The organism is Pseudomonas sp. GL_090 (genome assembly GCF_057837765.1).
Genome location: NZ_CM174452.1, coordinates 1,488,089 through 1,543,601 on the forward strand (window position 1 = coordinate 1,488,089; position 55,513 = coordinate 1,543,601).

The window sequence follows — 55,513 nt, forward strand, 5'->3', positions numbered from 1 at the left end:
GCATCTTCGGTCGCCTCCGGGGCCAGTTCTTCACTGTCGAAATGCGCCTGGCCACTGGCGATCCAGCGTTCGCGCTCGGCGTTGAATGCGCCTTTTTGCTGCTCGCGAAACGCGTCGATGGTCTCGGCTTCCCGGGCCAGGAACGCCTGGTATTCCGCCAGGTTCAACTGACTGTGCTCGATGTTCAGGTCGAAGCGCCCGAGGGGGAAATCCCGGCGGATGCGCAGCAGTTCATCGGCGCTGACCGGGTAGAAACGGATCTGGTCGAAAAACCGCAGCAACCAGGGTTTGCCATCGAACGCGGCGACTTCGCGGTAGCGGTTCCACATCTGCAAGGTGCGCCCGACAAACTGATAGCCGCCGGGGCCTTCCATGCCGTAGACGCACATGTAGGCGCCACCGATGCCCACGGAGTTTTCCGCGGTCCAGGTGCGCGCCGGGTTGTACTTGGTGGTCACCAGGCGATGGCGCGGGTCGAGCGGGGTGGCGACCGGTGCGCCGAGGTAGACGTCGCCCAGGTCCATCACCAGGTAACTGGCGTCGAACACCGTGCGCTGCACTTCATCGAGGTTCGGCAGGTCGTTGATGCGGCGGATGAACTCCAGGTTGCTCGGGCACCACGGCGCGTCCTTGCGCACCGTGGTCATGTATTTCTCGATGGCCAACCGGCACGCCGGGTCGTCCCAGGAAAGGGGCAGATGCACGATGCGCGAGGGCACTTGCAGGTCCTTGGCGGCGCACACGGCGTCCCATTCGCCGGCGACGATGCCGAGCAGGTCGGACAGCGGCAGTTGCTCGGGCTGATAGTGGATTTGCAGTGAGCGGATGCCGGGGGTGAGGTCTATCACGCCGTGCAGGTCTTTGCTTTCCAGCGCCTGCATCAGGGCGTGGGCGCGGAAGCGCAGGACCAGGTCCAGTTCCGGGGCGCCGATTTCCAGCAGCAGGTGGGTGTCGCCGGACAGGCGCGCCACCAACCGCGTATTGTCCTGACCCAAATCCAACACAACAGGCGACACAATCCCCTGTAGGAGTGAGCCTGCTCGCGATTGCGGTGTTTCAGTCACAGAGATGTCGGAGGTGATGCCGTCATCACGAGCAGGCTCACTCCTACAGGAGGGATTCCATTTCAAGGCGAGGGCTCGGGCAGTTTTGATATCGACCGGCAGGAACTGCACCTTGTCCCCGGCCTTGAGCTGCCCCAGTTGCCAAAGATCCGCCTCGATCACCGTCACCGGGCACACGAACCCGCCGAGGCTCGGGCCATCCGGGCCGAGGATGACCGGCATGTCACCGGTAAAATCCACCGCGCCGATCGCATACGGATTGTCGTGGATGTTCGACGGATGCAAACCGGCTTCACCACCGTCGGCGCGCACCCACTCAGGCTTCGGTCCGATCAGGCGAACGCCGGTGCGGCTGGAGTTGAAATGCACTTCCCACTGCGTGGCGAAGAAGGTGCCGATGTAATTTTCCGTGAAATATTCCGGCGCACCGTGGGGGCCGTAGATCACCCGGATCTGCCGAATCACCGGCAGCTCGGTGACCTGTTCTTCAGCCAGTTGCTGACCGGCACGGCGGTCATTCAGGGCTGGCAGGTGCAACACATCACCGGCTCGCAACGCGCGGCCACCGTGGCCACCAAACTGGCCGAGGGTGAAGGTGCTTTTGCTGCCCAGATAATCCGGTACCTGCAGGCCGCCACGCAGGCACAGATAGCTGCGCGCACCTGCGCCGGCAATGGTGCCAAGGCTCAACGTCGCGCCCGCTGGAATCAGCAGTGCCTTATTCATCGGTACGCTTTCGCCGTTCAAAGCCAACGGGATCACCGCTCCGGTCACTGCCACCACCGCCTCGCAATTGAAGCGCAACAACGGCCCGCTCATGGTGATTTCCAGCGCCGCCGCGCCTTCGTCATTGCCCAGCAAACGGTTACCCAGACGCAGCGCCCGACTGTCCATCGGCCCCGATGGCGGCACGCCGACCGCCCAGTAACCGAGGCGCCCGGGGTAGTCCTGAACGCTGGTTTGCGTACCGGCGCTGAGCACTTCAAAGGTGTTGGCCTGATAGACCAGACCTTCCAGGCAACGGGTCCACGGCTGGCCGCTGGCGAAAGGCGCATCGAGCAGAATCTGCCGCAGGTAATCGCGGTTGGTTTCCACGCCGTAGAGCTGGCTGGCACCCAGTGCCTGATGCAGATCCGCTGCGGCCTTCTCGCGAGTCGGCGCCCAACTGATGATCTTGGCGATCATCGGGTCGAAGTAGGGCGGGATCTCGCAGCCAGCCTCGACCCAGGTGTCGATACGCAGTTCAATGCCATTGGCCACGGGGAAATCCACGGCGGTGAGCAAGCCTGGGCTCGGTTGAAAATCCCGCCCCGGATCTTCGGCATACAAACGCGCCTGAATCGCATGGCCCACCGGTTTCAAACCCTGTACCAGATCGCTCAGGGGCGGCAGGTCGCCGGCCACCAGTTGCACCATCCAGCGCACCAGGTCGACACCCCAAACCTGTTCGGTGACGCCGTGCTCCACCTGCAATCGGGTGTTTACTTCCAGAAAATAGAAACGCCGGGCCTCACTGTCGAACACAAACTCCACGGTGCCGGCGCTGCGGTAGTTCACTGCCTTGGCCAGTTTGATGGCCGCCGCGCACAGCGCCTCGGCCATGCCGTCGGGCAGGTTCGGCGCTGGGGTTTCTTCGAGGACTTTCTGGTTGCGACGTTGCACCGAGCAATCGCGTACGCCGAGGGCGATCACCTCGCCACGACCGTCGCCGAACACCTGCACTTCCAGGTGGCGGGCGCGCTGGATGTACTTCTCGATGAACACCCCGGCGTCGCTGAAGTTGTTCTGGCCCAGGCGCTTGACCGCTTCGAAGGATTCGCTCAACTCGGCCGCGCTACGGCACACGCGCATGCCGATCCCGCCACCGCCAGCCGTGCTCTTGAGCATCACCGGGTAGCCAACCTGTTCACCGGCCAGCAGCGCGGCATCGAGGCTGTCGAGCAGTTCGGTGCCTTCGAGCATCGGCACGCCGTGTTGTCTGGCCAGGGCGCGTGCGGTGTGCTTGAGGCCGAACACCCGCAGTTGTTCCGGCGTTGGGCCGATGAAGGCAATGTTGACGGCCTCGCAGGCTTCGGCGAACGCGGCATTTTCCGAAAGAAAGCCGTAGCCGGGATGGATCGCGCTAGCGCCGGTGGACTTGGCGATGGCGAGGATCTTGTCGACCGCCAGGTAAGTTCCAGCCGCTGCACCCTCACCGAGGCAGTGGGCCTCATCGGCTTGCAGGATGTGCAGGCTGGCGGCATCGGCTTCGGAGTACACGGCAACGCCCTGCACTTGCAGTTCACGCAGGGTCCGCAGGATGCGACAGGCAATGGCGCCACGGTTGGCAATCAGGACTTTTTCGAACATGGCATAACCCCTGATGGGGATGCGGGCCGTCCCGCAGTTTTTCGAAAGGCACCGGGGTCGTCCCCGACGGCAACATCAACGCAGATCACTGTGGGAGCGAGCCTGCTCGCGATAGCGGTGGGTCAGCCAACACAAGTGGTGAAGGTGCTGACGCCATCGCGAGCAGGCTCGCTCCCACAGGGTTTAGTGGTGTTTGGACGGTTTGAAGCACTGCCCGGAACGGACCTGGCACAAGACAAACAACCAGCGGCGCAGTCTCGGGAATTTCAATTCCATACCAGCAGCTCCGCAGGGGTGGGGTTGTAGGCGTTGCAGGGGTTGTTCAGTTGCGGGCAGTTGGAGATCAGCACGATCACGTCCATATCGGCCCGCAGGTCGACGTACTTGCCCGGTGCGGATATCCCGTCTTCAAAGGTCAGCCCACCGTCGGCGGTGACCGGTACGTTCATGAAGAAGTTGATGTTCGGCCCGATGTCGCCCTTGCCCAGGCGGCCATCGTGAGCACAGGCGCGCAGGTAGTTGTCGCGGCAGCTGTGCATGTGGCGTTTTTCCAGGGCGTAGCGCACGGTGTTGCTCTCTTGTGCGCAGGCGCCGCCGAGGGTGTCGTGACGCCCGCAAGTGTCGGCGACGATGGTCAGCATCGGCTTGCCGAGGTTGGAATAGAGCACGCTGCCGGTGCTCAGGTACACGCTGTTCTGCCGACGCAGGGTGCGCTGCACGTCGTAGCGCTCCCTGGGATTGGCGACGCTGTAGAACAAGGTGTCGACAGCCTGGTTGCCCTCAAGGTCGAGGATGCGCAGGGTCTGTCCGGCCTTGACCTCCATCAGCCAGGGTTCGCCGGCGGGGATGGTGGCGCGGTAGACGGCCGTTTCAGGCGACTGTGGAGCGATGGCGATTGCGGGTGACATGGCAGCGATCCTCAGACAAACAAACGGTCGGTGTTGATGAAGCCGCGCTCGTTTTCCGGGCGCGAGGTGCGGCAGTGTTCGGCGACGCTGGCGTCGGCGTTCATCCAGCTGAGCTTCAGCGGTTTCGGTGCATATTCCGGCGACGGGTCCATCGGGTGCTGCAGGGCGGTGAGCACCACGAGGGTGTCCATCGGCGCGTACAACTCGATGTAGTCGCCAGCCTTGGAATTGCCCTCGACGAAATGGAAGCGCCCGGCGTCATCGACGCTCACGCGGCTGAACAGGTTGAGGGTCATCAGCAGATCGGACAGGCCCAGCCCCCACTTGCCCAGCTCCACCAACAGGTTGTCGGTGCCGTTGCGGAAGAAGCCGTTGCGCAGTTCCTGATAGCGGCCCGCGCCGTACTTTTGCGCCACTTCTTCAGCGCAGAGCACGCCACCCAGGCTGTCGGTCCAGCCGCAGGTGTCGGCGGTGATGGCAGCCAGCACGCGGCCCATGTCCGAGTACAGGCAGTGGCCGGTAGTGAGCTTGGCGGTGTGTTGGCATTTGAGGCTGTCGGGCAGGTTCAGGCGTTCGGTTTTTTCATTGGCGTTGAGCAATGTCAGGCTGACATTGGCACCGCCGCGCAGGTCGGTCAGGCGCAGCAGTTGTCCGCGTTTCAAGACGAAGGAACGATGGCCGCCGCCGGGGAGCATTTCTTCGGCGAAGGGCGGGAACAGTCGGGTCGAATCAGTCATTTGCAAAATTCCTCTAAGCGATACGAAGCGTGCCCGCCAAAGGAGCCGGCAAGGCATCGACGGCGGCACGGAGGGTGCGGCGGTCGCTGTTCAAAGGGATGTCGTAGGTGATGCGTGCGCCATAGCGGCCGGGCGCATGCGGGTCGAGGCGGACCTTGTCGAACACCAGCAGGCGTGTGCCGAGGCTGAAGCCTTCGGACAGGTCATGGGTGACCATGAACACCGTCAGTCGGGTCTCGCGCCACAGCTCCAGGAGCAAGGCGTGCATGTCTTTGCGGATGCCCGGGTCGAGGGCGCCGAACGGTTCGTCGAGCAGCAACACCCGCGGCTTCATGATCAGCGCCTGGGCGATGGCCAGCCGTTGTTGCATGCCGCCGGAGAGCTTTGCCGGGTACTTGTCCAGCGAGTGGCCAAGGCCGACTTTGTGCAGCAGCACCGAAGCCTGTTCGCGGGCCTCTTTTTTCGCGCTGCCGAACAGACGTCCGAGTAGCGGCGAGCGGGGCAGTTCAAGGCCGAGGGCGACGTTGTCCAGCACGCTGAGATGGGGGAACACCGAGTAGCGCTGGAACACCACGCCACGGCTGGCGTCCGGCTCGCCGGCCAAGGGCTGACCGTCGAGCAGGATCTCGCCGCGACTGGCGCGTTCCTGGCCGAGCAGCAGGCGAAGGAAGGTCGATTTACCGCAACCGGAAGCCCCCACGAGGGTGCAGAACTCACCTTCGTTGACGTTCAGGTTGAGGCCTTCGAGCACCACTTGATCGGCGTATTGCTGCCAGACGTTTTTCACCGTGATGAAGCTCATTTGGCCGCACCTTCATACCAAGGGAATGCGTGGCAGGTCAGTTGCTTGAGCCCCCAATCCATCAGCCAGGCGAGCAAGGTGATCCACACCACGTAGGGCAAAATCACGTCCATCGCCAGGTAGCGGCGCACCAGGAAAATCCGGTAGCCGAGGCCGTCGGTGGAGGCGATGGCTTCGGCGGCAATCAGGAACAGCCACGCCGAGCCGAGCATCAGTCGCAGCGAAATCAGCAGTCGTGGCAGCAGTTGCGGCAACACCACCCGCAGCATCAGGGTCCAGGTAGACGCGCCGAGGGTCTGGGCCTTGATCAGCAACTCCACGGGTATTTCCCGGGCGCGCTGTTCCAGGTCCCGGGCCAGCGCCGGAGTAATGCCGATCACGATCAGCATCACTTTCGACAACTCACCCAAACCGAAGACGATGAACAGGATCGGCAGGATCGCCAGCGGTGGCACCATCGACAGCACGGTCAGCAAGGGTGACAGCGGCGCACCGAACAGCGGCAGGGTACCGGCGGCGATCCCCAGGCACAGCCCGGCCAGGGCGCTGATGCCCAGGCCGATGGCCAGACGCCGCAGGCTGGATGCCGTGTCCTGCCAGAGCAGGTATTCGCCGGTGCGGCTGTCGGCCACGAACGCCAGGCGTTTCACCGCATCGGTCATCTGCACGGCGCTGGGCAGCAGCTTGTCGTTGGGGTTGTCCGCCAGTCGCTCGGCCGAGCCCATGAAGTAAGCGAACAGCACCAGGGCGAACGGCAGGATCACCAGCAACAGGCGACTCGGGCGGTCCGGGTGACGGTTGATCAGGCGCATGGCCAGGTCTCCTGATTACAGCTTGGCGTCGGCGGCCATCTGCACGTAACTCGGGTCGAAGCGCAGTTTGAGGTTGCCCTTGTCGCCGCTGGTCACGCCGTTGGCGAAGGCCATGCCGACCGCGCTGGTGTCCTTGGCGCCTTCACCCAGCAAGCCGTGCTGGAAGGAGAACTCGGCGACCTTGCGCATGGTTTCCGGCAGTTGCTTGCTGGTGCTGAACGCCAGGGCTTCTTTCGGGGTGGCGAACAATCTGGTGGTGTCCAGTTGCGCCTGAAAACCCGCCAGGTCAGTGCCGGAGGCCTTGGCCATGTGCTCCAGGGCGGCTTTGCTGGCGGCGTTTTTCGCGCTCATCAACTCGACCACTTCGAACCAGGCGCCGGTCAGTGCCTTGCCGAGGGCCGGGTTGTCTTTGAGGGTCTGGGAGTTGACCACCATCATGTCCATGATTTCGCCGGGGATCTGGCTGGAGTTGAACACTTCAGTCACCGCGGGCTTGGCCTTGATGTCCGAGAGCATCGGGTTCCAGGTGGTGACGGCGTTGACCTGATCGGTGTTGAAGGCGGCCGAGATATCGGCGTCGGAGGTATTGACCACTTTCAGGTCTTTCTCGGTGAGGTCCACCGAATCCAGGGCCCGGGCCAGCAGGTAGTGGGAGACAGAGAGCTCCACGAGGTTGACGTCCATGCCCTTGAGGTCGGTGACTTTCCTGCCTTCGCCCTTGAGCACGATGCCGTCGTTGCCGTTGGAGAAATCGCTGACGATCAGTGCGGTACTGTCGACGCCGCCGGCGGCCGGAATGGTCAGCGCGTCCATGTTGGTCATGGTGCAACCGTCGAACTGGCCGGCGGTGTACTGGTTGATGGATTCGACGTAGTCATTGAGCTGCACCACATCAATTTTGATGCCGTACTTTTTTGCCCATTTGTCGACGATGCCCTGGCTGCCGGCATATTCCCACGGCATCCAGCCGGCGTAGATCGTCCAGCACACGCTGAAGTGGTCTTTCTGGGCGGCCTGGGACGAGAAGCTCACGAGGGCGGCGAACGCAGCGGCGAGCAGGGCGGGTAAACGAAGCTGAGACATGGTGGTTCTCCAGTTGATCAAGGACGGACAGGACGGCAGCGGCACCGCTAACGGTGGCTTGTCTCCCGGGCTTTTGTCCCGCCGTGTAACCTCAACTGGAGGTCGCCAACTCTCGGACCAGTCACTCGCGATTGCGAGCCGGAACCCTAGTCAGCCATTGCAAATTGTGGTGCCGCGAACCTGTAGTGACGCCTGCACTTTTTTTGGAACAAGAGCGCTAAAGCGAGAGACGTGCCAAGTTGGTCCGAGCGCTCTAGCGTGGGGGCCAGGGAGGTCGACGGTGTTGGTTGGAAAGGCGCGCTGCCTTGTGATGGTGCGCGGGTGCACCGCATTGGAACCTGTCCGCCGCTGATCAGAAGGTGGATGCAACGTCGCACTTGGCAGGGGATTGCCAGTCAAAAAAGGTGTCACTGCTGTCGCAGGTCTTTACGGAGGCCGCCATGTTACGTCGATTGTTGTTAGGTGCAGTACTCGGTCTTGGGTTGTCTGGCTGCTACTACTACGCCGGTCCTGCCGACGTCTACGGGGGACCTTATTACTACCCCGGCTACTACTCGCCCTATTACTACGGTTACTACGGTCCACGTTATTACGGTGGCCATCGCTCCTATTACTACGGTGGGCATGGTTACTACCGTGGCCACGGCGGTGGACATCATGGCGGTGGCCATCGCGGTGGCCACCGTTGATCAGGGCGTGAATGGATGAAAAACCTTTCATCGGTCAGATGTTTCTAGGTGTTTCAAGGACGCACCAGATTCCGAATTCGGTGTCTGATATTTCGACAGTCACCGAACATTTGACTGTCGCCTGCCAGCGTCGTTGGTGTGGCTTACCCGCGGTCCAGGAGGCCGCCATGCTCTGTCGAATACTTCTGCTAGCTGTGTTGGGATTATCCCTTGGTGGGTGCGTGCCTTATTACGATGAAGGAGGCAGTTACTACAGTTCTGAGGCCTATACCTCGCCGGCGCCAACCCATTACGCCGGGGGGAGTTCCTACTACTACAATGGTGGCGGTTACTACACACCGCCGCCCCGGTATTACGTGCCTCCAGCGCGCTACTACCAGCCGACACCGCGCTATTACTCACAGCCGCGGATCTATCAACCGTCGCGCTATTACTCGCAGCCGCGGATGTATCAACCCTCGCGCCATTACCAGTCGGCCCCTCGTTACTATCAGCCGTCGCGGGGCGACTACCGCATGCATCAGAACCATCACTGGGACGGCCGTAACCGCGGGAACTGGAACAACGACTATCGCGGTCACGACGGTCGCGGCTATCGCAGCGGGCGGAGTAATCACCGCTAACCGTTAAACCGAATAAATACAAAACCTGTGGGAGCGAGCCTGCTCGCGAAGGCGGTGTGTCAGACAGCAATAACGTCGACTGACACGCCCTCATCGCGAGCAGGATCGCTCCCACATTTTTTATGCCTGGACTTCAGTATTCGGACAAATCCGCCAACGGATGCCGACCTTCCCACGCCTTGTGAAAGTGCGCTTCTACCACCGCGTCCGGCACTTTGTTGATGTCCGGCCAGTGCCAGTGCGGTTTCTGGTCCTTGTCGATCAATCGGGCACGTACGCCTTCGCTGAATTCCGGATGACGACAGCAGTTGAGGCTCAGGGTGTATTCCATCTGGAAGACTTCGGCCAGCGACAGGTGCCGGGCACGGATGATCTGCTCCCACACCAGATGAGCGGTCAGCGGCGCGCCTTCGCTCAGGGTCCTGGCTGCACGGCTCAGCAACAGGTCGGTGTGATCGCGCAAGGCGCTGATGGCCTTCCAGGCGCAACGCACGTCGCTGACATCCAGCAACTCGTCGATCTGCTGTCGGCGCGGCAGCCACTGGGCTTCGGGCATCTGCGCCACGGCTTCCTGCTGCAAGGCCTTGAGCAGGCTGTTGAGCTGCATCGGTGTCTGTTCCTGCCAGTTCAATTGCAACAGGCCTTCGATCAATTGCGGCTGCTGCTCATCGAGCAGGAAACGATCGGCCAGGTCCAGGTCGATGGCATCGCGGCCGTTCATGTGCGCGCCGGTCAGGCCCAGGAATAGCCCGAGCTTGCCAGGCAGGCGCGACAGAAACCAACTGGCGCCGACGTCCGGGTACAGGCCGATGCTGATCTCGGGCATGGCCAAGCGGCTGCTCGGCGTGACGATACGGGTGCTTGCCCCTTGCAACAGCCCCATGCCACCGCCGAGCACATAGCCATGGCCCCAGCAGATCAGCGGTTTAGGGTAGGTATGGAGTTTGAAGTCCAGGCGATATTCCGCCGCAAAAAACTGCGCGGCCAGTGGCGGTACTTCACCCGGATGGACGCGACAGGCCTCCACCAGGCTGCGCACTTCACCGCCGGCGCAAAAGGCCTTGGCGCCGTTGCCGCGCAACAGGACGCAGACGATTTGCGGGTCCTTGGCCCAGGTTCCCATGCGGTCGCGCAGGGCGTTGATCATCGGCAGGGACAGGGCGTTCAGGGATTTTTCGGCATCCAGGCTGGCGATGCCGATGCGTGCGCCGTCGGTGCCGGTGAGTTCTTCGAAGTGCAGATTCATCGTGACCTCGATCGGGAATTTGAGGGTTAAGTATGATCGCTGTGTGGGAAAGTGCCGGATCTGCGACAGATCAATTGACAAGCGTGATGCGCTTTCCTAGGGTTCGCCCCATTGTTTTTGCCGGATGTAACCATGACTGCTGACGACCGTATCAAACTCGAACCGGGCTGGAAGGAGGCACTGCGTGCCGAATTCGACCAGCCCTACATGGCAGAGTTGCGAAACTTCCTGCAACAGGAGCGGGCGGCGGGCAAGGAGATCTATCCGCCGGGGCCGATGATTTTCAACGCGCTCAATTCCACGCCGCTGGACAAGGTCAAGGTGGTGATTCTCGGTCAGGACCCTTATCACGGCCCGGGCCAGGCCCATGGCTTGTGCTTCTCGGTGCAACCGGGCGTACCGGCGCCGCCGTCGCTGGTGAACATTTACAAAGAACTCAAGCGCGACCTGAACATCGACATCCCCAACCATGGCTACCTGCAGAGCTGGGCCGATCAGGGCGTGCTGATGCTCAACACCACCATGACCGTCGAGCGCGCCAACGCCAATGCGCACAAGGACAAGGGCTGGCAGTTTTTCACCGATCGGGTCATTGAAGTGGTCAGCCAACAGCAACCGCATCTGGTGTTCATGCTGTGGGGCGCTCATGCCCAGAGCAAGCAGAAGCTGATCGATGCGACCAAGCATCTGGTACTGACCTCGGTACACCCGTCACCGCTGTCGGCCTATCGCGGCTTTCTCGGTTGCGGGCACTTCAGCCGCACCAACAAGTTTCTGGAGCAGAATGGCGAGACGCCGATCGAGTGGCGGTTGCCGCCGGTTTGAAAAGCATCGCCAGCAGGCTGGCTCCCACATTGGTTTGCGGTGTTTACAAAACCTGTGGGAGCCAGCCTGCTGGCGATGAATTCGACTCGGTCTTACTCCGGATTCCGGTTCCAGTACTTGAACAACGGCTCCGCCAGAAACAGCACAAACAACAGCCGCATCACCTGCATCGCCGTCACCAGCGGCACCGACAGTTGCAGGGTCTCCGCCGTCAGGCTCATCTCGGCAATACCGCCAGGCATCATGCCCAAAGTCAGTGAACGCAGATCCAGATGGGTCAGCGCACTCAAGCCCAATGCCGCCACCGTGGCGATCAACATGGTCAACACCGTGCCGATCAAGGTGCGCCCCATGAACGATGGCGCATGCCGGAAAAACTGCCGGTTGAAGTGACAGCCCAGGCCGCTGCCGATCAACCATTGGCCAATCTGGCTACCACCATTGGGCAAACCGATGTGCAGATCCCAGCCGATGCTGACCGCCGCGCTGACCAGCAACGGCCCGAACAGCCAGGGGTTGGGTTGGCGCAGGCGCTCCCAGATCCAGGCCGCCAACGCACCCGCGGGGAACAACACCGCCAGCCAGCGCCAATCGATGCTGCCAACGTGGGAATTTGGCGTACCGTCGCCCAACAAATACTTGAAGGCTGCCGGTACGCACAGCACCACCACCAACACCCGCAAGCTCTGCCCCGCCGCCACACGGCTGAGCACCGCGCCATTGCGGGCGCCGAGGTTGACCATCTCCCCGGAACCGCCGGGCATGCTGGAAAAGAACGCCGTGGCGCGATCTTCACCGGTGCGACGCATCAGCCACACGCCGACGACCGCCGACAGGCTGGTGACCAACGCACCGAAGAAGATCAGACCGAAATGACTGAGTACCTGCTCCACCACCACTGGAGTGAAGTGCAGGCCGATACCGATACCGACGATCCACTGGCCGCACTTGCGCCCGCCAGGGATTTCGGCCAATTGCCAGGGTGTCAGACAGCGCACGAGGATGATCGCCAGCAATGAGCCGACCATCCACGGCAAAGGCCAGCCGACCTGGCTGGCGAGGAAACCGCCCAGCAGGCCGACCAGCGGGGTTCCCCACCAGAGTGTGAAGGGGGACCGATCAGACATCGGCGATAACGCCTTGCGCGGCCGAACGTTTGCGCCAGATGCGGATGAGCGGCATCAGCAGCATGATCGCCGTCAGGATCCAGCAACCGAAGGTGATCGGGCTCGACCAGAGGATTTCCAGCGCACCGTTGGAAATCGACAGGGCGCGGCGCAGGTTTTGTTCCATCAGGCCTCCGAGGATGAAGCCCAGCAATACCGGCGACAGCGGGAAGTCCAGCTTGCGCAGGATATAACCGAAGATGCCGATGCCGATCATCAGGAACAGGTCGAACGTTGTCGCGTGCACCGCGTAGACGCCAATCCCGGTAATGATCGCGATCACCGGTACCAGCGCCCAGTTCGGCACGGCGAGGATGCGGGTGAAGATGCGGATCATCGGGATGTTGAGGATCACCAGCATCACGTTGGCGATGAACAACGAAGCGATCAGGCCCCAGACGATGTCCGGTTGCTGTTGGAACAGCAGCGGGCCCGGGGTGATGTTGTACAGCGACAATGCGCCGATCATCACCGCCGTGGTACCGGAACCTGGAACGCCGAGGGTCAGCATCGGCACCAGCGCACCGCAGGCCGCGCCACCGATGGCGGTTTCCGGCGCTGCGAGGCCGCGCATGTCACCCTGGCCGAAAGTACCCTTGGCACCCGCCATGCGTTTTTCGGTCATGTAGGCCACGGCACTGGCCAGGGTCGCACCGGCACCCGGCAACACGCCCATGATGAAACCCAGTACGCCGCAACGGATATTCACCGCGAACACCGACGCCGCTTCCTTGAAGTTGAACATCATGCGGCCGGTGGCTTTCACTGCTTCCTGGCCGTGATGGGTTTTTTCCAGCAGCAGAAGGATTTCGCTGATGGAGAACAGGCCCAGCACCAGCACGACGAACTGGATGCCGTCGGTCAGGTGGATGTTGTCCCCGGTGAAGCGATACACACCGCTGTTGGCGTCGATGCCGACGGTCGACAGGAACAGGCCGATCAGCGCCGCGATGAACGTCTTCAGCGGACGGTCACCGGCCATGCCGCCGAGGCAGACAATCGCAAACACCATCAGCACGAAGTATTCCGCCGGGCCGAAGGCAATCGCCCATTTCGCCAGCAGCGGGGCGAACAGCACCATGCCGCAGGTTGCGATGAAGGCACCGATGAACGAACTCCATGCCGACAGCGACAGCGCTACACCGGCCAGGCCTTTGCGGGCCATCGGGTAACCGTCGAGGGTGGTCATCACGGTGGACGCTTCGCCCGGGATGTTCAGCAGGATCGAGCTGATCCGGCCGCCGTATTCGCATCCCAGGTACACCGCCGCCAGCAGGATCAGCGCCGATTCCGGTGGCAGACCGAGGGCGAATGCGATCGGGATCAGCAACGCCACGCCGTTGATCGGCCCCAGGCCCGGCAACAGGCCGACCACGGTGCCGATCAGGGTGCCGCACAGTGCGGTCACCAGGTTGTACGGGCTCAGCGCGACGCCGAAACCCTGACCCAAATAGCCAAGAGTATCCATATCAGTTCTCCAGAACGTCGAGCACGCCAAGCGGCAGCGGCACGTCCATCAACTTGTCGAACAGCAGGTAGAGGCCGACGGCCATCAGACTGATGATCACGATGCTCGGCACCCAGCGACCGCCATACAGACGGGCCATGGGCACGCCGATCAGGATGCTGGCGACGATGAAACCCAGGGGTTCGAAGGTGCCGGCGAACACCAGCAAAAGCGCCACACAGATGCCGATCTTGGTCAGGGTTTCGCGGTCCAGCGGCGGCTCGTCATCGCTGTGCTTGATCGGCGCGGGACGAAACACCATGTACAGCAGTGCCGAACCCATCAGACCGAGCATCAGCAACGGAAAGGCCCGAGGCCCCACCGGTTCGTAGGAAAAAGCCGCTTGATACGGCCACGCCATCAATGCCAGGCCGAGACAGGCCAGCAACAGCACCGAAGCAAAAATGCGTTGTAAGAGCATGGGGAACTCCTGTGCCGCGACTCCGCCAAACGGAGCCGCGGCCGCTAGACAGGGGCGATCACTGGATCAGGCCGAACTCTTTGGCCAGCACTTTGTAGTCGGCGACTTGTTTCTTCACGTAAGTGTCCAGCTCCGGGCCGGTCATGGCGAACGGGAACAGTTCACGCTGATCGCGCAGCTTGGCGAACTCGGGTGATGCCAACAGCTTGTCGAAGGAGTCCTTCCACCAGGCATAGTCTTCATCGCTGACTTTCGGCCCGAGGTAGAAACCACGGACCACTGGCCAGACGATGTCGTAGCCTTGCTCGCGGGCGGTCGGGATGTCCTTCATTTCCGGCTCGTCCAGGCGCTTGTCGGCGAACACCGCCAACAGGCGCATGTCGCCGCTCTGGATGTGCGGCATGGAGTCGGAAATGTCGGTGCTGCCGACCTGGATGTGGCCGCCGAGCAGGGCGGTGGCGATTTCGCCGCCACCTTCGAGGGCAACGTAACGCAGGTCACGGGGGTTGATCCCGGCGGCCTTGGCGATCAAGGCAGTTTGCATCCAGTCCTGGCTGCCGACGGTGCCCCCGGAACCGATCACCACTTTGCTCGGATCTTTCTTCAGCGCCTGGACCAGATCGTCGAGGGTCTTGTAAGGCGAATCGCTTTTCACCGCGATGGCGCCGTAGCTGGTGCCGACAGCGGCCAGCCAGCGCACATTGGTTTCATCGAAACGACCGAACTTGCCCTGGGCCAGGTTCAGCAGCGAACCACTGGACCAGGCCACCAGGGTGCCCGCATCGGCCGGACGCTGGGCGACCACCGCGTTGTACGCCACCGCGCCGACACCGCCGGGCATGTAGGTCACGCGCATCGGTTTGGTCAGCAGTTTTTCGTTGACCAGCGCGCTTTGCGCCAGTTTGCAGGTCAGGTCGAAACCACCGCCGGGCGAGGCCGGGGCGATGCATTCCGGGCGTTTTGGCTCGGCCATGAGTTGGCCGGCGAACAGCACACAGCTGGCGGCGAGGGCGAAACGGCGCATTGAACGGCTCATTTTTGTCTCCATTGGAGTTGTTGTTTTTCGGGATGATTCAGGTGCGACGATTTCGCACGGTGCTGGCGCGTTCGAGTCCGTACGGACTGAACGACGAGCAGCCGGCTTCGGCGCTGGCAAGCGTAAACATCGGGGAGCGAGAGAAAGGGCGGGGCGGGCAAGCCTGAAGCTGTGTGGACAGCATGGTGCAATACCTCGTTTATTGTTTTTATTGGCGAAAACGCTTCGAGGCGTTTTTCGGTAGTTACATGTCAAAGCACGCTTTCAAACTACGATTCGATGGTTGGCAGTCGAAACCATCCGTGGGCCGACTCTAACGTCCCAACCTTTCGCTAACCTTTCAGCGGGCTTTCACGATTTTTCGGGCTTCACAGCGATGGATGCCGCTGTAAACTCCGCGCCAAAGAATGGCGTCGACCATCCCTGAATGAGGTAAAGATCCATGCGTGTCCTGCTCGTCGAAGACCATTTGCAGCTCGCCGAAAGTGTCGCTCAGGCGCTCAAGAGCACCGGGCTGACCGTGGACGTTCTGCACGATGGCGTGGCAGCCGACCTGGCGCTGGGCAGCGAGGAGTACGCCATGGCGATCCTCGACGTCGGCTTGCCGCGCATGGATGGATTCGAAGTGCTGGCGCGTTTGCGGGCGCGGGGCAAGAACCTGCCGGTGTTGATGCTGACCGCCCGAAGCGACGTCAAGGACCGGGTCCACGGTTTGAACCTCGGCGCCGATGACTACCTGGCCAAGCCGTTCGAACTGACCGAGCTCGAAGCCCGGGTCAAAGCCTTGTTGCGCCGCAGTGTGCTGGGCGGTGAGCGCATTCAGCGTTGCGGTGTGCTGGCCTATGACCTGGAAACCCGGCGTTTTACCCTTGGCGAAGAATTGCTGACCCTGACCTCCCGCGAACAGGCCGTACTCGAAGCCCTGATCGCGCGCCCCGGTCGGGTGATGAGCAAGGAGCAACTGGCGTCGCAAGTGTTCGGTCTTGATGAGGAAGCCAGCCCCGATGCGATCGAAATCTACGTGCACCGCCTGCGCAAGAAACTCGATGGCCAGCCGGTCGCCATCGTGACCTTCCGCGGCCTCGGTTACTTGCTGGAAAGCCGCGATGCATAAGCCCAGCAGCTTGCGCTGGCGGTTGCTGTGGAACCTGGCGCTGTTGCTGGTGGTGTTGATGCTGGCCAGTGGTTTGAGCGCCTACTGGAACGGTCGTGAAGCGGCCGACACGGCCTATGACCGGACCCTGCTGGCCTCGGCGCGAACCATCGCCGCCGGCGTCTCCCAACGCGACGGCACCCTGAGTGCCGACGTGCCCTACGTGGCCCTCGATACGTTTGCCTACGACAGTGCCGGGCGAATTTTCTACCTGGTCAACGACATCAATCAGAAGCTGATTTCCGGATACGAAAACCTGCCGGCGCCACCGCCGGGAACACCGCGCACCGATGACTATCCGGCGCTGGCACGCTTCTACAACGCCCAGTATCGCGGGCAGAACGTGCGCGTGGTAAGCCTGCTCAAACCCGTGAGCGAGCCGAACATGAACGGCATGGCGGAAATTCGCGTGGCGGAAACCGATGAAGCGCGTGTCAGCATGGCCCGTAGTCTGGCGGCCGACACCTTGTTGCGCTTGGGCATGCTGGCAATCGGTGCGCTGATGCTGGTGTGGTTTGCGGTGAGTGCCGCGTTACGTCCGCTTGAGCGTCTGCGCACGGCGGTGGAAGAGCGCCAGCCGGACGATCTGCGCCCCTTGCCGTTGGTGGAAGTGCAGCGCGAATTATGGCCACTGGTGCGCGCGCTCAATCACTTTACCGAGCGCTTGCGCGGCCAGTTCGAGAAGCAGGCGCAATTCATCGCCGATGCTGCCCACGAACTGCGCACGCCGCTGGCGGCGCTCAAGGCGCGCCTGGAACTGGGCATGCGCTCAGCCGAGCCCGAAACCTGGCGCAGCACGCTGGAAACCGCCGCCCAGGGCACTGATCGCTTGACCCATCTGGCCAATCAGTTGCTTTCCCTGGCACGGGTCGAAAACGGTGCCCGGGCGATTGCCGAGGGCGGCGCGCAGTTACTCGACCTGAGTCAATTGGCTCGGGAACTGGGCATGGCCATGGCGCCGTTGGCCCACAAGCGTGGCATCGCGCTGGCGCTGGAGGCGGATGAACCGGTCTGGCTGCGGGGCGAGCCGACGCTATTGAACGAACTGCTGAGCAATCTGGTGGATAACGCGCTGGCCCACACGCCGCCGGGTGGCAACGTGATTCTGCGGGTCTCGGCGCCCGCCGTGCTGGAAGTCGAAGATGATGGTCCCGGCATACCGCTTGAAGAGCGGGATCGGGTATTCGAGCGTTTTTACCGACGCAATCAGCAAGTGGCCGGTTCCGGATTGGGTCTGGCGATTGTCGGTGAGATCTGCCGCGCGCATCTGGCGCAGATCAGCCTGCACGATGGTGAGCACGCGGGGTTGAAGGTGCGGGTGAGTTTTATTGCGGGGGAGTGATGGGGCTTGTTCTGGCCCCATCGCGAGCAGGCTCGCTCCCACATTGGATCTATGCAGAACTACAAATCCCTGTGGGAGCGAGCCTGCTCGCGATGGGGGCGACGCGGTCTTGATCAGTAAAACATCGAGCGTGTTTCTTCCAGGTCAGCACACATCGCCTTATCGTCCGGATCGATCCCGAGTTTGACGAAAGCAGGCACGCTGAAGGCATCGATGCGCGAGATTGGATGGTCAGTGTCTTTGTGGCAATACAGGCTGGCCACCTGCACCAGATCCACATAGTCGACCTGCGCAGACTGACGTTTGAAGTTCAGGTATAGCTGTGGAACTTGCACCAGCATGTCGGGAAATTCCCAGACCTTGAGCAGTTTTTCGCCGATCAGCGGATGAATCCGGTCGATCACATGATTGAGGCTGACCGGGTCGGACAGCAGCTCATAGTGATCTTCGGCGTAGGTCAGGATCGGCAGAACGCCGATCTGGTGCACCAGCCCGCCAAGGGCCGCCTGATCGGGCTTGAGTCGGGTGTAGCGGCGGCACAAGGCGTAGCTGACGCCGGCAATTTCCAGGCTTTTGCGCCAGACATCGCGCATCTTCTGTTCCACCACCTCGGAGCGGGCATGGAAAATCTGCTCCATGACCAGGCCGATCGCCAGGTTACAGCTGTAGTTGATGCCCAGGCGGGTGATCGCGGTATGCAGGTCGGTCACTTCCTGGGCCGCGCGCAACAGCGGGCTGTTGACCACTTTGATCAGGCGTGCCGACAGCGCGGTATCACGGCCGATCACTTTGCTCAGGGTGCTGACGCTGACTTCCGGGTTTTCCGCGGCTTTGCGAATCTGCAGGGCCACTTCCGGTAACGTTGGCAGAACCAGGTCATCGTTATTGATGGCCTCAACCAAATCCTGTTGGACCTTTTCCGCCAGCTCGCTCATTTAGTCTCTCTAGGTGTTGCGTCAAATACTGCCGTTATTGCTGGATTTCGCGGTCGCGGTCCAGTTCATAAGGCAGGTCGAGCAGCTTCAAGGACGGCCCTTCGAGCGCGCCCAGGTGGATGTCTCCACTTTCTGCTGCTTCGGCTTGCAACACAGCCAGGAGTTCAATGTTCTGTCCGGCGCGGGCAGCCAGCACCACTTCGCCGATGGAGCTGCCGTGGGTCGGGGAAAACAGCGGGGTACCCGGTTCAGGCAGTTCGCCAGCAGCCAGTTGCAGGCGGTACAGGCGGCGCTTGAGTTTGCCCAGGTACTGCATCCGCGCGACGATTTCCTGCCCGGTGTAGCAACCTTTCTTGAAACTCACGCCACCGACCGCTTGCAGGTTGAGCATCTGCGGGATGAACAACTCGCGGGTGCCGGGCATGACCTGGCCGATCCCTGCGCGGACCTGACCCAGCAGCCATTGATTCAGATCGCCTTCGCTCAGTACCGCTGAAAGCTTGCCTTTGACCGCATCGGCTTGACCGGCGGCGACCCACAGTTCGGTGCGTTCCGGCGAGACACGGATAGCAATCAGCCCATCGTTGCGCACGACGCTGTCGGTTTCCGCCGGCAGGTCCAGGCCGAGGCTGACCAGTGCGGCGTCGCCATGGTCAACGCCGAAGCGGAGCCAGGCGGAGCTTTCGTCGGTCAGTTTCGACTTGGAAAACACCGCGTATTTTTTCAGGTCTGCCAGTTGCGGTTCGAGCAATTCGCTGGCCATGGCCAGGACCACGCCGTCCCCTTCGAGCAGGATGCGGAAGCTCGACTGCATCCGGCCTTTTTGCGTGCAGCGCGCACCGAGGCTGGCCCGGGAGTCGCTCAGGTAATTGAGGTTGCAGGTCAGTTGGCCTTGCAGGAATTTGCTGGCGTCCGCGCCGCGGACCGCGAGAACACCTTCATGAGAAAGGGTGCAGAAAAAAGCAGAATCGGCCATGGGTCATCGCAGGGTAAAAAGTCTGGTGGACATCATAAGGGCGCGCCTTCGAAATGGGTAGTTAACAAAGGCTCGACGGTGGCCGACCAAAGCCGACTGTTCGATGGGGCGCGGGCCTGTATACTTGCGGCCTATTTGAGGAGCGCTCCATGGTCGAAGATGTTGAACTGAACCGCCTCTTTTGGCACAGCCGCCGCGGCATGCTTGAGCTTGACGTGCTGCTGGTACCGTTCACGAAAGAGGTTTACGCAACGCTCAACGAAGTGGATCGCGCGTTGTACGTCCGACTGCTGACGTGTGAGGATCAGGACATGTTCGGCTGGTTCATGGAACGCAGCGAATCGGAAGATCCCGAGCTGCAACGCATGGTCCGCATGATCCTGGATCGTGTCCAGCCCAAATAACGGGTTCGAATGCCGCTGGCATGCCTCACGGCAGTTGCTGGCGGCGTATCTTCTGGCCCAGCTGTTCGCGTTGGGTTCGTTGTTTTTACTGTCAATTCCACTCTGGGCCAGTTTGCTCGGTGTTTTTGGCTGTCTGCTGCATGGCTTTTGGGTGCTGCCGCGTCAGATTTTACTGACGCACCCACAGGCATTCCGCGGCTTGCGTCGCGATGCGGATGGCTGGCAGTTGTGGAATCAATCGAAGGGTTGGCAGCCCGTGCAACTGCGCCCGGACAGCCTGGCGCTGCCATTGGTGGTGGTATTGCGTTTTCGGCTGCGTGGCGAGCGCCGGGTCCGGGCCATTTGCGTGCCCCGGGATGCGCAGGCGGCGGATGTGCACCGACGCCTGCGGGTCCGGCTCAAATTCAGCCGACGTAGGTGGGCGGCACCAGAATAGTGTCCAGCGCGACCGGCAACATGTCCGGGTAGTCGAGGGTGTAATGCAGGCCGCGGCTTTCCTTGCGCTCCATGGCTGACAGAATCATCAGCTCGGCCACCTGGGCCAGGTTGCGCAGCTCGATCAAGTCACGGCTGACCTTGTAGTTGCTGTAGAACTCGTCGATTTCATCCAGCAACAGTTGCACGCGGTGTTGCGCACGTTGCAGACGCTTGTTGGTGCGCACGATGCCAACGTAGTCCCACATGAATCGCCGCAGTTCATCCCAGTTGTGCGCAATGATCACGTCTTCATCGGAATCGGTGACCTGGCTCGCATCCCAGACGGGAAGGGGGGCCGGCATCGGCACCCGGGGCAGTTGTTCAATAATGTCCGCCGCCGCCGAACGGGCGTAGACGAAACATTCCAGCAGCGAGTTGCTGGCCATGCGGTTGGCGCCGTGCAGGCCGGTGAAACTGGTTTCGCCAATGGCGTACAGCCCAGGCACATCGGTACGGCCCTGTTGATCGACCATCACGCCGCCGCAGGTGTAGTGCGCCGCCGGGACAACCGGAATCGGTTGTTTGGTGATGTCGATGGAAAACTCCAGGCAGCGTTCGTACACCGTCGGGAAGTGCGACTTGATGAAGGCTTCGGGCTTGTGGCTGATGTCCAGGTAGACACAATCGACACCCAGTCGCTTCATTTCATGGTCGATGGCCCGGGCGACGATGTCCCGTGGCGCCAACTCGGCCCGTGGGTCGAAGCGCGGCATGAAGCGCTCGCCGTTGGGCAGCTTCAGGTGCGCACCTTCGCCTCGCAGGGCTTCGGTGACCAGGAAACTCTTGGCTTGCGGGTGATACAGGCAAGTAGGGTGGAACTGGTTGAATTCCAGGTTCGCCACCCGGCAGCCCGAGCGCCAGGCCATGGCAATGCCATCGCCGCAGGCACCGTCAGGGTTGCTGGTGTAGAGGTAAACCTTGGCCGCACCACCGGAGGCGAGGATCACAAAGCGGGCGCCGTAGGTGTCGACTTCGCCGGTGCCGCGATTGAGCACATAGGCGCCGAGGCAGCGATCACCTTCGAGTCCCAGGCGTTTCTCGGTGATCAGGTCGACCGCCACCCGCTGCTCCAGCAGTTCGATGTTCGGCCGTTTCCGGGCCTGGTCGAGCAGGGTGGTGAAAATGGCCGCGCCGGTGGCATCGGCGGCATGGATGATGCGCCGATGGCTGTGGCCGCCCTCGCGGGTGAGGTGGAACTCGAACCCGCCGTCTTCGTTACCCGACTGTTCATCGCGGGTAAAGGGCACGCCCTGGTCGATCAGCCATTGAATCGCTTCCTTGCTGTGCTCGACGGTAAAGCGCACGGCCTCCTCATGGCACAGGCCGCCGCCGGCATTGAGGGTGTCATCGACATGGGATTCAACGGTGTCGGTGTCGTCCAGCACGGCCGCAACGCCGCCCTGGGCCCAGAAAGTCGAGCCATTGGCGAGGTTGCCCTTGCTCAGAACGGCAATGCGCAAATGACCGGGCAAGGTCAGCGCAAGGCTCAAGCCGGCAGCGCCGCTGCCAATTACCAGAACATCGTGTTGAAACTGTTGGCTCATTTCAGGATTCCGCTCAAAGCGACCCGGGTCGGGGTTGGCGCAGCTGGACTGTCGAGTCAGTGCAGCCGCACAGCCCACTAGTATATAGAGGGGGGGAGCGGCACAATACCCGAGCGTTCATGGCATTGTGAAACTACCGTGACCCAAAACACCGGACGCTTCGTCGGATGTTTTTCTGCCCGTTGGGCGCGAGAATGACTGTATCGCCGATTTAACAGTCTTTTTCCCTTCACGGTTGCACAATGTCGGGTTGGCACGACTATAAATATTTGGAACTTTTGCCAAAGGGCCAAGATCAATAGACGGTTGCCTGAAACAAGGGACAGTGTCGGTTTCAGCGCGGGATTGCAGTTCGATCCTTGCTGAAGAATCCGATGACAAGATTATCCGCGCAGCCGGGTCAACTCGTGCTGCGCTTTTCGTGCGTGCCAAATCAGAGCCCGCAGGAAACTTGCCTGGAGGGGGAGAACTTTTGCGAAAAGCACGAGTCTATGTTTGCAAGTCTGGTGGTTTACTTCTGCAAGCCTCCTCCGAGCTCATCGAGGAGTGTTCATGCTAACCCAGGAAGAGGATCAGCAACTGGTCGAACGCGTTCAGCGCGGCGACAAGCGTGCTTTCGATCTGCTAGTGCTGAAATACCAGCACAAAATTCTCGGGTTGATCGTGCGTTTCGTGCACGACACCCATGAAGCCCAGGATGTGGCACAAGAAGCCTTTATCAAGGCATACCGTGCACTTGGAAATTTTCGCGGAGACAGCGCGTTTTATACGTGGCTTTACCGCATCGCCATCAACACGGCGAAAAACTATCTGGTTTCACGCGGCCGTCGGCCGCCGGATAGCGATGTCAGTTCCGAGGATGCAGAGTTCTACGATGGCGATCATGGCCTCAAGGATCTCGAGTCGCCAGAGCGGGCCTTGCTGCGGGATGAGATCGAAGGCACCGTCCATCGAACCATTCAGCAACTGCCGGAAGATTTGCGTACGGCTTTAACTTTACGTGAGTTTGATGGTCTGAGTTACGAGGACATTGCGAGTGTCATGCAATGTCCGGTAGGCACCGTGCGCTCCCGGATCTTCCGCGCCCGGGAGGCCATCGACAAAGCCCTGCAGCCGTTGTTGCAGGAAAACTAAAGACAGCGGCGACAGCCAAGAGAGGAACGCCATGAGTCGTGAAGCCCTGCAGGAATCGCTGTCCGCAGTGATGGATAACGAAGCGGACGAATTGGAATTGCGTCGGGTATTGAATGCCTGCGACGATGTTGAAACCCGTGATACCTGGGCTCGTTATCAGATCGCTCGGGCAGTGATGCACAAGGATCTGCTGCTTCCACGCCTGGATATCGCCGCGGCTGTTTCTGCTGCCCTGGCTGACGAAGCCGTACCGGCAAAAGCCTCCCGTGGTCCATGGCGCAGCCTGGGTCGTCTGGCGGTCGCAGCTTCCGTGACCCTGGCGGTGCTGGCCGGTGTGCGTCTGTACAACCAGGATGAGATCGCCGGCGTCGAATTGGCCCAGCAATCCACTCAACCCGCGTTGGCCGCTCCTCAAGTAAAAGGCCCAGCCGTTCTGGCAGGCTACAATGAGAGTTCGGATGCTACCGGCCCAATGGCCAACGGCGTATTGCAAGGTCAGCCAGGCTGGCACGATCAGCGTCTGCCAGGTTACTTGCGCCAACACGCACAACAGGCTGCACTGAAAGGCACTGAGAGCGCTCTGCCGTACGCTCGTGCCGCAAGCCTGGAAAACCGTTAAGGAGGATCATGCGCGCCATACCTCTACTTTCGCTTCTGCTCAGCGGCTGGTTCATCGTTCCAGCCCAAGCCGATGAAGCCCAGGACTGGTTGACCCGCCTGGGCCAGGCAGAGCAACAGCAAAGCTTTCAGGGTACTTTCGTCTACGAGCGTAACGGTAGTTTTTCTACCCATAACATCTGGCACCACGTCCAGGATGGAAAGGTCCGAGAGCGATTGATCCAGCTCGACGGTTCCGCTCAGGAAGTCGTGCGCATTGATGGGCAAACCCAATGCGTCAGCGGCACACTGATAGCCGGGCTTGGGGACTCCCCGAACTCCGCTGCCCGTGCACTCGATCCTCAAAAGCTCAAGAATTGGTATGACCTCGCCGTCATCGGCAAGTCGCGTGTCGCCGGGCGTCCGGCGGTGATCGTATCGCTGAAACCCCGCGATCAGCACCGCTACGGCTTTGAACTGCATCTGGACAAAGAGACCGGCCTGCCTCTGAAGTCCTTGCTGCTGGACGACAAGGGGCGGTTGTTGGAGCGCTTCCAGTTCACACAACTGGATACCGCTGACGTTCCTTCCGAAAAAGACCTGCAGGCCAGTAATGATTGCAAGCCGGTCAACCTCGAGAGTGACAAGGCTTCTGCCGCCAAGTCTGCCCAGGTCTGGCGTTCCGACTGGTTGCCGCCCGGCTTCGAGCTGACCAGCAGCACCGCTCGCAAGGATCCGCAGACCAAGACCCAGGTCAACAGCCTGATGTATGACGATGGCCTGACGCGCTTTTCGGTATTCCTCGAGCCGTTGAATGGCGAAACAGTCACCGACACCCGTACTCAGTTGGGGCCGACCGTTGCGGTTTCCCGGCGCCTGGCCACGGCACAGGGCGACATGATGGTGACGGTCGTCGGCGAGATACCGGTCGGTACTGCTGAACGGATAGCGCTTTCGATGCGCACCGACACCGCTGCAACCAAGCAGTGAGCTGAATTCGAAATGTTTCGTGAGCATTTCAATTTGCAAAAATCCCGTAAATTTCTTATAGGTCAGAGCCCCTCGGCTCTGGCCTTGTTTGTTGTTCCCGGAACAAAAATACCGGCGTATCGTTCCCGGTGTTCCTTGCTCCATATCGCTTAACCATGCTCGTCGTAACGGGAGCCGTATGTCGATACCTCGCTTGAAGTCCTACCTCTCCATTATTGCCACCGTGCTGGTGCTCGGTCAGGCGGTCACCGCCCAAGCGGTCGAATTGCCTGACTTTACGCAACTGGTCGAACAGGCCTCGCCTGCGGTCGTGAACATCAGTACCACTCAAAAGCTGCCAGACCGCAAAGTCAGCGAGCAAATGCCCGACCTCGAAGGCTTGCCGCCGATGCTGCGCGAATTCTTCGAACGGGGCATGCCGCCACAATCACGCTCACCTCGTGACCGTCAGCGCGAGGCAACGTCCCTGGGCTCGGGTTTCATCATCTCTTCCGATGGCTATATCCTGACCAACAACCACGTGATCGCCGATGCTGACGAAATCCTCGTCCGCCTGGCCGATCGCAGCGAAATGAAAGCCAAGCTGATCGGTACCGATCCACGTTCCGACGTGGCGCTGCTGAAAATCGAAGGCAAGGATCTGCCAGTGCTGAAGCTCGGTAAATCCCAGGACCTGAAGGCAGGCCAATGGGTTGTCGCGATCGGCTCGCCATTCGGTTTTGACCACACGGTGACCCAAGGTATCGTCAGTGCCGTCGGTCGCAGCCTGCCGAACGAAAACTATGTGCCGTTCATCCAGACCGACGTGCCGATCAACCCGGGTAACTCCGGTGGCCCGCTGTTCAACCTGAACGGTGAGGTGGTCGGGATCAACTCGCAGATCTATACCCGCTCCGGTGGCTTCATGGGCGTGTCGTTTGCAATCCCGATCGACGTGGCCATGGATGTTTCCAATCAGCTGAAATCCGGTGGCAAGGTCAGCCGTGGCTGGCTGGGCGTCGTGATTCAGGAAGTGAGCAAGGATCTGGCCGAGTCGTTCGGTCTGGAGAAACCGGCCGGTGCGCTGGTGGCCCAAATCCAGGATGATGGCCCGGCTGCCAAGGGTGGTCTGCAAGTGGGGGACGTGATCCTGAGCATGAACGGTCAGCCGATCGTCATGTCGGCCGACCTGCCGCACCTTGTTGGCGCGTTGAAGGCTGGTGCAAAAGCCAATCTGGAAGTGATTCGTGAAGGCAAGCGCAAGAATGTCGAGCTGACCGTCGGTGCAATTCCGGAAGAAGGCAAGGAGATGGGCGCCGAGCCAAAATCCAGCATCGAGCGCAGCAGCAATCGCCTCGGTGTTTCCGTGGTCGAGCTGACTGACGAGCAGAAGAAAACATACGACCTCAAAGGTGGTGTGCTGATCAAGGAAGTGCAGGACGGTCCTGCCGCGCTGATCGGCTTGCAGCCGGGTGATGTGATCACCCATCTGAACAACCAGGCCATCGGTTCCACCAAGGAGTTCGCGGACATCGCCAAGGCGCTGCCAAAGAACCGCTCGGTGTCGATGCGGGTACTGCGTCAGGGGCGTGCGAGCTTCATCACCTTCAAACTGGCTGAATAATCCGGTTGTTGGTTGAATAAAAAACCGCCTCGAAAGAGGCGGTTTTTTTGTCTGGACTGTTTGTCTTCGGGGCGTTAGCCCATCATGTCCTTGATCATGCGCTCCTGTTCCATCAACTCGCGTTGCCGTGCGTCGATCCGCGAAGACAGCGGGAAGTTGCTGCCAGCCCTGCGTTTGGCGAAGTCCAGTTGCTGAATGGCCTGTTTGTAGTCGCCGACCAGCGCAAAGTATTCGGCGCGAGCCTGGTGCAGGCCGATGATATTGCCCGACAGGCCGCGCGTCTCGGCAACCTGATACCAAACGTCCGGATCATCCGGGCGCGACTTGAGCAGGCCTTCGAGGGCTTTCTCCGCATCCGCAGTACGGTTCTGCTTGAGCAGCAGGTCGACTCGCATCTGGTTCAGCGGGTAGTTGCCAGAGTATTGGCCCATCAACCGGTCAACCCGGGACTGGGCATCCGCCAGGCGATTGTTGGTGATATCCAGATCGACCTGAGCCAGGTTGTAGATGATTTCATTGGGTGACTTGGCCAGCAACTGCTTGAGGTTTTCCCGTGCTTCGTTCAATTGGCCGCCCTTGATCTGGGCGATCGCCAGGCCGTAGCGAGCCACGTCGTTTTTCGGGTTCTCGTCGAGCTGTGCGCGAAAGCGCTTGGCGCCAAGCCCCGGGGTTTCTTCATAGATCAGCTGTACGCGTGCGCGGATCAGTTGGTAGCGCATGCTGTCTTCGATACCGCCCGTTGGAAACTGTTCGGCGCGGTTGCGGGTGTCGGCGATACGCGACTCGGTGACCGGGTGAGTCAGCAGAAATTCCGGTGGCTTGGCATCGTAGCGGTACTGACGCCCCAGGCGCTCGAACATGCTGGGCATCGAGCGGGGGTCGTAACCGGCCTTTTCCAGATTGAGGAGGCCGATACGGTCGGCCTCCTGCTCGTTCTGGCGGGAGAATCGCCGCTGTTCCTGGATGGCTGCGGCCTGTGTGCCGGCAATGGCTGCAATCCCGGCGTCACCGCCACCTGCGGCTGCCAACACGATACCCGCCAGCAATGCAGCCATCATGGGTACTTGCATGCGTTGCTGCGCTTCGACGCCTCGGGCAAAGTGGCGTTGCGACAAGTGAGCCAATTCGTGCGCCAATACTGAAGCGTATTCGCCTTCGGTCTGGGCGTAGAGGAACAAACCACCGTTCACCCCGACGATCCCGCCGGGTGCCGCAAAGGCGTTGAGCTGCGGGCTGTTGATCAGGATGAATTCCAGGCGCCGGTCAGTGACCTGGCTGGTCTCGACCAGTCGGTAAACGCTGGATTCCACGTAATTCTTGAGTTGCGGATCGTTGAGCTGCGAAACCTGACTGCGCAACATGGCCAGCCAGGCGCGGCCGAGCTGGTATTCCTGTTGCGGTGAGACAATGGCAGAACTGGCGTCGCCGAGTGACGGCAGGTCGTCGGCGAAGCCCGGTGAGGCGAGCAGGCAAGCGAGCGTCAGCAGGGTAGGGCGCAAAAATGTCATGCACAAAGCCTTAGTCGACAAAGACCTTACTGTAGCCGGACACCGGCGTTGCGACCAGATATTCTAGGCAACTCAACCACCTGACCCGGAGTGATGCAATGACCGACGCTGTAGAGCATGACGTTGAACTGGACGCCAGTGGCCTGAATTGTCCGTTGCCGTTGCTCAAGGCCAAGATGGAGCTCAACCGGCTGGCCAGTGGTGCGGTACTCAAGGTCATCGCCACCGATGCGGGTTCGCAGCGCGACTTTCGCACCTTTGCCCGATTGGCCGGTCATACCCTGCTTCGTGAAGAAGATGACGCGGGTGTTTACCGCTACTGGTTGAAAAAAGCCTGAAATCGGCTGCGTTTGCTCCTAAGGATTATTGATGTTCAAAGTGTTACGCGACTGGATTCAGCGCTATTTTTCCGATGAAGAAGCGGTGGTGCTGGCTGTCCTGCTGTTTCTGGCATTTACCGTCGTACTGACCCTGGGCGGTATGCTGGCGCCGGTACTCGCCGGCATGGTGCTGGCGTACCTGATGCAGGGGCTGGTGGTGGCCCTTGAGCGCCTGCGCGTGCCGGGTTGGGCAGCGGTGGGGCTGGTCTTTGCGTTGTTCATGGGGTTGTTGCTGGTATTCATCGTGGTGGTCGTGCCGTTGCTGTGGCACCAACTGATCACGTTGTTCAACGAGTTGCCCGGCATGCTTGCCAAGTGGCAGTCGCTATTGCTGTTGCTGCCCGAGCGCTATCCGCACCTGGTATCCGACGAACAAGTGCTGCGGGCCATCGAAGTGGCGCGGGGCGAAATCGGCAAGTTTGGCCAGTGGGCACTGACGTTCTCGCTGTCGAGCCTGCCATTGCTGGTGAACATCATGATCTACCTGGTACTGGTGCCGATCCTGGTGTTTTTCTTCCTCAAGGATCGGGCCATGATCGGCCAGTGGGTGCGCGGGTACCTGCCCCGTGAGCGGGCGTTGATCACCCGGGTCGCCCATGAAATGAACCGGCAGATCGCCAATTACATTCGCGGCAAGGTCATCGAAATCTTCATTTGCGGTGGCGTGACCTACATCGCCTTCGTTGTCCTTGAGCTCAACTACGCGGCGCTGCTGGCACTGCTGGTGGGGATTTCGGTGGTGGTGCCTTATGTCGGCGCCGTAGTGGTGACCGTGCCCGTGTTTCTGATTGCGTTGTTCCAGTGGGGCTGGAGCGATCAGTTCATCTACTTGATGGCGGTCTACGGGATCATTCAGACGCTGGATGGCAACGTGCTGGTGCCATTGCTGTTCTCGGAGGCGGTGAATCTGCACCCGGTGGCGATCATCTGCGCGGTGCTGCTGTTTGGCGGGTTGTGGGGGTTCTGGGGGGTGTTCTTCGCGATTCCCCTGGCGACGCTGTTCAAGGCCGTGCTGGATGCGTGGCCGCGAAAGGAACCGGTGGTATCGCCGCTGCTTTAAATCTTCAGTGAGGCTGATGGGCCTCTTCGCGAGCAGGCTCGCTCCTACATCAGATCGCGTCAGTCAAAACAACTCGGTCAGCTGTAGGAGCGAGCCTGCTCGCGATAGCGTCGGAACAGGTCTCGAAGAAATCAGGCTTTGTTGAGGGCCTGAGCGGCAGCCAATACCGCATCAACATGCCCCGGCACCTTCACACCACGCCATTCCTGACGCAGCACGCCGTTGGCATCGATCAGGAACGTGCTGCGATCCACGCCCATGTATTCCTTGCCATAGAGCTTTTTCAGCTTGATCACGTCGAACAGCTGGCAGATGGCTTCGTCCTTGTCGCTGATCAGCTCAAAGGGGAATTCCTGTTTGCACTTGAAGTTCTCGTGGGATTTCAGGCTGTCGCGAGACACGCCGAACACTTCGGTATTGGCGGTCTTGAATGCAGCGTATTGATCACGAAAACCCTGCCCCTCGGTCGTGCAGCCTGGGGTGCTGTCCTTGGGGTAGAAGTAGATCACTACTTGCTTGCCCTTCAGGCCCGCTAGGCTGACGGTCTGCCCGCTCGTGGCGGGGGCTTCGAAATCGGCGACCGGTTGGTCGATGGCAACGGCCATGAAAGCTTCCTTACATTGGGTTCTGTGGGCGCCAGGGTTCGATCAGGGCATCGAGGTTCAGCGCGTCGGCAAAATCCAGGAACTGATCGCGCAGCCAGCTGATTTGCACGCCGGCCGGCAAGGTCACGGTAAACGTGGCGTTGAGCATGGTGCCGCCGGTCTGCGGAGCCTGATAAGTGTCACAGGTCAGGTTTTCCAGCTCGACATTGTGGTCCATGAAGAACTGGCACAGCTCGTTGATGATGTCCGAGCGGTAGGCCGAGCTGACATAGGCGACGTACGGCAGGGCCTGGGGGCGGTTTTCCAGGGCCGCGCTGCGCACCACGTTGACCGTGAACGCATGCCGCTTGGCCAATACTGGCAGGCTGCCTTCCAGGCGCGCCAGGGCATCCCAGCTACCGGAGATTTCCAGCACCAGGGCACTGCATTCGCCATGGCGGGTCAGGCGAGAGGTGACAACGGCGCAGCGGTTTTCATGGCTGGCGCGGCACAGGACGTTGGTCAGCTCCATGGGGTTGGCGCCGAGGGCACTGATAACAAGGAATTGTTCGCGAACTGTGGGGGTGGACATGCAGCATTCCTAAAGCGATGAGCGGTCGGTACGTCCAGAGGGCGTTTTGCCGGGAGCGAGCCTGCGGATGCGAATTCAGAAAACCCCAAGCGGCAGGTTGCAACGTGCTCCGGCAGGGCGGGAGCGAGAGGCGGCAACGCTGGATCAGGGCTTGTGATGCCGAAAATGGAGGCTGAAACCCGACGCACGAGCTTGTCTGTACCGATCAAAGTCTGAAGGGTAGCGAAAACCGGCGCCAAGGGGAATGGCGGCAGCACAGTACTTCGCTTGTGCAAGCATCTTGGCGCCAGTACCATTACGGCTCTCTTTTTCCGGCAGGAGCGGTTTCATGATTGCGGGCAGTATGGTGGCACTGGTCACACCCATGGATGCACAGGGGCGTCTTGACTGGGACAGCCTCAGCAAACTCGTGGACTTCCACCTTGAAAACGGCACCCATGCCATTGTCGCCGTCGGCACCACCGGCGAATCGGCAACCCTCGACGTCAACGAGCACATCGAAGTCATCCGTGCCGTGGTCAAGCAGGTCAATGGTCGCATTCCGGTGATCGCCGGTACCGGCGCCAATTCGACCCGCGAAGCGGTCGAATTGACCCGAAATGCCAAGGAAGCCGGCGCCGATGCCTGCCTGCTGGTCGTGCCGTACTATAACAAGCCGACCCAGGAAGGCCTGTACCTGCACTTCAAGCACATCGCCGAATCGGTCGACATCCCGCAGATTCTCTATAACGTTCCCGGCCGCACCTCCTGCGACATGCAGGCCGAAACCGTGATCCGCCTGTCCACCGTGCCGAACATCATCGGTATCAAGGAAGCGACTGGCGACCTCAAGCGCGCCAAGGCCATCCTCGACGGCGTAAGCAAGGACTTCGTCGTCCTTTCCGGCGATGATCCGACCGCGGTCGAGCTGATCCTGATGGGCGGCAAGGGCAACATCTCCGTCACCGCCAACGTCGCGCCGCGTGAAATGGCCGATCTGTGCGAGGCCGCTCTCAAGGGCGATGCCGAGACTGCACGGGCAATCAACGAAAAACTGATGCCGCTGCACAAGGACCTGTTCATCGAAGCCAACCCGATTCCGGTGAAGTGGGCTTTGGTTGAAATGGGCCTGATGCACGAAGGCATTCGCCTGCCGTTGACCTGGCTGAGCACACCTTGTCACGAAACGCTGCGCACGGCCCTGCGCCAGTGCGGTGTCCTGGTTTAATTGAGGAAGTACAACGCATGAAGCGAATGGCCGGACTTTCCGCACTTGCCTTGATTATCTCCAGCACCAGTGGCTGTGGATGGGTCTGGGGCCCGGAAGGTTATTTCCGTGACCGTGGTAGCGATTACCTGGAAGCGCAACAGACTGCACCGATGCAAATACCGCAGGATATCCATACCGCCAAGCGTCTGGATCCGCTGTTGCCGATCCCGCGTAACGTGGCCGATGACACCGCCAAGGGCGAATACATCGTTCCTCGCCCGCAGCCACTGACGGCGGCTGCGGACGCCAGCCCCTATTCTCTGCAGAAGAGCGGCGGCTCCAGCTCCATCCTGGCGCAGAATCCACCGGCTGAAATCTGGCCAGTGGCCGTCCAGTTCTTCCAGGACAATGGTTTCCGTCTGGATGAACAGCGTCCGCAAACCGGTGAATTCACCACGACCTGGCAGCATTCCGATGAGCTGTCCGCAGCCATGGCCAAGCGCCTGAGCGCGGCTGGCGTCAGCACGGACAGCGAAACCCGCGTGCGGGTGCGCATCGAGCCGGGCGTGCAGCGCAACACCAGTGAAGTCTATGTGGTCAGCGCCGAGCGTCCTGCCGGCAGCACCGCCGATGTGGCCTTCACCAACCGTTCGGTCAACACTGGCCTGGACGCGGCACTGGTCGACGATATGCTCGCGAGCATGAGCCGTATCTCCGAGAAGGGCGGTTCGGTCTCCATGCTGGCTTCCCGTGATTTCGACGCGCCTAGCCGTGTCAGCCTGAGTGAAGACGGCAGCGGCAACCCTGTGCTGAACGTCGGCACCGACCTGGATCGTGCCTGGTCGAGCGTCGGTCGCGCGCTGGAACAAGGCGAATGGCGTGTTGAAGACATCAACCGTAGCCTGGGCCTGTACTACATCAACCTGGCCGAAAAAGCCGAGAGCAAAGACGACAAACCAGGCTTCTTCAGCAGCCTGTTCGGCAGCGCGCCGAGCAAGGAAGAGCTTGAGGTCCGCGCCGAGCGTTATCAGGTTCGCCTGAGCAAGGTTGGCGAGAACGTCCAGGTCACCGTCGAGAAAAACATCAACACCGTGGCGCCAGCAGACGTGGCGCGTAAAGTGTTGAGCAAGATTCAGGACAACCTGGGCTGATCGCATGCGTTTTGCCGTTCTCGGCAGCGGTAGCCAAGGGAACGGCACGCTGATAGCCAGCGCTGATACGTATGTATTGGTGGATTGTGGGTTTTCCCTGCGGGAAACCGAAAAACGCCTGCTGCGCCTGGGTGTGCACCCTGCGCAGCTGAGCGCGATACTCGTGACCCACGAACATGCCGACCACGTGCATGGCGTGGGTTTGCTGTCTCGGCGCTACAATCTGCCTGTCTACCTCAGTCGCGGGACCTTGCGCGGGATGCGCAAACCGATTGAACCCGCAGGCTTTCTGGCCGGCGGCGAGCAGCTGCAAATCGGCGACTTGAGCATCGGTGTCATTGCCGTGGCCCACGATGCACAGGAGCCGACACAATATGTTTTCAGTGACGGTTTGCGGCGCTTCGGCCTGTTGACCGACCTGGGTTCCTATTGTGACAAGGTGCTGGACGGCTATCGGGACCTCGATGCGTTGATGATCGAGTCCAATCACTGCCGTGACATGCTGGCTCGCGGTCACTACCCGTACTTTCTCAAGCAGCGGGTGGGCGGTGAACTGGGACATTTGAATAACCACCAGGCGGCATTCCTGGTGGCCGAGCTGGGCTGGAAAGACCTGCAACACCTGGTCCTGGCCCATCTGAGCAGCAAGAACAACCTGCCGCGGCTGGCCCGGCAATGTTTTGTCGACACCCTCGGGTGCGACCCGGACTGGCTGCAACTGGCCGATCAAGATTCAGGGCTCGACTGGCGCCACATCGCCTAGCCCATCTACTTAGCAAGCGGAGCCCATCATGGAAAAACGTGAAGAACTCTACCGCGGCAAAGCCAAATCGGTTTACAAGACCGACGACGCTAACCGTTTGATCCTGCTGTTTCGCAACGACACCTCGGCGTTCGATGGCAAGCGTATTGAACAGCTTGACCGCAAAGGCATGGTGAACAACAAGTTCAACGCCTTCATCATGCAGAAGCTCGAAGCGGCCGGCGTGCCGACCCAATTCGACAAATTGCTGGGCGACAACGAATGCCTGGTGAAGAAACTCGACATGATCCCGGTCGAATGCGTCGTGCGTAACTACGCCGCCGGCAGCCTGGTCAAGCGCCTGGGTGTCGAGGAGGGCATGAAGCTCAACCCTTACACCTTCGAACTGTTCCTGAAGGACGACGCCAAGGGCGACCCGTTCATCAATGAATCCCACGTTGTGGCCTTTGGTTGGGGCACCGCCGAGCAACTGGTTCGCATGAAAGAGCTGTCGCTCAAGGTCAACGAAGTCCTGAGCAAGCTGTTCGACGATGCCGGCCTGCTGCTGGTCGACTTCAAGCTGGAATTCGGCGTGTTCCACGATGGCTCCATCGTGCTGGGCGACGAATTCAGCCCGGACGGCTGCCGTCTGTGGGACAAGGCCACCGGCAAGAAAATGGACAAGGACCGCTTCCGTCAGGGCCTCGGTGACGTCATCGAAGCCTACGAAGAAGTCGCCAATCGTCTGGGCGTACCGCTTTAACCGACGCAAGCATCTGATAGCACAGAAATATTTCGCTCAGGGGGTTCGCTTCCTGCGAAAGTGTTGTTATGATGCGCGCCGTTGGAGAGATGCCAGAGTGGCCGAATGGGACGGATTCGAAATCCGTTGTACCTTCACCGGTACCTAGGGTTCGAATCCCTATCTCTCCGCCATAAATACCAAAGAAATCCCGCGAGCTAGACGCTCTGCGGGATTTTTTTTGCCTGCTGAGAAGTCACGCGACTATCAATCGACCATCAAACGATGTGCGCCATTCAATGGAGGTTCATGCTTGTCCGGGGCTGTCGGTGGACTGGGCGTTTTGTCCTATGAGCGGCGCATCATGGCAGCTATTCCCTTTCGGGAAGGCTCGGATCTGATCACAAGTCCGCATTGTCCGCCCTGCTACTGCGACATTAGGGTGCGGTGCGTGATTCCAGGTCTATTTCCGTCGGCCACCGCACCTTGGGCGCCAGGCGGCGCGCGAGGTTGAAGGTCACGTCTTCGTTGTTCCAGTCGCGAGGTGGGCGGGAGAAGGTGGGCAGGGCTTGCGGGCCTTGTTGCATGAACAGTTGGGCCATGGCCCAGTACTCGCTGAATCGGATTTTATGGGATCAGCGGCCTGCATCCTCAATGGAGCGAGGAAACCTTGGCTCGTAACACAACAGCAGGGACACCCAATGGCCACAGGCATGCACAAGGATCAACGGCAGTAACAGGCCATAGATCGGCACAAAGATCCACAGTTGAGGGATTTTCACGAACCGGCTGTCCAGTTGCCACACGGCCATGAAAGAGCGCCACGGCCAGGGAAATTTGCCGATGAGTTTTTTGGGTTTGGGCGCCGCTTCCGGACCCTCTTCCATGTAGCGCCGAATGTATTCCCAGAACGCCAACAGTTCGGAGGCGTTACGGGTTGGCTTGCCCACGAAGGTGATTTCGAAGTCGTCCTTAAGATGGCCGTCGGCGTCACGGACGGAGTGGGTTTCTTTGTCCCATCCCAGCATGACGAAGCCTCCGGTGCCGTCCAGTTCGGACATCTTCGGGTTGATGCAGACTTCGGCGGTGTCCCAGTCCAAGGCGACAATGCCTCCCAGGTGTTTGGGGCGAAGCAGGTAGATCTTGCGGGTGACGCGGTTGAAGCGGACGATCAGGCGTCGGGCGGTGAATGCTTCGAGTCGTAAGTAGCGAAAGACGTATTTTATGTAAAGATACAGAGAAGTTATAGGAATTAATGGAATGATATGCAGCGAAATAAAATCAATAATGCTAAGCGGAGTACTCTCGGAACCTTTGTGTTCGTTATAGTAATACGTGACGAGGAAATAAAATGCAAGGAAGAACATCCATAGTAGTCCTGCGCCGACTCCGCCCACTATTAAGGTTATCAGTCCGCGCTTCTCATCGTTTGGAGTGCGGACATCAATGTAAGTTGGATTGTAATTATACAGTGACTCATTATCTGTAATGGCTTTCGAAATTGTTTGTGTGACACGAATGGGAGGCAGCTTTTCATTGGTCTCTTTTTGTAGATCGGCTTCTCTTCCTAATGCTTCGTAATCAGTCGTCGCACGTCCGTCATACATGAGCCATTCAAAAAAATACATTAGAGGGTTGCCTCGATAGCTTTGTGGAAATTTTTTAGTTCTTGCTCTACGGATTTGGGGGTTCCATTGTCTCGATCTTTTCGAAAAGTACAGTGGTTCAAGTAATTCTGAAGCTCATTGGGGAGCAGCATTTCTAACGCGACGGAAGCTGCGAAAATCATCAGGTTGATTCGTATGCACCAACGCAGCATAAAAGCCATTCTCAATGCGAGTTGTGTGGACGTTTGATGGGCATATACCAAAAAACGATTTCGTCCATGTATCTGGATTAGTCGTTCCAGATACGGGGCTGCTGCTGCCAGCCCTATGGCTGTTGAAAAGAACGCGGATCCAACTTGAGCCGCAGCTCTAATAAAATAAACCGCAGCGATGGACCATTTTTTTTGACTGACAGCTTTCACACTATCGACACTATCAAAAACCATCCCGGCTGCTGCCGCTCCCCCCGCCAACACCCCCGCCATCAACTTCAACTGACTCCCCATCACCCGCCCGGCCTGGCGAATCGCCGTGTTATGACTTCGCTCGGCAAACCCCACCGCCACCGCCCCCAACTCCAGCCCGACCGCCGACACCGCGAGCATGGCGGCCGTCAGCTCGATGTACTCGCGCGTGCCTTTGTCCGCCTTTTCTGCCTTCAGTTTCAGGTTCCAGACCTCCAGCAAGGCCAGGGTGCTGCCCAGGCGCACTTCCAGCATGGGCCCGGCGGCACCCGCGGCCAGCGAGTCGCCGAAGCTCTTGTGGGCGGCCAGGCCTATTTTCGCCTTGACCCCCTGGCTGAGCGGCATGGTCGTGCTTTCGAAATGCAGTTGCTCTCCCAAATGGCCCAGCCTCGCCTTGAACACCAGGGCCAGCGCGGTATTGAGCGGGCCATCCAGCCTGGACGCCGCGCTGCTTTGCAGCAGGCGGGTACCGAAAGTGTTGGTCAGCAGCACCGCGCCGCTGAGTCGGAGAGTGGAGTTATTGAAACCGCAGTAATTGGCTGAATCGGATTTCATGGGATCAGCGGCCTGCATCCTCAATGGAACGAGGAAACCTTGGCTCGTAACACAACAGCAGGGACACCCAATGGCCACAGGCATGCACAAGGATCAACGGTAGTAACAGGCCATAGATCGGCACGAAGATCCATAGCTGAGGGATTTTCACGAACCGGCTGTCCAGTTGCCACACGGCCATGAAAGAGCGCCACGGCCAGGGAAATTTGCCGATGAGTTTTTTGGGTTTGGGCGCCGCTTCCGGCCCCTCTTCCATGTAGCGCCGGATGTATTCCCAGAACGCCAAGAGTTCGGAGGCGTTACGGGTTGGCTTGCCCACGAAGGTGATTTCGAAGTCGTCCTTGAGATGGCCGTCGGCGTCACGGACGGAGTGAGTTTCTTTGTCCCATCCCAGCATGACGAAGCCTCCCGTGCCGTCCAGTTCGGACATCTTCGGGTTGATGCAGACTTCGGCGGTGTCCCAGTCCAGTGCGACGATGCCTCCCAGGTGTTTGGGGCGAAGCAGGTAGATCTTGCGGGTGACGCGGTTGAAGCGGACGATCAGGCGTCGGGCGGTGAAAATTTCAAGTCGCAGGTAGCGGAAGACATATTTTATATATAGATACAAAGAAACTATGGGGATTAATGGAATGGTGTTCATTGCAATATAGTCAGTAATCTCCAGTGGATCCGTGGTGCCTTTGTATTCATTCCAGTAATGTACTGTAATTGAAAAAATAACCATTACAACCATCCAAACCAAAAGTGCTCCACAAGTGCCCGCTATTAACGTAATTAATCCGCGTTTTTCATCATTCGGTGTACGCACATCAATGTAGGTGGAGTTGTAGTCGTAAAGGGACTGGTTATCTGTAATTGCTTTCGAAACGGCCTGTGATACGCGGATTGGAGGCAGCTTTTCTTCGTTCGCTGTTTGTTGGTCAGCTTCTTTCGCCAATGCTTCGTAATCAGTCGTCGCACGTCCGTCATACATGAGCCATTCAAAAAAATACATTAGAGGGTTGCCTCGATAGCTTTGTGGAAATTTATCAGTTCTTGCTCTACGGATTTTGGAGTTCCATTGTCTCGATCTTTTCGAAAAGTACAGTGGTTCAAGTAATTCTGAAGCTCATTGGGGAGCAGCATTTCTAACGCGGCGGAAGCTGCGAAAATCACTAGGTTGATTCGTATGCACCAACGCAGCATAAAAGCCATTTTCAATGCGAGTTGTGTGGATGTTTGATGGGCATATACCAAAAAACGATTTCGTCCATGTATCTGGATTAGTCGTTCCAGATACGGGGCTGCTGCTGCCAGCCCTATGGCTGTTGAAAAGAACGCGGATCCAACTTGAGCCGCAGCTCTAATAAAATAAACCGCAGCGATGGACCATTTTTTTTGACTGACAGCTTTCACACTATCGACACTATCAAAAACCATCCCGGCTGCTGCCGCTCCCCCCGCCAACACCCCCGCCATCAACTTCAACTGACTCCCCATCACCCGCCCGGCCTGGCGAATCGCCGTGTTATGACTTCGCTCGGCAAACCCCACCGCCACCGCCCCCAACTCCAGCCCGACCGCCGACACCGCGAGCATGGCGGCCGTCAGCTCGATGTACTCGCGCGTGCCTTTGTCTGCCTTTTCTGCCTTCAGCTTCAGGTTCCAGACCTCCAGCAAGGCCAGGGTGCTGCCCAGGCGCACTTCCAGCATGGGTCCGGCGGCACCCGCGGCCAGCGAGTCGCCGAAGCTCTTGTGGGCGGCCAGGCCTATTTTCGCCTTGACCCCCTGGCTGAGCGGCATGGTCGTGCTTTCGAAATGCAGTTGCTCTCCCAAATGGCCCAGCCTCGCCTTGAACACCAGGGCCAGCGCGGTATTGAGCGGGCTATCCAGCCGGGACGCCGCGCTGCTTTGCAGCAGGCGGGTACCGAAGGTGTTGGTCAGCAGCACCGCGCCGCTGAGTCGGATGGCAGAGGGCGGCGTATTGAGGCTGACCTCGCCGACCAGCGCGTGGGCTTTGGCGTAGATATCGACCAGCGACTTGCTCAAGGCTTGCAGCTGAGCGCCGTCCAGGGTCGGCAGTTGCGAGCGTTGGGCGAGCAACAGATTGATCTGTTCGATGGCCTGGGTCTGATTCTGGGCAAGCCCGCGCCAAAACCAGTTGTTCGGCGTCGTGCCGTCGAGGGCGCTCCAGCTGTCGATTTGCGCCTCGCCCAGGGCGGTACTGTTCATGCCGGCAACGGCCACGCCCAGTTGCGCTTCGAACGCCAGGCCGTTGCCGCTGTCTTTGGCATCGTAATAGGCAAAAGCCTCGAGCAACGCGGTGCTGTTGAGCCACTGCAAATGATCGGCGGCGCGCTGGTCCTTGATCGCATCGGCTTGGGCGACGGCCGCATCAAACTCCGCCATGAAGGCCTGCAGCCGCGCTTCGTCGACCGACGGCGCGTAGCGTTTCGCCCAGCTGTCCTGGCGCGCGAGCTCGATGTCGTGCTGCTCCTGGCGCTGTTGGTCGGCGGGGTTGCGGAAACTGCGGTAGCTGCCCATCGACGCCGTGACCATGTGGACGTTGCTGCTGGCGTACTCGCGGTCGGTGTACCTCACGCCAAGCGCGTTGGCGTGGTTGACGTAGCGTTGCTCGGCTTGTTCGGCGAGGGTGAGCTTGAGGTTTTCGAGGCCGAAGGCGATGGTGTGTTTGCGCTGGTTGTCGATGCCTTCGCCGTCGGTTTTGCGCATGAAGGTTTCGAGCGTCTCCACGCTCTGATTGCGCCAGGCATTGAGCTCCTGGGTGATGCCGATCGGGTCGTCCAACACCACGGCAAAACCCTGCGCCTGGGTCGCCGTTGCGCCAAGCCGCGTAGCCACACCCGCCAGGGCCGAGTAGCCGACCGGGGGCGCAAACAGTTGCTCGCCAAGGCGGGCCATCAAGGGCGGGGAGGTCGGCCCGAGCAGGTCGGCGACGCTACTGTCCAGCGCCTGGGCCTCGATGATGTGTGCGGTGTGGCTGCAGCTTTGGATCAGTTGGCGGATATCGACCTTGCGCAGGGTGTTGCGCAGCCGCGGTTGCGTGCGGATCTCGGCGAGCAGGCGCGGCGTCAGCAGGTCCGGGGTGAACAGCAGCCGGGCTTCGTTGACGTCTTCAGGATCGCTGACCTGGATGACCCGATCGCCGAAGTCCGGCAGGCCGCCCAGCCCCAGATCGTCCGGGGTGGCGGGCCACACGGCCTTGCACAAGCCGCTGCTGTAGGTTTGATAGGCGCCCTCGCATACCCAGTCGGTCGCGGTGCGGTGGATGAACACATAAAGATACCCCTCGCGCAGTGCGCGCACGGTATAGCGCGCGGCGGTCAGGGGCAGGTTGGCCAGGGGCTCCGCCCTGGCCAGGGCAGGAGGCAGGGCCGATTCGGTGTGCCCGATCACGGCATAGCGCAGCGGCAGCAGGGACACCGAGCGTTTACAGCTGACGCAGGGACTGTTGCCTTCGGTGCTGAACGTTTGCCGGGCCACGAAGTTGAGCAGGTCGGTCGGGGCGGTCATGGTCGTGCTCCCTGGAGAAACAACAGGCCCAGGCGTCCTTCGCCCCGGGCGCTACGCTGCAGCGCGGCATGCCAGTGGGCAGTGCCTTGCAAGCGTTGGGGGGTGTGTTGGAGGGTGAGGATGATGAAATCGGTCAGGTTGTGATGGTCAATCAATCCCAGGCTCTTTCCTTGGCTGAGCAGCGACTCGATCAGCGCCAGACGCACTCCATGGCACGGGCTACTGAATAAAGCGGGTGAGGTTTCGTTGAGTGTTTCCAGTAGCCGGAAAGGCAGGGGGTCACTTTCCAATGCTTGCCATAACGCGGCGTCCATCACCAATCGCGGGGCGGCAACGATCGGGATTGACCGTGCTCCTCCGCGGATTCGATGCCACTGTTCCTGGCTTGGAGTGGCCCCACGGCACCACCAGGACACAACGGGTGCGAGCAGCCACTCTCTCCACTGCTCGGGCGCATGGCGCAAGAGCTTCGGCGTGACACGACTGTCGTAGTAGCGCAACACGTAACGCTCGCTGTCTTGCGTGTCGACAAACGTGGCCTGACTCAGATGTCGGGCCAGCACATCGGCGCTCACAGTGCTGGTAATCCATGCGACGATGGTATTGCTGTCATAGCGCGCAAGACTGTCGATCAGTGCGCCATGGCCCTTGCGAGTGGCCTCACGTGGACATGCCAAGTGCGGGCCCAATGGCCTGAGCTGTTCCAGGCCGGGAGCCAGAAGCAGTGGTTGCAGATCAAAGCCTGGATGGTCCGTCAGTTTTTGCCGGGTTTCCTGAGGTAATGTCGCCATATCGATCAACGCGACGAGATATCGCGGACGGGGGACGTCGTGCGCGTAAAGGTCGTTGGTCAGTGCCGTCAGCAGTTCACCGGGAATCATGCGTCCACCTTCACGAGGGCTTTACGCTCACGGGCGGCCTTGAGCCAGCAGCCAACACAGATCGGTTCGCCGGTTGTCGGCACGCCACTAAGGATGAGTGAGTGTCCTGCGCCTTTAACGTTAAGTTGCGTCGGCCCATTCAGGTAGATGGCAATCCCGCTGAGGGTGATGCCATTGGCATCCAGGGTAATGCTACCGCCGGGGCCTTGTAGAACGAGGCTGTCGCTGGTTTGCAGCTGATAGGTCGTGGTTTTGGTGCCTATGCCTTGCGCGGCAGAGATATGTTGGGAACCCTGAATGACCTGTTCGGCGTTACCGCCAATTTCCATGCGGTGATTGACTGCAATCGTGTCGTGTCGATCATTGCCAATGGTCTCGACCCGGTCTTTGCCAATACTGATCTGGTGGTTGCGACCGAAACTCTGCACTCGATCTCGACCTACGCTGTGATAGTGGTCCTGAGCGATGCTTATCCGTTCGTCATTGCCCACCTGTTCCTTGCGGTCGTGGCCTACCTCTATCTGCTCGTCATGCCCAACTTTCTCACTGCGGTCATTACCCACAAACGTTGTGTTGTCATGTTTGATATGGACGTTCTTGTCCTTTTCGGCATGGATGTACACCTCTTCCTGCCCCAGTTCATCCTCAAAACGCAGCTCATTGAAGCCCTCTCCCTTATGGGTACGGCTCTTGATAGTCATCCGCGTCTTGTGCTTGGGCAGCTCGTACGGCGGTAGATTGGTCTCGCGGTAGGTGCGGCCCGTGGCGATCGGCTGGTCAGGATCGCCATCCAGGAAGCTGATGATCAGTTCCTGATTGACCCGAGGCACGGCCATGGCGCCCCAGGTCGCACCGGCCCAGCCCTGAGCCACACGGATCCAGCAGGAACTTTGATCGTTGTTCTTGTCCGAACGATCCCACGGGAACTGCACCTTGACCCGGCCCCATTCATCGCAATAAATCTCTTCCCCGGGCGGGCCGACTACCGTGGCGATCTGCGGGCCGTCGATGCAGGGTTTGTCACGCAGTGGGGCTTTCCAGTCGGAGGTCCAGCGAATGGCTGTGGCCTGCATCTCGTAGGACGTGCCGCTGCCGCTGCCGAACGCTTCTTCCTCCAGGCTGCTGTGTTGTTTGCCTGCGTGGGTGATGGCGATGGTGCGCCAGCGGTCGTTGAAGTCTTCACGCGGGTGCTCGTTGAGGTCGAACGCCAGCCCCGGTTGCAGGCGCGCATCGTCACCGGCCACATGCGCCAGCTTGGCGTCGTTGCGCAGGGCGGCCAGGCGGGTTTTGGTGAAGGGCTTGCCGGCGATGTCGCGTTTGTAGCGGCCGGGATAGTCGTAACGTTCATAGTCCTTGTGCTGGTTGTTCAGGTCCTGGTCGCCGGTGGCGGTGTGCTGCTGGTTGTAGTACGGATGGGTGAAGGTGTAGTCGCGCTGTACCTGGCGTGCGGTGCGCACTTGTTCGGTGTAGTGGAAGCGGTTCAACGCCGGTTCCATGGAATCGCCGCCGGCCATGGGCTGGTAGAGCACCGGGCAATCGGTGTGGGTGCCAATGGTGCCCAGGCCACCGACGCGATCGGTAAGGACGAGGGTGTGGCCGTCGGCGCGGTGTTCGAAGCTGTAGAGCAGGCCTTCTTCGGCGGCGAGGCGGGCGATGAAATCGAGGTCGGTTTCACCGGCCTGCACGCAGTATTCGCGGGGCTGGTGTTCGAAGCAGATTTCAGTGCGGATGTCGGTCAGCTGTTGCTCGGCCAACACGTTGGTGATGATGTCGGGCACGGTCTGGCCCTGGAAAATGCGCCAGTTGGAACGCAGGTCGAAACGCGCCAGGGTCGGTTCGACCACGGCGGTGTAGCGGGTGCGACGAAAGCCGGTATCACCCTGCTGGAACAGGCTGACCAAACCGTGGACATAACGCACCGGAGTGTCGCCACGCCAGAGGGTGAACAGCCCCGCCAGATCGAGGACCCGATTGAAGTCGATGGCGGCGTTGTGGCTGGCCAGTTCCAGTTCGAGTTTGAACGGCCGGGACAGACCTTCTTCGAGGGTGAACGAGACCACCTCGAAGGCGTCGCCCTTCAAAGGCTCGAAGGTGAAACGCAGGTCGCTTTGGCGGGGCATGGGGCCTCCTTGTCGAGAGTGTGAATGTCAGTCGATCAACCAGCTGCTATCACCGTTTTCCAATTTTCCATCGTGATCGGTGGTATCGCCGACACGGGCTACTGGCTGTCCATTGATGGCCATCGAGGGCGAGCCGCTGGTGATGACGGCGCCGCATCCAAGGGTGTCGCCGACACGGGCGACGGCGCGGCCGTTGACGGTCATGTTGCGTGTACCGCTGTCAACGGTGGTGGGGCCACACAAAGGGCAATCGTGGTCGTGTCCGACCAGAACGACGGCTGGCATAGAACCTCCTGGAAATTATCGAGTCAGTGAACGTTCCGCCGCCTGTGCGGCGGAACGTGCCGGTTGGCGATTAAGCCGGCTTGCGCCAGTCATCCGAGGCTTCGGTGCCGGCCACCACATGGGTCCAGCTGACCTTGCGATACGCCAGGCTGGTCTTGATCAGTTGGGTGTAGTTTTCGTTGTCACCATTTTGTGCGTGGGGCAGGACGGTGTGGATGTCGACGACAGTGGCGTCTTCCAGCTTGGTGGTGAAGAAGTGCTCCTGCTTGCCGTCGCCCGAGGTGCGGAACCACTTCACTTCAACGGTGGGCAGCATTTCGCCGGTGGCCAGGGCCTGATAGAGCATCGGAGAGGCTTTGTTCAAGGCGCTGGTGAATGTCAGCGGCTTGTGCACCCGTTGCCCGGACGGTTGGCCACTCTGTGGGTCGGTGGGCGTACCGATTGCGTGGTCGATTTCCTGGGCGAGGATTTCGTCTTCGTGGCCTTCCACATAAACGTTGCCCACTGAGTCGGCGGTGAATGCGCCCTTGGTGATATGACCCTGGGTTTTGCCGTAGATGCTGATGTACGCGGGTGTTGGCATGACAAGCTCCTTGTCGCGATCAAGTGAACGGCCCCTGGGGGCCGCGGGTTATGGCCGACACGGCCATGGCTTTGCAGGCGCTCGGGATGAGCGCGCTGAAAATCGGTTACAGGTGCAGCACCCGCTCCAGGGACTCCAGCACTTGCTGGGTGATGGCGTTCAGGCGGATCGAGTAGATCGTGTAGGCGACCGTCAGCACGACGGCGGCCATGGCCCACGGCGTCCACAACGGCCAGGCGCGTTGGATCCGGTAGTTGCGCGGCGCGACGTTTTTCAGCGGATCGGTCAGGCGCTTGGGTGTCTCGCCGCGCAAGGGGCGCAACAGGCCGTGCAGTTGGGTGATGATCTTCTGGATTTCGTCATCGCCCTTGATATGGGCGCCGTATTTGCCTTTGAGACCGGAGATCAGGCACTGGTACATGAACTCCAGCACATGCTGATACCTGGCAGCTTCGGGGATCATGTTGTTCATCACGGTGAAGAATTTTTCGCCGCCCCAGGTTTCTTGATGAAACTTGCTTAGCAGCGAGCGTGCGCTCCATGTTGAAGACTTGCCCCAGGAAGTGCTCATGACCACTTCGTCCAGCAACAAACACAGGCTGTAGGAGTAGGCCTTGAGCATGCCGGCGTCGTAGTCGAGCTGGCTGACTTCTTCCATGATCGTGGTGATCTGGTTGCTGACGCTCAGGTACAGCGCAGGTACGTCACCGTGCTGGTCCAGGCGGCGTAGACGAATGACCAGGCCGATCAGCGGCGTGGCGGCATCGCACAGCGGGTTCCAGGCCAGGCCGCGCATGTCGAATTCAGGGTCGGCCAAGTGTGTTTGGCCGCTGGCAGTGATCGTTTCACCGTCAAAGTCGATGGCGCCGGAGATCTCCTCGTGACGCCATGAATCGGGTGTCGTTTTAATCATCTTTTTCACTCCTGATCGCCCAGAACTGCAATTCCAGCTTCGGGAATTCACCGGCAATATGGAAACCAAACCCGCTGCCACTGCTCAGGCTTTGCCAGGCAGGGTGATGGCGGTCGAGTTCGAAGTAGCTGAAGCCGGCATGGAACGGCAGGTGTCGCGGCGCCACCGGCAGCGGCCGCAGGGGAATACCCGGCAGTTGCAGGCTGACCAGTTGCTCCAGGCCTTCGGTGGAGGTGATCTTGATCTGCTTGGGCAGTTGTTGACGCAGGGTTTCCGCCGGCAGTTCGGCGCGCACGGCGAGGATGAATTCGGCGTTGTCCAACAGGCGCTTGTCGTTCAATGCGGCGCTGCGTACGCCGTACAGTTGGTCGACGATAGGCAGCGACACCGCACGCGGTTGCAGCACCGTGCCCAAGGCGCGGCGCAGGGTGTGTTCCAGCATCTGGAACGACTCGCGCAGGTTGTCGTGCTGGTAGGCCGGGTATTCCTGAGGCAGGTGGTCTTCGTCGGTAAAGGTCACCAGTTCGCCGCAGGCCTGGGCCAGGGCGATGTACAGCCGCTCTGGGTGGACCTGACGCTGGCGCGCCAGGTGCTGGAACAGCGGGAACAAGCGGTTGAGGGTTTGCAGCAGGTTGAAGTCGGTGACGTCAGCCACCCCCGACTGCCCCGGGGAACCGATACGCTGGGCCAGGTTCTTGGCGCGTTCGCGCATCAACCCGGCCACTTCGCCCAGGTAGCGGTGCAGCGCCGGCACTGCTTGCAGAGACAGGCTGGTGGGGTAGAAGTGCTCGTCCATCACCAGGCTGCCGTCAGGGCGTTTGTCTTTGATTCTGCCCAGGGCGATGCCGGTGAAAGCACTGCGGTCGCTGCGTTCGAGCATCAGTTGCAGGTTGGGCACGGCCAGGTCCATGCCGACCTGATCGCCGTCATCGCTGTGGGTATCGCGGATTTCTTCACGGCGGGCGATGTAGCGGCTGTTGCCGTACTGGTCGGGCCAGCGTACTTCGAGGGCGCCGTTGGAGCGCAGCGGCAGGGCCAGGTAGACGATCTGGCCGACCGCGCTGCTGTCGGCGATTTCCAGCGGGGCGGGCGGCGCCAGGTCGTGGGGGATATCGAAGACGCTGCCGTCGGGCATGATTCCGCGCGCCTGGGTAATGGCCACCTTGCCGAAGCTCAGGTATTCGCTGTTCAGCGTCAGTTCGCTGAAGCCATAGAGCGCGTCGTTGAGGCTGTGCAGGCGCTGATGCACGGCGGCTTCGGCGGCGCGGGCCTGTTGCTGGAAGTGCTGGGGCTTGACGAACAAACCTTCATGCCAGATGACGGGGTTGCGTGAACTCATCGGTGGTTACTCTGGGCAAAAGCGGCTGAAAAGGGCGTCATCGGGTTTCTCCCTTGAGGCTGACCTGGGCAGCGTCCAGCTGCACCAGCACTGCGTATTGCCGGCCCTTGGGCTCGACGCGCAGACGCTGTTTCCACTGGCCGACATCGCTGCTGTGGTAGTGGGCGATCACCGCGATGAAACGGGTGTCTTCATCAAGCGCGCGCAGGTCGATGAACTTGAATTGGCCTGGGTTGAGCAGGTAGTCGTCGGCGCGGATGTAGGTGCTGCCCAGGGTCTTTTTCAGGTCGTCGGCCAGGGCCTGAGGGCTGGCGTTGACCAGCAGCGAGTCGTCGGTCAGTTGCAACACCTTGAAGGCGATCGGCGTGGCGACGTGCTGCATGGCCGGGTTGCCCCACGGGGTGGTCAGGCTGACCCCCTGAGCGTCGTAGTCACCCAGCAGCGCGTCTTCGATGGGCGACATCGGCACGACGGGCGCTGGCTCCAAACTCAGTGGCGACTGGGCCGGCACGCTTTCGTAAAGGTGGCTGAGCAGCGTTTGTACTTTATCCGTCAGGGCCTGCGGGCTGGCGGCCTGCACGTTGAGGGTGTAGGGCGAGCGGCTCGCGTCCTCATCCGGTGCCGTGCCGGTGCTGATCAGGCGCGGGTTGACGTGGTCGCTGGCGTACAGGCTCAGGGAGTAGCGACTGGGCTGATCGTCGGGGCCGCCGACCGGAATCGATGGGGTCCAGATCACCTGGCCGATCTTGCCGAGCATGGTGCAGCCGCCCAGGGCCAGGCAGGCCAGCAACAAGGTGCCCAGGCGCAGGGTGCTGAACAGGCTGACGGTGCGCTTGGGTGCAGGCGCGCAAATATCAGCCAGCGGTTTTGGTGGCGGTGCTTCATGCATCGCTCGCAGCGGGTCGCTTTGCTCTGCCAAATCCACGGGCCGGCAAAGGCGCTCGAATTCCGGGCAAGTGGCAGGTCGCCTATCCGCCGGTGGCCTACTCGGCGCATCTTCCTGGTGCCACACGTGCATGCCTTGAGGGTGGTCGCCGAGCAGTTCATCCAGCGAACGTTGCCCTGGGGCGTGCTCGCCCAATTGCACCGCGACCTGGTACGCACCAATCTGCAGCCGATCACCGTCGTTGAGGCTTATCGCCACATGCCGCTCAAGCGGCAGGTCGTGACCGTTGACGTAGGTTCTGCCACTGCGGTCGATCACACAGAATCGCCCTTCGATGACGCGGATGTCGCAGTGGTTGGGCCGCACGCTGTTGTGGCGGTCTTCCAGGCGCCAGTCCACTGCGGCACTGCCGATGCTTCCGCCCTGTGAGCCAAATTGATGAGCGGGCAGATAGCCGTGCAGCAACTGCGCGGGATTGCTGATTACCAGACTCAGCTTCATACGCGCCCCCGAATCCGCACCACGGCGGGATGGCGTTGCTGTTGATGCTCGATAAAACTGGTCCAGCCCAGGTGGGTGCCGCTGGCGCGTTGCAGGTTGAACGGTGGTACGTCTTCTTCGCGCAGCCCCAGTTCCAGGTCGTAGGCGGTGGCATCGCGCAGCAGAAAATCCATCAACTGGCGCAATCGCCCGAACTGATCGCCGCTGGGCAAGAACTGACGAAAGCGCGCTTGAGTCAAGTTAGGAATCACCAGGGTGAACTTGCTGGCGCGGGTCTTGCTGCGATCACCCACCACAAAGTTACTGCCCAGGGTGCCGTTGCCCTTGCCCAACGCCAGGCGCTGGCGTTGCGGCAAACTCACTGAGCGAGCCTCGAACTCACGGATATGTACGCCGTGCAGGTCGAAGCAATGCGCGACGATGCCGGACACCACCGAGGGGGAGCGGCTGCGGTTGGCGATCAAGCCGGCAAAGCTCAGCAGGCGGCCCCACGGCAGCGGCGTCGTACCGCGAAGGTCGTTGTCGTTCAGCCCGACCATGGAGAATACGTAACGCGAAAAACGGTCGTTCGCCTCGGCCTGGAAGCGAATGTAGTAGCGGTACTTGCGCCAACTGGTGTGCAGCAGGGTCAGCAAGCGATGGTTGAAGAAGTCCATGAACGCCGGACGAATGCCGCGCTCTTGAGATTGTTCGTAAGCCAGGCGGTCCAGGTAATAACCGGGCAAAGGCGAGTCGGTACCGTGCAGGCCAAAGAAGCTGGTCTGCAAGCGGTATCGCACTTCGTCGCCCCCATCTTCTACGCGGCCAGCCAACACCACGTCGGAGGCCGGAAAGCCCAGCCCCGCATGGCTTTGCAGGCGCACGCGACGGCGCGCCGCCGCACTCAGGGGCCGCGCTTCCAGGTCATCGCCATGCAAGGCGTGCAAATGCTCCAGCAAACGGTGAAACGAATAGTTTCGCGCGTCAGCCAGCAGCCGGTCGGCTAGATCACGGGTTGTCTGCCGGTCAACAGTGGCCATTCATAACACTCGTTGTTGGTGGTATTGATCACTTCCAGACGGTGGAAGGAATTGATGCTGGCGTAGAGGGCGAAGAAGTGTGAAAGCACGCTACCGAACAGGTACAACTCGCCCTCGCAGAGAAAAGCGTTCTGGTCCAGTTGCAAACGGGTCTGCACGCCACGCACCGGCTGGCCCTTCATCAGCCAGTCGATGGGGGTGGTCACGGCATCCTTGATGCCGTTGAGGCGCTTGCGTGTGGCGCGGGCCTGTTGCAGGTCGTGCAGGGCGGCAAAGTCATAGGCGCGGATCACCGCTTTGAGCGGCTCGGCCGACAGTAACGACAGGTAGTTCAGCGACAGGTTGGAAATCAGCGTCCAGTGCAGGCTGGCATCCAGCACCGGCCGGTAGGAACGGGTTGGCGCAATCAGATTGGTATAGGTGGCAAACGACGGTGTGGCTTCGGTGGACAGCGACACATCACCCACCCCCAGCAACTGCGGCAGGTCGCGGTTGGTGCAGGTCAGCTCAATCGAGGCTGCTTCACGTTCGCCGATGTACAGGCTTTCATCGCCGCGCACGAAAGCGATGCGATGACGCAAACCCTCACGGCCGTGGGATTGCTCGATATGGGTGCGGAAATACAGCGCGGTACGGCCCTGGGCATGTTCGATTTCATGCTGGAACGATTCGAACGGGGTAAATCGTCGCAACGGCTCACCCTTGCGCTCCTTGTCGGCGGCATCCCACCCGGCCACCCGGTCGACACTGAAAATCTCAAAGGCATCGTGGCGGTTGCCACTGGGGCTGATACGGCGTTCCTGGCTGCGTCCATCCAGTGTGATGGGCTCGGCATCGTGGCGGAACAGATTGACCGACGGCGCGCAGAACAGGTGAAGGTCTGATGTGCGCAAATGCGTATTGACCGGCATCGGCCGGGAAAACTGAAATTCGAAGCGAATCTGTCCAGTGCTGACGGCCGGCCAGACCTTGGCAAGTCGGGTCAGACTGAAAAAGTGGAACCGCTGGGGGAACACAAAGTATTCCTGCAGGATCCGGTAGCCATCGAACACGTTGCGCGGGTAGGGCAGCAGTGCTTCTTCGGCGGTGAAACCTGGGAAGCCCAACTCGCTGGGGTTCAGACGATAAGGGGTGTTGTTGACGTACAGCGTGACGCTTTTGAGGTAATGGGCCAGCCACAGGTACAGGGTCAGTGCGGTGGCATTGTCGCCGCCGAGGTGAAAATCCAACTGATCGCATTCAAGGCTGTCGAGCGGTTGCTGGGTCAACACGTTGAGGTCGATGCGCAGCGTCGAGGTTTCGCGGCTGTGGGCATCGCTGACTTGCGCCAAAGCCAACGGGTACAGGTTGACGTCGGTGCAGGTGCGAAACTCGCAGGAGATGCCGTCCACGGGTTTGGCAAACAGCCGTGTCCCTTTGGGAATCACCTTGCGTTGACTGATCGCATTGGGCCGTGGCTCGAACCGGATGATGGTCGCGCTGGGTAAGGGCCGCAGGTAGTTGGGCCAGAGCATTTGCAGCAGCGGATGGGTCAGCTCCGGCAAATCGTCGTCGATCTTCATGCCGAGCTTGGCCGTGAGGAAGGCAAAGCCTTCCAGCAATCGCTCCACGTCCGGGTCGCCGGCCTCGTCGCCGAGAAACTGCGCCAACTGTGGATTGTCCTCGGCAAACTCGCGACCGAGTTCGCGCAGGTAGCGCAACTCCTCGGCAAAGCGTTGTTTCAAGTCCATCGCATCCTCATCTCACGCGGGTGTAGCCGTCGCGGCCGTGCATGGCCACCTCGATCTGCACCTGTTCTTCCTTGTGGTTGACCCGCACCTGGCAATCCAGGCGAAAGTTCAGCTCCAGCGGCAGGTCCGGGTCGGGCTGATAACGCACGCCCGTGACCTTGATGCGCGGTTCAAACGCCTCCACAGAGCGCCGGATATCAGCGCTGATGGCCACCACCAGATCACTGCTGGCCTGGGTAACCCCATTGAAATCGCGCAGGCCCAGTTCAGGGCTGCTTTGCGAGCAGCCCTGGCGTGAGTTGAGCACCTGTTCCAGGTGGCGTTTGATCGCTTCGACACGCTGGCGCGCTTGTTCATCCGCGCTGCCTGGGCGGTAGCGCGGTGCGTCGGGTTCCAGGCGCTCGAACAGGCTCCCGGTCCCCACTTACTGGGTGTCCAGCCGGCCGACCAGTGAGATCTCGAAGTTGGCGCCCATGTACTTGAAGTGCGGACGCACAGCCAACGACACCTGGTACCAGCCCGGATCGCCCGCCACGTCCTGTACAACGATTTGCGCGGCGCGCAAGGGGCGACGGCTGCGCACATCGGACGACGGGTTTTCCTGATCGGCGATGTACTGTTTGAGCCAGGTGTTCAACTCACGTTCCAGGTCCTGGCGCTCCTTCCAACTGCCGATCTGCTCGCGTTGCAGCACCTTGATGTAGTGGGCCAGTCGATTGACGATAAACAGGTACGGCAACTGGGTGCCGAGCTTGTAGTTGGTCTGGGCTTCCTGGCCCTCGCGGGTCTTGGGGAAGTTCTTGGGTTTCTGTATTGAATTGGCAGAGAAGAACGCAGCGTTGTCGCTGTCCTTGCGCATGGTCAGGGGAATGAAACCGGCTTCGGCCAGCTCGAATTCCTTGCGATCGGAAATCAGCACTTCGGTGGGAATCTTCGCCTGTAATTGGCCGAGGGATTCGTACAGGTGCACCGGCAAATCATCCACCGCGCCGCCGGATTGCGGGCCGATGATGTTCGGGCACCAGCGGTAGCGGGCGAAGCTGTCGGTGATGCGCGAGGCCATCAGGAACGCGGTGTTGCCCCACAAGTAATTGTCGTGGTTACCGTCGACGGTTTCGTTATAGCCGAAACTGCGAATCGGGTTCTCCAAACCATCGTACGGCGAACGCAGCAGGAAGCGCGGCAGCGTCGCGGCGATGTATTTGGAGTCTTCCATCTCACGCAGGCTGCGCCATTTGGTATGGCCGGGCCCTTCAAAAATGTCGCTGACTTCCTTGACCGACGGCAGGTCCTGATAGCTCTTGAGGTTGAAGAACTCAGGACCGGCCGCCATCACGAAAGGGGCATGGGCCATGGCGCCCACGGAGGCGACGTAGCTCAGCAGCTTCATGTCCGGGGATGACGGGCCGAAGGTGTAGTTGCCAATCATCGCCGCGATCGGCTCGCCACCGAACTGTCCGTAACCGCAGGTGTAGGCGTGCTTGTACAGGCCGCTGCGGGTGATATCGCCGGCGTTGTCGAAGTCGTCCAGCAGCTCTTCTTTGGTGACATGCAGCATTTCCAGTTTGATGTTCTCGCGAAAATCCGTGCGATCCACCAGCAGCTTGAGCCCACGCCAGGCTGACTCCAGTTGCTGGAACTGCGGCTGATGCAGGATCACGTCCATCTGCTTGCTCAGGGCGCGGTCGATTTCGGCAATCATCTGGTCGACCCGGTGCTTGTTGACCGGCTGCTGATGGTCGCCGCTTTGCAGGATCTCGCTGATGAACGCGGCCACGCCTTGTCGGGCCACGGCATAGCCTTCCTGGGAGGGGCGAATGGTGGTGTTGGCCAGCAGTTGGTCGAGCAACGACAGTGGTTCGTCAGTCACCAATACTTGGGCGGCGGCGCTTTCCGTAGGCATGGGGAGTACTCCGTTGAGAAGGGTGTTCAAATCAGTGGTGGGGCGCGTCGATCACCAGATTCAGCTCGCTGGCCAGGCGTTGGCGGGCGGTTTCATCGGTCAGCAGACTCTGCAGGTGTTTGCGAAACGCCGGGACGTTGCCCATGGGGCCTTTGAGTGCAACCAGGGCTTCGCGCAGTTCCAGCAACTTGTTCAATTCGGGTACTTGGCGGGCGACGGCGTCGGGGCCGAAGTCGTTGATGCTTTTGAATTGAAGTTGCACATTCAATTCGGTGTCATGGTCGTTGTTCAGAACGGACGGAACGGCTATATCCAGAGTAACTTCGGCCTTGGTCAGTACTTCATTGAAAGTGTCTTTGTCTATTCGAACGGATTGCCGATCTTCAAGGGCGGTTAGTTCGCCGTGGCCTTTGAAGTCACCCGTGATCAGTAACTTCAGAGGTAATTCAACTTCAGCCTGTTGATCGCCGGTGGCCGGGACGTACTTGATGTTGACGCGTTCTTTTGGCGCGACAGAGCCCTGAGTTTTAGACATGGGAATAATCCTTTCCGTAAGGTCGGTGTATTAGAACCGGCTATTGAAAGATTTGTCATGTAGGACGGTGTGGACACGATTCGTAGGGCTTTGGTGTGGGAAGTAGTATTGCTTCCATATTTTCCTACGTTGGCTGTAGAAATATCTGATAGATGCCTCTCTCTATTCTGTTTTAGTGGTGTGATATTCGTCTTTTACTTGCCTTGCTGGTGATCTCGGGTGATGCTCTTGAAGTTAATCGTTGAACTCGCAGATAAAAAGCGTTAGTTCGAAAAGTTAAGAAAGATGTCCGGTTTGGATTTCGACGAGGCATATCAGGAGATGTTGATGCGCGACGGATGGCGAGGGTGGAAATGGGGACTTTGTCTAACGGTGGTGGCTGTAATAGATGCGCAGGCGACGACACAAGATTGCCCTTCCATCGTCTCCCCCTTGAAGCGCCTGGAGTGTTTTGATTTGGCCGCTGGTACGCCCATCCATCACGCACCGGCGGCACCACGCGCCGTTGGCCGGGTACTGCCGATTGTCGATCTGGTACAGCGCAATGAAGCCAGGCGTCCACCCGAAGATCAGCGTTTTCTGTTGTCGTCGTTTCCGGAGCCGGACAACGACCAGCAGCAACGGCTGGTGATCTCCGCCCCGGCCTTGGGCGCGTTGCCACCCCGGCCTTACCTGGCCATCAGCTGCGAATCGAATATTTCCCGCCTGCAACTGGTGCTGGATGAACCGGCCAAGCCCAACAGGATTCGCATCCAGCTGCTCAAGGATGAGCGCCCGGTCTCCGAGGCCTATCAGTGGCAGGTGCTGGACGATGCCGGTCTGGTGGTCGACGCCGGCCGCGGCCTGCAGGCCATCTCGTTGTTGCGCAACATGGGCGGCGGCCAGCGCCTGCGACTGGAGAGCGACTATCCCCGGCTGCACGGCCTGGTATTCGACGCTGAAGGGCTGGGTGAGTTGATCAAGCAGGAGCGCCAGGTATGTCGCTGGTAATCGACGTGCCGGCGGACACCGTCAAGCTGCTGCTGACACCCATCGAGCCCGAGCAACCCACCGGGCATTTCGATGTGGAGGACGAAACCTACCAGGCCATCGACCAGGAAATGGTCAAGCTCGGCGGCTTGCGCGAGAGTGATATCGACTGGCCGTATATCGACGAAGCGTCCCGCCAATATCTGGTGACCCAGTGCAAGCACTGGCGCATCGTCGCCCATCTGCAAGTGGTGTGGCTGCGTACCCGGCAATGGGCGCGTTGGGCCGATGCCCTGGGCTTGTTGGCCGGCATGGTTGAACTGTATTGGGACAGTGCCTACCCCAAGCCCGGCCCCACCGGCTACCTGAACAAACGCAAGCAGGTGCAGCGTCTGTTGAGCGACCTGGGGCAGGTATTGCCGACCCTGGAGCGCAGCAGTTTTGAACCGGCCTATCAAGCCGCGGCGGAACTGGCTCTGGCCAACCTGCAACGCTGCGCCGAAAGCGCCAGGCTCGACCCCGCGCCGCTGGATGCGTTGCAACGCCAGTTGAACAAATACAGCGAGCCGGCCGCTGCCACTGAGCCCACCCGTGCGACCACCTCCGACAGCGTTCTGGATTCAGCGTTTTTTAACAGTCCCAAACCGCAAGCACCGAGCAATGAGCGCGAACAACGCCGCGCCGTGTTGAACATGGCCGAGCAGATCAACCAGCAAGACCCCTACGACCCCACCGGCTACCAATTGCGCCGCTTCGGCCTGTGGTCGCATCTGCGCGCCGCGCCTTCAATCGTCCGAGACCGCCGCACCGAACTGACCGCCGTGCCCAAGGACATCGTCGAAGGCTATCAGGACGCGCTGAACCATAACGCCCTGGACCCGAACCTGTTGCTGCGTATCGAAAAAAGCGTCTGCGCCTCACCGTACTGGCTGCGCGGCAGCTACCTGGCCGCCCACGTCGCCTCGCGCCTGGCAATGGAGGAAGTGGCCGCCGCCATCCGTCAGACCTGCGAGCGTTTCGTCTGCCGTTTGCCGGCGTTGCTGGAGTTGTGTTTCAGCGACGGCACGCCGTTCGTGGATGCACAAACCCATGCCTGGATCACCGGTGCCGACCAGGCGCAAACCACAGGCAGCCCGGTGCAGGAATACGCCGGCTTGCGCGACGAACTGGCCGCCCAACTCAACATTGAGGGCGTTGAACGGGTGCTGCTGCGCCTGCAGGAACTGCACGCCGCCCATGACGCCCCACGCCAGCGCAGCTACGCCACGGTGATCGCCGCCGACCTGCTGACATCCCGTGGTTTGTCATGGCTGGCGGATGACCTGTACGCCAACGTTGC

Annotated in this window: 53 protein-coding genes, 1 tRNA gene and 1 riboswitch (2 of these 55 cut by a window edge); of the genes, 20 read left to right on the plus strand and 34 right to left on the minus strand. The window is 60.4% G+C overall.

From position 1 onward, the window contains the following. The 6 genes from uca to AC3ITA_RS06635 form a co-directional block, all read right to left on the minus strand. Positions 1 to 3,413: the 5' portion of an urea carboxylase gene (uca, locus tag AC3ITA_RS06610; RefSeq protein WP_489279799.1), read on the minus strand. The gene continues 235 nt to the left of window position 1, outside the view; the window shows 3,413 of its 3,648 coding nt (coding positions 1–3,413); its start codon is at positions 3,411 to 3,413; its stop codon lies beyond the left edge, outside the window. A 266-nt stretch (positions 3,414 to 3,679) separates the two neighbouring features. Then, positions 3,680 to 4,321 carry an urea amidolyase associated protein UAAP2 gene (locus AC3ITA_RS06615; protein ID WP_489279801.1) on the minus strand — a complete coding sequence of 214 codons (642 nt, stop codon included), beginning with the start codon at positions 4,319 to 4,321 and terminating at the stop codon, positions 3,680 to 3,682. Positions 4,322 to 4,332: 11 nt separating this feature from the next. Next, the gene (locus AC3ITA_RS06620) at positions 4,333 to 5,058 is read right to left on the minus strand and encodes an urea amidolyase associated protein UAAP1 (RefSeq protein WP_489279803.1); all 726 of its coding nucleotides are present in this window, start codon (positions 5,056 to 5,058) and stop codon (positions 4,333 to 4,335) included. Between the two features lie 13 nt (positions 5,059 to 5,071). Beyond that, on the minus strand, positions 5,072 to 5,860 hold the full coding sequence (locus tag AC3ITA_RS06625) for an ABC transporter ATP-binding protein (protein ID WP_489279805.1): 789 nt from the start codon (positions 5,858 to 5,860) through the stop codon (positions 5,072 to 5,074). After that, positions 5,857 to 6,672 carry an ABC transporter permease gene (locus AC3ITA_RS06630; RefSeq protein WP_489279806.1) on the minus strand — a complete coding sequence of 272 codons (816 nt, stop codon included), beginning with the start codon at positions 6,670 to 6,672 and terminating at the stop codon, positions 5,857 to 5,859. Before AC3ITA_RS06630 ends, AC3ITA_RS06625 begins: the two co-directional genes overlap by 4 nt. 15 nt (positions 6,673 to 6,687) lie before the next feature. Beyond that, entirely contained in the window at positions 6,688 to 7,755 is a 1,068-nt protein-coding gene (locus AC3ITA_RS06635; RefSeq protein WP_414929211.1) for a putative urea ABC transporter substrate-binding protein, read from the minus strand. 60 nt (positions 7,756 to 7,815) lie between these two features. After that, positions 7,816 to 7,916: riboswitch (guanidine-I (ykkC/yxkD leader) on the minus strand. A 279-nt stretch (positions 7,917 to 8,195) separates the two neighbouring features. On the opposite strand from AC3ITA_RS06635, the gene AC3ITA_RS06640 reads away from it, so the two are divergent. Beyond that, the gene (locus tag AC3ITA_RS06640) at positions 8,196 to 8,444 is read left to right on the plus strand and encodes a hypothetical protein (RefSeq protein ID WP_150673082.1); all 249 of its coding nucleotides are present in this window, start codon (positions 8,196 to 8,198) and stop codon (positions 8,442 to 8,444) included. 167 nt (positions 8,445 to 8,611) lie between these two features. Next, the gene (locus AC3ITA_RS06645) at positions 8,612 to 9,067 is read left to right on the plus strand and encodes a hypothetical protein (RefSeq protein ID WP_095945113.1); all 456 of its coding nucleotides are present in this window, start codon (positions 8,612 to 8,614) and stop codon (positions 9,065 to 9,067) included. Between the two features lie 133 nt (positions 9,068 to 9,200). Here the strand turns inward: AC3ITA_RS06645 and AC3ITA_RS06650 are convergent, their stop codons facing one another. Beyond that, a complete protein-coding gene (locus AC3ITA_RS06650) occupies positions 9,201 to 10,313 on the minus strand; it encodes an enoyl-CoA hydratase/isomerase family protein (protein ID WP_095945112.1) in 1,113 nt (370 codons plus the stop codon). A 132-nt stretch (positions 10,314 to 10,445) separates the two neighbouring features. On the opposite strand from AC3ITA_RS06650, the gene ung reads away from it, so the two are divergent. After that, positions 10,446 to 11,138, plus strand: coding sequence for a uracil-DNA glycosylase (gene ung / locus AC3ITA_RS06655; RefSeq protein ID WP_008050720.1), 693 nt, complete (start codon positions 10,446 to 10,448; stop codon positions 11,136 to 11,138). A gap of 92 nt (positions 11,139 to 11,230) precedes the next feature. Here the strand turns inward: ung and AC3ITA_RS06660 are convergent, their stop codons facing one another. Genes AC3ITA_RS06660 through AC3ITA_RS06675 form a run of 4 tightly spaced genes read right to left on the minus strand, consistent with a single transcriptional unit; the run spans position 11,231 to position 15,268 of the window. Continuing rightward, complete coding sequence (locus AC3ITA_RS06660) at positions 11,231 to 12,265, minus strand: AbrB family transcriptional regulator (RefSeq protein WP_095945111.1); 1,035 nt, start codon at positions 12,263 to 12,265, stop codon at positions 11,231 to 11,233. Further along, complete coding sequence (locus AC3ITA_RS06665; RefSeq protein ID WP_095945110.1) at positions 12,258 to 13,772, minus strand: tripartite tricarboxylate transporter permease; 1,515 nt, start codon at positions 13,770 to 13,772, stop codon at positions 12,258 to 12,260. The genes AC3ITA_RS06660 and AC3ITA_RS06665 overlap by 8 nt, the downstream gene beginning before the upstream one ends. Before the next feature lies 1 nt (position 13,773). Beyond that, positions 13,774 to 14,232, minus strand: a complete 459-nt coding sequence (locus AC3ITA_RS06670) for a tripartite tricarboxylate transporter TctB family protein (RefSeq protein WP_095945109.1) — start codon at positions 14,230 to 14,232, stop codon at positions 13,774 to 13,776. Positions 14,233 to 14,290: 58 nt separating this feature from the next. Beyond that, positions 14,291 to 15,268: a Bug family tripartite tricarboxylate transporter substrate binding protein gene (locus AC3ITA_RS06675; RefSeq protein WP_095945108.1), complete on the minus strand. Its 978-nt coding sequence runs from the start codon at positions 15,266 to 15,268 to the stop codon at positions 14,291 to 14,293. A 442-nt stretch (positions 15,269 to 15,710) separates the two neighbouring features. On the opposite strand from AC3ITA_RS06675, the gene AC3ITA_RS06680 reads away from it, so the two are divergent. Together AC3ITA_RS06680 and AC3ITA_RS06685 are read left to right on the plus strand one after the other, a co-directional pair. Continuing rightward, a complete protein-coding gene (locus AC3ITA_RS06680) occupies positions 15,711 to 16,382 on the plus strand; it encodes a response regulator (RefSeq protein WP_007979804.1) in 672 nt (223 codons plus the stop codon). Beyond that, a complete protein-coding gene (locus AC3ITA_RS06685) occupies positions 16,375 to 17,763 on the plus strand; it encodes a sensor histidine kinase (RefSeq protein ID WP_095945107.1) in 1,389 nt (462 codons plus the stop codon). Before AC3ITA_RS06680 ends, AC3ITA_RS06685 begins: the two co-directional genes overlap by 8 nt. Positions 17,764 to 17,876: 113 nt before the next feature. Here AC3ITA_RS06685 and AC3ITA_RS06690 read toward each other — a convergent pair whose 3' ends face one another. Both AC3ITA_RS06690 and ygfZ read right to left on the minus strand, forming a co-directional pair. After that, complete coding sequence (locus AC3ITA_RS06690) at positions 17,877 to 18,698, minus strand: HDOD domain-containing protein (RefSeq protein WP_095945106.1); 822 nt, start codon at positions 18,696 to 18,698, stop codon at positions 17,877 to 17,879. A 34-nt stretch (positions 18,699 to 18,732) separates the two neighbouring features. Further along, positions 18,733 to 19,674, minus strand: coding sequence for a CAF17-like 4Fe-4S cluster assembly/insertion protein YgfZ (gene ygfZ, locus AC3ITA_RS06695; RefSeq protein ID WP_489279810.1), 942 nt, complete (start codon positions 19,672 to 19,674; stop codon positions 18,733 to 18,735). 149 nt (positions 19,675 to 19,823) lie between these two features. On the opposite strand from ygfZ, the gene AC3ITA_RS06700 reads away from it, so the two are divergent. Both AC3ITA_RS06700 and AC3ITA_RS06705 read left to right on the plus strand, forming a co-directional pair. Beyond that, a complete protein-coding gene (locus AC3ITA_RS06700; protein WP_007979797.1) occupies positions 19,824 to 20,078 on the plus strand; it encodes an FAD assembly factor SdhE in 255 nt (84 codons plus the stop codon). Further along, a complete protein-coding gene (locus tag AC3ITA_RS06705) occupies positions 20,062 to 20,514 on the plus strand; it encodes a protein YgfX (protein ID WP_414929214.1) in 453 nt (150 codons plus the stop codon). Before AC3ITA_RS06700 ends, AC3ITA_RS06705 begins: the two co-directional genes overlap by 17 nt. On the opposite strand, the gene nadB is transcribed toward AC3ITA_RS06705, so the two are convergent. Then, positions 20,483 to 22,099: an L-aspartate oxidase gene (nadB, locus tag AC3ITA_RS06710; RefSeq protein ID WP_095945103.1), complete on the minus strand. Its 1,617-nt coding sequence runs from the start codon at positions 22,097 to 22,099 to the stop codon at positions 20,483 to 20,485. The two genes, AC3ITA_RS06705 and nadB, sit on opposite strands and share 32 nt — an antisense overlap. 552 nt (positions 22,100 to 22,651) lie before the next feature. Between nadB and rpoE the strand changes: the two genes are divergently transcribed. The 4 genes from rpoE (at position 22,652) to AC3ITA_RS06730 (ending at position 26,423) form a co-directional block, all read left to right on the plus strand. Then, positions 22,652 to 23,233 carry an RNA polymerase sigma factor RpoE/AlgU gene (rpoE, locus tag AC3ITA_RS06715; RefSeq protein ID WP_003172477.1) on the plus strand — a complete coding sequence of 194 codons (582 nt, stop codon included), beginning with the start codon at positions 22,652 to 22,654 and terminating at the stop codon, positions 23,231 to 23,233. Between the two features lie 31 nt (positions 23,234 to 23,264). After that, positions 23,265 to 23,852, plus strand: a complete 588-nt coding sequence (locus AC3ITA_RS06720) for a sigma-E factor negative regulatory protein (protein WP_150673079.1) — start codon at positions 23,265 to 23,267, stop codon at positions 23,850 to 23,852. A gap of 8 nt (positions 23,853 to 23,860) precedes the next feature. After that, on the plus strand, positions 23,861 to 24,820 hold the full coding sequence (locus AC3ITA_RS06725) for a MucB/RseB C-terminal domain-containing protein (RefSeq protein ID WP_095945101.1): 960 nt from the start codon (positions 23,861 to 23,863) through the stop codon (positions 24,818 to 24,820). Positions 24,821 to 24,998: 178 nt separating this feature from the next. After that, entirely contained in the window at positions 24,999 to 26,423 is a 1,425-nt protein-coding gene (locus tag AC3ITA_RS06730) for a DegQ family serine endoprotease (RefSeq protein ID WP_095945100.1), read from the plus strand. A gap of 74 nt (positions 26,424 to 26,497) precedes the next feature. Here AC3ITA_RS06730 and AC3ITA_RS06735 read toward each other — a convergent pair whose 3' ends face one another. After that, the gene (locus AC3ITA_RS06735) at positions 26,498 to 27,931 is read right to left on the minus strand and encodes a M48 family metalloprotease (RefSeq protein ID WP_095945099.1); all 1,434 of its coding nucleotides are present in this window, start codon (positions 27,929 to 27,931) and stop codon (positions 26,498 to 26,500) included. A 98-nt stretch (positions 27,932 to 28,029) separates the two neighbouring features. On the opposite strand from AC3ITA_RS06735, the gene AC3ITA_RS06740 reads away from it, so the two are divergent. Further along, positions 28,030 to 28,269, plus strand: coding sequence for a sulfurtransferase TusA family protein (locus AC3ITA_RS06740; RefSeq protein WP_007996208.1), 240 nt, complete (start codon positions 28,030 to 28,032; stop codon positions 28,267 to 28,269). Between the two features lie 31 nt (positions 28,270 to 28,300). Continuing rightward, a complete protein-coding gene (locus AC3ITA_RS06745) occupies positions 28,301 to 29,371 on the plus strand; it encodes an AI-2E family transporter (protein ID WP_095945098.1) in 1,071 nt (356 codons plus the stop codon). A gap of 131 nt (positions 29,372 to 29,502) precedes the next feature. Here the strand turns inward: AC3ITA_RS06745 and AC3ITA_RS06750 are convergent, their stop codons facing one another. Beyond that, positions 29,503 to 29,976, minus strand: a complete 474-nt coding sequence (locus AC3ITA_RS06750) for a peroxiredoxin (protein ID WP_095945097.1) — start codon at positions 29,974 to 29,976, stop codon at positions 29,503 to 29,505. Between the two features lie 10 nt (positions 29,977 to 29,986). Next, positions 29,987 to 30,547, minus strand: a complete 561-nt coding sequence (locus tag AC3ITA_RS06755) for a glycine cleavage system transcriptional repressor (RefSeq protein ID WP_007979776.1) — start codon at positions 30,545 to 30,547, stop codon at positions 29,987 to 29,989. A gap of 328 nt (positions 30,548 to 30,875) precedes the next feature. On the opposite strand from AC3ITA_RS06755, the gene dapA reads away from it, so the two are divergent. The 5 genes from dapA (at position 30,876) to AC3ITA_RS06780 (ending at position 34,565) form a co-directional block, all read left to right on the plus strand. After that, the gene (gene dapA, locus AC3ITA_RS06760) at positions 30,876 to 31,754 is read left to right on the plus strand and encodes a 4-hydroxy-tetrahydrodipicolinate synthase (RefSeq protein WP_150673078.1); all 879 of its coding nucleotides are present in this window, start codon (positions 30,876 to 30,878) and stop codon (positions 31,752 to 31,754) included. Positions 31,755 to 31,771: 17 nt separating this feature from the next. Continuing rightward, a complete protein-coding gene (gene bamC / locus AC3ITA_RS06765) occupies positions 31,772 to 32,887 on the plus strand; it encodes an NlpB/DapX family lipoprotein (RefSeq protein WP_489279813.1) in 1,116 nt (371 codons plus the stop codon). Between the two features lie 4 nt (positions 32,888 to 32,891). Continuing rightward, positions 32,892 to 33,650 carry an MBL fold metallo-hydrolase gene (locus AC3ITA_RS06770; RefSeq protein WP_489279815.1) on the plus strand — a complete coding sequence of 253 codons (759 nt, stop codon included), beginning with the start codon at positions 32,892 to 32,894 and terminating at the stop codon, positions 33,648 to 33,650. Positions 33,651 to 33,678: 28 nt separating this feature from the next. Next, positions 33,679 to 34,392, plus strand: coding sequence for a phosphoribosylaminoimidazolesuccinocarboxamide synthase (gene purC, locus AC3ITA_RS06775; RefSeq protein ID WP_007944067.1), 714 nt, complete (start codon positions 33,679 to 33,681; stop codon positions 34,390 to 34,392). An 83-nt stretch (positions 34,393 to 34,475) separates the two neighbouring features. Then, a tRNA-Ser gene (locus AC3ITA_RS06780) sits at positions 34,476 to 34,565 on the plus strand. 243 nt (positions 34,566 to 34,808) lie between these two features. Here AC3ITA_RS06780 and AC3ITA_RS06785 read toward each other — a convergent pair. From AC3ITA_RS06785 to tssB, 17 genes are all read right to left on the minus strand, one after another. Further along, positions 34,809 to 34,973, minus strand: coding sequence for a hypothetical protein (locus AC3ITA_RS06785; RefSeq protein ID WP_489279817.1), 165 nt, complete (start codon positions 34,971 to 34,973; stop codon positions 34,809 to 34,811). A gap of 33 nt (positions 34,974 to 35,006) precedes the next feature. After that, positions 35,007 to 35,999, minus strand: coding sequence for a DUF6708 domain-containing protein (locus AC3ITA_RS06790; protein WP_489279818.1), 993 nt, complete (start codon positions 35,997 to 35,999; stop codon positions 35,007 to 35,009). After that, positions 35,999 to 36,997, minus strand: coding sequence for a hypothetical protein (locus AC3ITA_RS06795; protein ID WP_489279819.1), 999 nt, complete (start codon positions 36,995 to 36,997; stop codon positions 35,999 to 36,001). Before AC3ITA_RS06795 ends, AC3ITA_RS06790 begins: the two co-directional genes overlap by 1 nt. A 4-nt stretch (positions 36,998 to 37,001) precedes the next feature. Beyond that, positions 37,002 to 37,991: a DUF6708 domain-containing protein gene (locus tag AC3ITA_RS06800; protein WP_489279821.1), complete on the minus strand. Its 990-nt coding sequence runs from the start codon at positions 37,989 to 37,991 to the stop codon at positions 37,002 to 37,004. Beyond that, on the minus strand, positions 37,991 to 40,510 hold the full coding sequence (locus AC3ITA_RS06805) for a T6SS effector BTH_I2691 family protein (protein ID WP_489279822.1): 2,520 nt from the start codon (positions 40,508 to 40,510) through the stop codon (positions 37,991 to 37,993). The genes AC3ITA_RS06800 and AC3ITA_RS06805 overlap by 1 nt, the downstream gene beginning before the upstream one ends. Beyond that, positions 40,507 to 41,391 (minus strand): DUF4123 domain-containing protein, encoded by an 885-nt coding sequence (locus AC3ITA_RS06810; protein ID WP_489279823.1) that lies wholly within the window; start codon positions 41,389 to 41,391, stop codon positions 40,507 to 40,509. Before AC3ITA_RS06810 ends, AC3ITA_RS06805 begins: the two co-directional genes overlap by 4 nt. Then, positions 41,388 to 43,511 (minus strand): type VI secretion system Vgr family protein, encoded by a 2,124-nt coding sequence (locus AC3ITA_RS06815; RefSeq protein ID WP_489279824.1) that lies wholly within the window; start codon positions 43,509 to 43,511, stop codon positions 41,388 to 41,390. Before AC3ITA_RS06815 ends, AC3ITA_RS06810 begins: the two co-directional genes overlap by 4 nt. 27 nt (positions 43,512 to 43,538) lie before the next feature. Next, positions 43,539 to 43,796: a PAAR domain-containing protein gene (locus AC3ITA_RS06820; RefSeq protein ID WP_150673066.1), complete on the minus strand. Its 258-nt coding sequence runs from the start codon at positions 43,794 to 43,796 to the stop codon at positions 43,539 to 43,541. A gap of 70 nt (positions 43,797 to 43,866) precedes the next feature. Next, on the minus strand, positions 43,867 to 44,379 hold the full coding sequence (locus AC3ITA_RS06825; protein WP_095946297.1) for an Hcp family type VI secretion system effector: 513 nt from the start codon (positions 44,377 to 44,379) through the stop codon (positions 43,867 to 43,869). Between the two features lie 106 nt (positions 44,380 to 44,485). After that, the gene (gene icmH, locus AC3ITA_RS06830) at positions 44,486 to 45,292 is read right to left on the minus strand and encodes a type IVB secretion system protein IcmH/DotU (protein ID WP_489279827.1); all 807 of its coding nucleotides are present in this window, start codon (positions 45,290 to 45,292) and stop codon (positions 44,486 to 44,488) included. Beyond that, positions 45,285 to 46,631, minus strand: coding sequence for a type VI secretion system baseplate subunit TssK (gene tssK, locus AC3ITA_RS06835; RefSeq protein WP_095946299.1), 1,347 nt, complete (start codon positions 46,629 to 46,631; stop codon positions 45,285 to 45,287). Before tssK ends, icmH begins: the two co-directional genes overlap by 8 nt. A gap of 37 nt (positions 46,632 to 46,668) precedes the next feature. Beyond that, complete coding sequence (gene tssJ / locus AC3ITA_RS06840) at positions 46,669 to 48,018, minus strand: type VI secretion system lipoprotein TssJ (RefSeq protein WP_489279828.1); 1,350 nt, start codon at positions 48,016 to 48,018, stop codon at positions 46,669 to 46,671. Further along, a complete protein-coding gene (gene tssG, locus AC3ITA_RS06845; protein WP_095946301.1) occupies positions 48,015 to 49,037 on the minus strand; it encodes a type VI secretion system baseplate subunit TssG in 1,023 nt (340 codons plus the stop codon). Before tssG ends, tssJ begins: the two co-directional genes overlap by 4 nt. Beyond that, positions 49,001 to 50,767 carry a type VI secretion system baseplate subunit TssF gene (tssF, locus tag AC3ITA_RS06850; RefSeq protein WP_489279831.1) on the minus strand — a complete coding sequence of 589 codons (1,767 nt, stop codon included), beginning with the start codon at positions 50,765 to 50,767 and terminating at the stop codon, positions 49,001 to 49,003. The genes tssG and tssF overlap by 37 nt, the downstream gene beginning before the upstream one ends. Before the next feature lie 7 nt (positions 50,768 to 50,774). Beyond that, positions 50,775 to 51,191 carry a type VI secretion system baseplate subunit TssE gene (gene tssE, locus AC3ITA_RS06855; RefSeq protein ID WP_489279833.1) on the minus strand — a complete coding sequence of 139 codons (417 nt, stop codon included), beginning with the start codon at positions 51,189 to 51,191 and terminating at the stop codon, positions 50,775 to 50,777. Continuing rightward, a complete protein-coding gene (gene tssC / locus AC3ITA_RS06860; protein WP_095946304.1) occupies positions 51,192 to 52,670 on the minus strand; it encodes a type VI secretion system contractile sheath large subunit in 1,479 nt (492 codons plus the stop codon). It lies immediately after the preceding gene. 31 nt (positions 52,671 to 52,701) lie between these two features. Further along, positions 52,702 to 53,205, minus strand: coding sequence for a type VI secretion system contractile sheath small subunit (gene tssB, locus AC3ITA_RS06865; protein ID WP_095946305.1), 504 nt, complete (start codon positions 53,203 to 53,205; stop codon positions 52,702 to 52,704). 456 nt (positions 53,206 to 53,661) lie between these two features. On the opposite strand from tssB, the gene AC3ITA_RS06870 reads away from it, so the two are divergent. After that, positions 53,662 to 54,195 (plus strand): type VI secretion system-associated protein TagO, encoded by a 534-nt coding sequence (locus AC3ITA_RS06870; RefSeq protein ID WP_256589174.1) that lies wholly within the window; start codon positions 53,662 to 53,664, stop codon positions 54,193 to 54,195. Beyond that, positions 54,183 to 55,513: the 5' portion of a type VI secretion system protein TssA gene (tssA, locus tag AC3ITA_RS06875; RefSeq protein ID WP_095946306.1), read on the plus strand. Its footprint extends 88 nt past the window's final position; the window shows 1,331 of its 1,419 coding nt (coding positions 1–1,331); the start codon lies at positions 54,183 to 54,185; the stop codon falls past the right edge of the window. The genes AC3ITA_RS06870 and tssA overlap by 13 nt, the downstream gene beginning before the upstream one ends.

Excerpts from the sequence above, each read along its gene's own strand:
- AC3ITA_RS06615 (WP_489279801.1), bottom strand. The coding sequence starts at position 4,321 with ATGTCACCCGCAATCGCCATCGCTCCACAGTCGCCTGAAACGGCCGTC.
- AC3ITA_RS06620 (WP_489279803.1), bottom strand. The coding sequence starts at position 5,058 with ATGACTGATTCGACCCGACTGTTCCCGCCCTTCGCCGAAGAAATGCTC.
- AC3ITA_RS06625 (WP_489279805.1), bottom strand. The coding sequence starts at position 5,860 with ATGAGCTTCATCACGGTGAAAAACGTCTGGCAGCAATACGCCGATCAA.
- AC3ITA_RS06630 (WP_489279806.1), bottom strand. The coding sequence starts at position 6,672 with ATGCGCCTGATCAACCGTCACCCGGACCGCCCGAGTCGCCTGTTGCTG.
- AC3ITA_RS06635 (WP_414929211.1), bottom strand. The coding sequence starts at position 7,755 with ATGTCTCAGCTTCGTTTACCCGCCCTGCTCGCCGCTGCGTTCGCCGCC.
- AC3ITA_RS06640 (WP_150673082.1), top strand. The coding sequence starts at position 8,196 with ATGTTACGTCGATTGTTGTTAGGTGCAGTACTCGGTCTTGGGTTGTCT.
- AC3ITA_RS06645 (WP_095945113.1), top strand. The coding sequence starts at position 8,612 with ATGCTCTGTCGAATACTTCTGCTAGCTGTGTTGGGATTATCCCTTGGT.
- AC3ITA_RS06650 (WP_095945112.1), bottom strand. The coding sequence starts at position 10,313 with ATGAATCTGCACTTCGAAGAACTCACCGGCACCGACGGCGCACGCATC.
- ung (WP_008050720.1), top strand. The coding sequence starts at position 10,446 with ATGACTGCTGACGACCGTATCAAACTCGAACCGGGCTGGAAGGAGGCA.
- AC3ITA_RS06660 (WP_095945111.1), bottom strand. The coding sequence starts at position 12,265 with ATGTCTGATCGGTCCCCCTTCACACTCTGGTGGGGAACCCCGCTGGTC.
- AC3ITA_RS06665 (WP_095945110.1), bottom strand. The coding sequence starts at position 13,772 with ATGGATACTCTTGGCTATTTGGGTCAGGGTTTCGGCGTCGCGCTGAGC.
- AC3ITA_RS06670 (WP_095945109.1), bottom strand. The coding sequence starts at position 14,232 with ATGCTCTTACAACGCATTTTTGCTTCGGTGCTGTTGCTGGCCTGTCTC.
- AC3ITA_RS06675 (WP_095945108.1), bottom strand. The coding sequence starts at position 15,268 with ATGAGCCGTTCAATGCGCCGTTTCGCCCTCGCCGCCAGCTGTGTGCTG.
- AC3ITA_RS06680 (WP_007979804.1), top strand. The coding sequence starts at position 15,711 with ATGCGTGTCCTGCTCGTCGAAGACCATTTGCAGCTCGCCGAAAGTGTC.
- AC3ITA_RS06685 (WP_095945107.1), top strand. The coding sequence starts at position 16,375 with ATGCATAAGCCCAGCAGCTTGCGCTGGCGGTTGCTGTGGAACCTGGCG.
- AC3ITA_RS06690 (WP_095945106.1), bottom strand. The coding sequence starts at position 18,698 with ATGAGCGAGCTGGCGGAAAAGGTCCAACAGGATTTGGTTGAGGCCATC.
- ygfZ (WP_489279810.1), bottom strand. The coding sequence starts at position 19,674 with ATGGCCGATTCTGCTTTTTTCTGCACCCTTTCTCATGAAGGTGTTCTC.
- AC3ITA_RS06700 (WP_007979797.1), top strand. The coding sequence starts at position 19,824 with ATGGTCGAAGATGTTGAACTGAACCGCCTCTTTTGGCACAGCCGCCGC.
- nadB (WP_095945103.1), bottom strand. The coding sequence starts at position 22,099 with ATGAGCCAACAGTTTCAACACGATGTTCTGGTAATTGGCAGCGGCGCT.
- rpoE (WP_003172477.1), top strand. The coding sequence starts at position 22,652 with ATGCTAACCCAGGAAGAGGATCAGCAACTGGTCGAACGCGTTCAGCGC.
- AC3ITA_RS06720 (WP_150673079.1), top strand. The coding sequence starts at position 23,265 with ATGAGTCGTGAAGCCCTGCAGGAATCGCTGTCCGCAGTGATGGATAAC.
- AC3ITA_RS06725 (WP_095945101.1), top strand. The coding sequence starts at position 23,861 with ATGCGCGCCATACCTCTACTTTCGCTTCTGCTCAGCGGCTGGTTCATC.
- AC3ITA_RS06730 (WP_095945100.1), top strand. The coding sequence starts at position 24,999 with ATGTCGATACCTCGCTTGAAGTCCTACCTCTCCATTATTGCCACCGTG.
- AC3ITA_RS06735 (WP_095945099.1), bottom strand. The coding sequence starts at position 27,931 with ATGACATTTTTGCGCCCTACCCTGCTGACGCTCGCTTGCCTGCTCGCC.
- AC3ITA_RS06740 (WP_007996208.1), top strand. The coding sequence starts at position 28,030 with ATGACCGACGCTGTAGAGCATGACGTTGAACTGGACGCCAGTGGCCTG.
- AC3ITA_RS06745 (WP_095945098.1), top strand. The coding sequence starts at position 28,301 with ATGTTCAAAGTGTTACGCGACTGGATTCAGCGCTATTTTTCCGATGAA.
- AC3ITA_RS06750 (WP_095945097.1), bottom strand. The coding sequence starts at position 29,976 with ATGGCCGTTGCCATCGACCAACCGGTCGCCGATTTCGAAGCCCCCGCC.
- AC3ITA_RS06755 (WP_007979776.1), bottom strand. The coding sequence starts at position 30,547 with ATGTCCACCCCCACAGTTCGCGAACAATTCCTTGTTATCAGTGCCCTC.
- dapA (WP_150673078.1), top strand. The coding sequence starts at position 30,876 with ATGATTGCGGGCAGTATGGTGGCACTGGTCACACCCATGGATGCACAG.
- bamC (WP_489279813.1), top strand. The coding sequence starts at position 31,772 with ATGAAGCGAATGGCCGGACTTTCCGCACTTGCCTTGATTATCTCCAGC.
- AC3ITA_RS06770 (WP_489279815.1), top strand. The coding sequence starts at position 32,892 with ATGCGTTTTGCCGTTCTCGGCAGCGGTAGCCAAGGGAACGGCACGCTG.
- purC (WP_007944067.1), top strand. The coding sequence starts at position 33,679 with ATGGAAAAACGTGAAGAACTCTACCGCGGCAAAGCCAAATCGGTTTAC.
- AC3ITA_RS06785 (WP_489279817.1), bottom strand. The coding sequence starts at position 34,973 with ATGGCCCAACTGTTCATGCAACAAGGCCCGCAAGCCCTGCCCACCTTC.
- AC3ITA_RS06790 (WP_489279818.1), bottom strand. The coding sequence starts at position 35,999 with ATGTATTTTTTTGAATGGCTCATGTATGACGGACGTGCGACGACTGAT.
- AC3ITA_RS06795 (WP_489279819.1), bottom strand. The coding sequence starts at position 36,997 with ATGAAATCCGATTCAGCCAATTACTGCGGTTTCAATAACTCCACTCTC.
- AC3ITA_RS06800 (WP_489279821.1), bottom strand. The coding sequence starts at position 37,991 with ATGTATTTTTTTGAATGGCTCATGTATGACGGACGTGCGACGACTGAT.
- AC3ITA_RS06805 (WP_489279822.1), bottom strand. The coding sequence starts at position 40,510 with ATGACCGCCCCGACCGACCTGCTCAACTTCGTGGCCCGGCAAACGTTC.
- AC3ITA_RS06810 (WP_489279823.1), bottom strand. The coding sequence starts at position 41,391 with ATGATTCCCGGTGAACTGCTGACGGCACTGACCAACGACCTTTACGCG.
- AC3ITA_RS06815 (WP_489279824.1), bottom strand. The coding sequence starts at position 43,511 with ATGCCCCGCCAAAGCGACCTGCGTTTCACCTTCGAGCCTTTGAAGGGC.
- AC3ITA_RS06820 (WP_150673066.1), bottom strand. The coding sequence starts at position 43,796 with ATGCCAGCCGTCGTTCTGGTCGGACACGACCACGATTGCCCTTTGTGT.
- AC3ITA_RS06825 (WP_095946297.1), bottom strand. The coding sequence starts at position 44,379 with ATGCCAACACCCGCGTACATCAGCATCTACGGCAAAACCCAGGGTCAT.
- icmH (WP_489279827.1), bottom strand. The coding sequence starts at position 45,292 with ATGATTAAAACGACACCCGATTCATGGCGTCACGAGGAGATCTCCGGC.
- tssK (WP_095946299.1), bottom strand. The coding sequence starts at position 46,631 with ATGAGTTCACGCAACCCCGTCATCTGGCATGAAGGTTTGTTCGTCAAG.
- tssJ (WP_489279828.1), bottom strand. The coding sequence starts at position 48,018 with ATGAAGCTGAGTCTGGTAATCAGCAATCCCGCGCAGTTGCTGCACGGC.
- tssG (WP_095946301.1), bottom strand. The coding sequence starts at position 49,037 with ATGGCCACTGTTGACCGGCAGACAACCCGTGATCTAGCCGACCGGCTG.
- tssF (WP_489279831.1), bottom strand. The coding sequence starts at position 50,767 with ATGGACTTGAAACAACGCTTTGCCGAGGAGTTGCGCTACCTGCGCGAA.
- tssC (WP_095946304.1), bottom strand. The coding sequence starts at position 52,670 with ATGCCTACGGAAAGCGCCGCCGCCCAAGTATTGGTGACTGACGAACCA.
- tssB (WP_095946305.1), bottom strand. The coding sequence starts at position 53,205 with ATGTCTAAAACTCAGGGCTCTGTCGCGCCAAAAGAACGCGTCAACATC.